Genomic DNA, 56946 nt, shown 5'->3' on the forward strand with positions numbered 1-56946 from the left:
TTTCGACGGCTCAAGATTCGTTACGAACGCTATGCTCATGTTCACGAGGCCTTCATGTCTCTGGCTTGCGCTTTGATTTGCTGGACGCGTCTAAAGTCTCTGTTTAACTAATTTCGCAACAGCTTCTTATACAGGCGAGGTGCATTGGATTTGTGTGCAATTTGCACGATATCAATTGGAGATCGCGACTGAAAAGCGATCGGGGGCTTGAGGGAGTGAGCGCGCGATAGGGCGACGGTTGCCTGAATCGACTGGCGGATGGGCACGCGTGCCCGAGCATCCAAAGTGTGTCGGCACCGATGACGTATCGTCGCTACATGGATAAATGATGCACGACGGCAGTCTTGACGAGCGACGCGTGTGACGAGCCTTGCTACGTTGCTATGTCGCAGCGGTATCGTGAAGCGCATACGCGAATGTGACGCGGCAGGGAAAGCATGCATCGCATGCGCGCGCGGCGGCGATTCGCGGCTGCCGCCGCCTCGCGAAATTACTGATCATCCGGATGAACGTCTGGCGGTCAACGCGTTGTGCGCGCGTGCTCGTCAGCGCGCGGCTGTCGAGCGGAGGCTGCGCATACATTCACCAGTTGCCGTTGCCGTCGAACGTTGGGCAGGCGCTCGGGTCGTCGGGATCGGGAAACATCACTTTTTGTTTGAAGTCGTCGATCAGCCACTGGTTCATGATTTCGTCGAGCGACACCGGTGATGTCGGCGTGTCGCGTTCCGTCGATTCGCGAACGTTTTCAATTGGCGTGTGGGTCGTGGCTTGCAGGGGCATCATTGCATGGTTCCTGTTCGGTTGAAGTGAGGGGGGAAACGGAGGCGTCGTCGATCGCGGCGGCATCGCGCTGCTCGAATCGGCGCAATGCGTCGATCACTGCCCGCTGCGCGAGCGTATCGTCGTCGGTCCGAGCCGCCGCGCGACATGCGGCGAGCGCCGCTTCGCTTAGCTCACGCGCGATATCGCGCGGATCGAATTCGAAAATGTCCTCGTCGGATTCGACAACGAATGAGCGCGTATCGGCAAGGACGATTTGCACCGACGGATACGCGCCGCTTAGCCGCTCGCGTATTGCGGGCGCGATTCGGGCCGCGCGCGCCGGTACCAATACACGCAGCGGACGGTCGACCGCGCACACGCGGCGGCTTTCGAGTGCGTCGACGATGCGCAGCAGTAAATCCGGATCGTCGAGCAGGCCTTCGAGCGAGTGACGGACGTCGTCGGCGCCGCGTTCGAGTAGCGTCGTCCTTTGCACGTTGATCCGCTCGAGGCAATCGACGACTTCCGCGATCGCGCGTGCGAATCCCGCTTCGTAGCCTGCTGTTGCGGCGCGAGTGCGCGATGCCTGCACGTCGCGTTCGGCGTCGCGCACGAGAAGTTGCGTGCGGCGCTTCGCTTCGTCGAGCAATCGTTCGGCGCGCGCTGCTTGCGATAGCGGTGCGCGCTTGAGCAGCACGCCGGCGAGCGGCGCGAGCGTGTCAGGAAACTGGCGCGGGGTCGAGAAGCGCATGGTTCACCGCGAAGGAGAAGAGCGTGGAGGGGCAGACGGTGCAAGTGTTGTCGCGAGCGCCGTCCAGTTCGTTGGCAAGGCGTGCCGCATGCGGGCGCGCAAACAGGAGCGGAAGACGCTGACGCAGTGCGCGCGGCGCGTTGCGTAGCGCGGCCGCGATGCACGCAGCGCCGGCGGCGATGATCGCGTCGTCGTCCGGGAGGCCGGTGCACTCGGCTTTCGGCACGGCCGCGTGCGGCACGCAAAGAAAGCGCTGGCTCGACGGATCGAGGTGCACGTATCGCCCGTGCTCGACGAGCGCCGCGCGCAGCCGCTGCACGCCGATCAGGAACGCGATGCGCGGCAGGCGTACCCAATGATCGATGCAGGTCCGCGCGAGCGGTACGTCGTGCAAATCAAAATCGATCGCCGTGTCAAGGTGATAGCGGTCGATCATCCATTGATTCGCGATGTCGGCTGGCACGCGCGCGAGATCGACGCCGTCGGCCGTTCGATGATCCGGGTGCGCATAGACGAACGGGCCGTATATCACGTGCAGCAACGCATGCGGATTCATCGGCGGCGCTCCTGTGGATCGTCACGATCTGTATAAGTCGCGTCTGGCGAGTCGGCACCGGCGGCTGTCTCGGCAGCGCCGGGTGTATCTGGCACGTCGGGCTCGACCGGTCCGTCGGGTTCGATGCGCGTGGTCGTGCATGCCGACGCGTCGCGCGTGGCGATGCGTCGGCGGCGAAGGTAGACGAGTCCGCACGCGGCCGCCGCCGCGAGCGCGGCTGGAATTGCGGCGAGCCAATAGAGCCAGACAATGCCCTTGTGTGCTGCGGGCTTTGTCGGTGCGCCGCGGAAGAGCGGCGGTGTGCGATATAGGATCACCGAGATGTCGTCGTAGTCGATGTTCGTGAAGCTGTTTTTCACGAATCGCTTTGCTTCGCTGACGAGGATGTCTTCGTTGACGGCGTTGCGATAGGTGAGGAGCGCCGCGACGTGAATCCGGGCGTCGGCTTTGCCGCTATCGGACGGTTTGAGCGGATAGCTGATTTGCACGCGCGCACTGACGACGTTCTGCAGCGCGGCGAGATTCTGTTCGAGGCGCTGCTCGATGGCGGACAGCAGGCGTGCTTGCTCGGCCTGTGGCGATGCGACGAGCGAGTCGGCCGGAAACGCCTGCGCGATCTGCACGCGCGCCTGCGACGGCAGGTTGTATTGCCGCAGCAGATCGACGGCCGTCGGAAAGTCGGCCTGCTCGACGCTGACCGCGTAGCCGGTCTTGCCGAGGTCCTCCTTGCGCACGGCGAGATTGTGCGCCTGGAGCACCGCGACGACGTCGTTCGCCTGCGGCTCGGTCAGGTTCTTCAGCAACTCCTGCTGTTCGCATGCGGCGAGCAGCAGCAGCGCGGGCAGCAGCGAGAAAGAGACGAATCGCTTCATCGCGTCATTGCGCCTTGACGAGCGTCTCCACCGCCGAGACGGCCTTGCGCGCGAGCGTGCTCGCGAGCGAGACGTAGATGTTGTAGTCGGACAGCTCGGTCTGCAGCGCGATCAGTTTCTCCGGATGCGCGAAGTCGACCGGATCGGCGAGCCGCGACTCGATGCTCGCTTTCGCGACGTTCGACTTGTCGTTCGCATCGGCGAGCGTTTGCTTCAGGATCGCGTCGAGCGTCGCCGGTCGGTCGGGCGATTCGATTTCGCTGAGCGACGGCGGCGCGGACACGGCATGCGGGTTCGTGATGTTCATGATCGTTCGGACCGGAGCGGCGCGGCGCGCGCCGCGTCGTCCCGGAGAGGCCTTGAGGGTTAGCGGAAGTTCGAGACGATCGACGAATCGATGTCCTTCATCGATTTGACCGCGCTGCTCTGCGCGTTCCGATACAGGTTGTACTCGGACATGATCATCTGGTAGTTCGCGAGCGCTGTCGGATCGCTCGGGTTTTTCGTTAGCGCCTCCTGAGCGTCCTTCAACTGCTGGTTCAGATCTATCACGCCGGTGTCGAACGCGCGGCCGATGCCGGTCAGGTAGCCTGACCACTCGTAGTCGCCCAGCAATGGGGTCGGGGAATTGCTCATCGGAAATGTGCTCCTTCCAGGGGTTGCGGGAAATACCAGGACGCGTGATCGAGCAGCACGTAGCCGTCGCCGCCTTCCCGATAGGATTTGCCCTTCAGCCAGTCGGTGCGCAGCGCGATCTTGAAGTCGACGCGGCGCGTGCCCCACTTGTGGCCGAACGAGCGCATGAGGTTCTGCAACGCGGCGAGCTCCTCGTCGCCGAACGACGTCGCCACTTCGAACGTCGCGCCGTCGCGCCGCGCGAGCAGCCGGTAGCGCGCGCCCACCTTGTCGAGCGCGTTGCGCGCTTCCTGCTCGATCGCGCCGAGACTCGCGTCGATCACGCGGACCTCCTGCGCGTACGGCGCCGCGCGCCGCAGCTCGCGCACCGCGCGCTCGCGCGCGGCGGCGGGCAGACGGTCGGTGACGATCAGCTCGGGGCGCTCGGGCGCGTCGAGACGCACGGTCACGAAATCGATGCCGGCTTCATCGAGCCGCCCCTCGATCCGTCGCCGCTCCGCGCCGATCGCGGCGACCTCGACCTTGTCCGGCAGCGCCGCCTTCAGCAGCGCCTCGCGATCCCATTCGGCGCCGTCCTGCGACGCGCTCAGCACGTAGATCCGGCCGTCGTCGCCCGGCAGGATCGCGTTGCGCGCGGGCGCGCCCGCCAGCACGCCGTTTACGCTCGCGATCTTCTGCGTGCCGACGTGGCGTTGCACCTGCCAGTACGTGAGCGCCGCGAGGGTGGCTCCCACGACGAGCAAGGCGCCCAGCTTGAGCGCGAAGCGCGACGCGCGGTCGCCGGGCTCGGCTGCGGCGTCAGGCGGCTGCGGGTCGGGCCGCGGCGCATAGTGCGCGACCGCGTCGCTCCAGTCGTCGTCCTCGCGCTTCACCGCGAACGCGACATCGCCGGCGCGGCAGACGGTGTTGAATGCCGCGTATTGCGTGGCGCTACCGTCCACGGATAGAAAATCGACTTCGAAATCGCAGCGTGCGGCGGCATCGGTTTCCGTGATTTGCGTCGCCCGTTCGGATAACGGAGGAAAACGCAAACGAAAATTCGGTGAACCGGATCGATGCGGGATATACAGCGTATCGACCGCGCGCTCCAGATAATGATCGGCCTGATTGTCGGATTTCACGGCCAGACGATCGTCGACCACGTTTTCGCCGACACAGAAAAATATTTCGTTCGACGGAATCGAAATATCCGAGCCGAACAGCGGGCCGAACAGGATTCGGAGCTGCAGGATTTCACGTCCGGAATCTGGTGTATTCATCTCTGCGATTTTTCAGAATGGCCTGGGCGATAAATGGTCCGATTAGGGATGTATCGTTCGATTAATCGATTCCGTTTCCGTCGATATGCAGCTGGATAATCGGATTCGAACGGGGCGGCCGTGCCGATCGGGCGCTTCGCTGGCGGGCCGGAATCCGGATCGATGGATGGAATGTACCGCCGGATGGCCTTCCTCGCCATGAATGACCCTGAATATTCCTGAATGAAAATATGAAAGAAGATTATGGCTGGATGAATTGATATGATTCTCGTGAGATTTTATAAATACCGGATTTTTCGCTTGATCGAAATTTGACGCCTGATTAATATGCATTTCCGGAAGGGCGGCGAAATATCATTCAGGCGGTTCGCGGCCAATATCGAGGAGTGCGCGATGGCCAATCGATTCAATAAATTCGATTGCGTGGTGGTTCCACCCGGAAAATTTAGATCATTTACGGGGCCGGTAATCAGGCTCATCAAGGCGGTGACGGAAATCGCGAAACTGGACGCATCGTTCGGCGCGACGTCTCACGCCGTTTCGATCGATAAAAATCGATCGGCGCTGATTATTGGGGCCGGTCAATTCAGAATCGTGTCGCACGAAGGCGCATGGCGTTTTCATGAAGTGCCGTTATTCGAGGCGGCCAAATTGCTCGCTTTTCTGGAAAGCTGTGCGAAACCGAATGGGGCTGGCCGGGAATATCGCGCGAGCGCTTCGGATGGCGCGGTGATCGACGCGCCCGGCGATCTGAGCATCTGGAAATTCGATCGCTGGCTGATCGCCCGCGTGATGGGCGCGCCGGACGACGCCGATCCGCTGCTCGCGTTCCTGCGCGCGCAGGAGAGCTACGGGCTCGTGCGTTTTCTGCTGCGCGAGCGCGCGAGCCCGCAGCCCGTCGCCACGCTCGCCGCGCGCTATGGCGTGTCGGAGCCGCACTTTCGCCGGCTGTGCCGGCAGGCGCTCGGCCGCGGCCTCAAGCGCGAGCTTCGGCAATGGCGGGCCGCGCAGGCGGTGCTCGAGGTCGTCGAGAGTCGCGACAGCATGACCGAGGTCGCGATGAGCAACGGTTTTGCGTCGTCGTCCCACTTCTCTAGAGAAATCAAGGACTTGTTCGGCATTTCGCCGTGCCAGTTCCGCCGCAGGACATGAGGAACCCGAACCGATGATGAACGCCGACACGGCCAGACGACAGGCAGCCGCGCTCGCCGCATGGCTGCTGATGACGGGCGCGGCGCTCGCCGCGCCGACCGACGAGGCGCCGCCCGCCGACGCAGGCGGGCCGCCCGTGCTGCTCGACGCGGCGGACGGCGGCGCGCGCGCGGCGGCGCAACTGGCGAGCGCGCCGCAAGACGAGCGCCACTTCGTCGCGAACGACGCGAGCATCAGCGTGCTGCTCAACGCGCTGTCGGGCAGGCTGCACAAGCCGATCGTCGCGAGCGAGAAGGTGCGCCGCAAGCACGTGACGGGCGAGTTCGATCTTGCCCGGCCGCGCGCGCTCCTCGCGCAACTGGGCGAATCGATGTCGCTGCTCTGGTACGACGACGGCGCGTCGATTTACATCTACGACAATTCGGAGATCAAGAACGCGGTCGTGTCGATGCGCCATGCGACCGTGCGCAACCTGCGCGACTTCATCCGGCAGACGCGGCTCTACGATCCGCGCTTTCCGGTGCGCGGCGACGATCTGAGCAACACGTTCTACGTGACGGGCGCGCCCGTCTACGTGAATCTCGTCGCCGCCGCCGCACGCTATCTCGACGAAGTGCGCTCGAGCGAGGCGAGTGACAAGGAGGTCGTCCGGGTCGTGCAGCTTCACAACAGTTTCGTCGTCGATCGCCAGTACACGCTGCGCGACAAGCAGGTCGACATTCCGGGCATGGCGACCGTGCTCGGCCGGATCTTCGGCCCGGCGCGGCCGGGCGCGCCGGCGACGCCGCCCGTCGCATCCGTCGATGCGGCGGCGCGCGGCGGCGCGTCGGGCGTATCCGCCAAGACCGCGTTCTCGCTCGCCGACGCGCTGCCCGCGCCGCTCGGTGCGAACGGCGCGAACGCGATGAACGCGACGAACCCGGTGGACGCCGCGGCGGCGAGGGCCGCGGCGGGCGGCTTCGCGTTGCCCGCGTCGGACGGCGTGCGCGCGGTCGCGTATCCGGACACGAACAGCGTGATCCTCGTGGGCCGCCTCGACAAGGTGCAGGACATGGAGGCGCTGATCCGCTCGCTCGACGTCGAGAAGCGGCAGATCGAGCTGTCGCTGTGGATCATCGACATCAGGAAGAGCCGGCTCGACCAACTGGGCATCGACTGGCAGGGCGCGCTCAACGCGCCCGGCATCGGCGTCGGCTTCAACAATCGCGGCGGCAACGTGACGACGCTCGACGGCACGAAGTTCCTCGCGTCGGTCGCGGCGCTCAGCCAGACGGGCGACGCAACGGTGATTTCGCGGCCGATCGTGCTCACGCAGGAGAACGTGCCGGCGACATTCGACAGCAACCAGACGTTCTACGCGAAGCTGATCGGCGAGCGCGCGGTGCAGCTCGAACGCGTGACCTACGGCACGCTCGTCAACGTGCTGCCTCGGCTCACGCGCGACGCGTCGCAGGTCGAGATGATCGTCGACATCGAGGACGGCAACACCGACGGCGCGACGAGCGACGGCCGGATCGTCATCGACAACAACTCGATGCCGCTCGTCAACCGCACGGAGATCAACACGGTCGCGCGCGTGCCGCACGAGCTGAGCCTGCTCATCGGCGGCAACACGCGCGACGACGTGACGCGCCGCACGTTCCGGATTCCCGGGCTCGCGAGCATCCCGCTGATCGGCGGGCTGTTTCGCGGACATTCGGACCGGCACGAGCAGGTCGTGCGCGTGTTCCTGATCCAGCCGAAGCTGCTGCGCGCGGGCGCGGCCTGGCCCGACGGCCAGCCGTGGGAATCCGGCGATCCGTCGGACAACGCGACGCTGCGCGCGACCGTGCAGATGCTCAAACCCTACATGGACGATCAGTCATGAGCTCGATCATCGGCGGCGCACCGGCCGCGCGGCGCGGCTTTTCGGGCGACGGCGCCGGCACGGCGAACCGGCTCGACGCGGAGCCGTCGCTCGACGAGGCGCCGCAGGCGTCGGCCGCGGGCGCGGCCGGTGTGCAGACGCAGCTCGAAGGGGAGGCGGCGAGCGCCGCCGCGCAGTTCGGCCGGTTTCGCGCGTCGGAGCGCAAAGGGCGTCGCAGCGACGATCTCGAACGGATTCTCGACACCGACGCCGACGAGAAGCTCGACGAGCTCGCCGCGCTGCTCGGCCGCCAGACATCGCCCGACGGCCACGCGACGCGCGGCCGCGCGGACCTCGCGGCGCTGCTGCGCGAGGCGCGCGAGCGCTTTCGCGACGAAAGCGATCTGCTGCTCGCGCTGCGCGAGCTGCGCAGGCGGCGCCGGCTCGACGGCGAGGCTGTCGACGTGGTCGAGCGCGCGATCGAGGAACTGCTCGCGGGCGACGGCAACAAGCGAATCAAGGCGGGCATCAACGCGGCGCTGAAGGCGAAGGTGTTCGGTGCGCGGATGCACCTCGATCCGCGCCGGCTGCGCGAGCTGTACCGGCAGTTCCTCGAGTTCGACGGTTCGTATCTCGTCGTCTACGAAGACTGGATCGAGCAGTTCGGCGCGAACCGGCGCAAGCGGATCCTCGATTACGTGAGCGCCGCGCTGTCGTACGACATGCAGTCGCACGACCCGAGCTGCGGTTGCGCGGCCGAGTTCGGGCCGCTCCTCGGCACGCTGAATCACGCGCGGATGCTGGCGTCGGCCGACGAGCTGTTCGTCGGCGGGCTGCTCGACGACGCGCTCGCGCGCGATTGCGGGCTCACCGAGGAGCGTGCGCTCGCGGCGATGCTGGGCGGCCTGCAGCGGCCGTTCTCGGTCGCCGACGTGCTGCTGCGCACGCTCGGCGATCTGCTCGAGCCGCTCGCGGCCGAGCGCCGCTCGCAACTGCTGCAGCTCGCGCTGCGCGCGTTCGCGGGCGTGCCGATCGCGCTCTACGGCGACGCCGACGCGCGCCGCGCGGCGCTCGGCGCGCTCGAGGACCTGATCGGCGCGACGTACGCGCGCGAGCGGCGGCAGGCGCGCCCGCGCGCCGACGCCGGCTGACGCGCGCCACGCAGCGCTCTCCATTCAATCCGCTCGATAGCCATGCTGAAGAATCTCCTGATCAAGGCCCAAGCGCGCCCCGAACTGATCGTCCTGTGCCTGATGGTGCTCGTGATCGCGATGCTGATCGTGCCGCTGCCGCCGTACGTGCTCGATTTCCTGATCGGCTTCAACATCGTGACGGCGCTGCTCGTGTTCATGGGCTCGTTCTACATCGTCAACATTCTCGAATTCTCGACGTTTCCGTCGATCCTGCTGATCACGACGCTGTTCCGGCTCGCGCTGTCGATCAGCACGAGCCGGATGATCCTGCTCACGGCCGAGGGCGGCAAGATCATTACGACGTTCGGGCAGTTCGTGATCGGCGACAACCTCGTCGTGGGCTTCGTCGTGTTCGTGATCGTCACGATCGTGCAGTTCATCGTGATCACGAAGGGCTCGGAGCGCGTCGCCGAGGTGGCGGCCCGCTTTTCGCTCGACGCGATGCCCGGCAAGCAGATGAGCATCGACGCCGACCTGCGCGCCGGCATCATCGACAACGAAGGCGTGAAGGCGCGCCGCTCGGCGCTCGAGCGCGAGAGCCAGCTCTACGGCTCGTTCGACGGCGCGATGAAGTTCATCAAGGGCGATGCGATCGCGAGCATCATCGTCATCTTCGTGAACCTGATCGGCGGCATCTCGGTCGGCGTGATGCAGCACGGCATGTCGGTGTCCGACGCGCTCACGACGTACACGATCCTAACGATCGGCGACGGTCTCGTCGCGCAGATTCCGGCGCTCCTGATCGCGATCGGCGCGGGCTTCGTCGTCACCCGCGTGAGCGGCTCGGGCAACAACCTCGGCGCGAACATCGTCGGCGAGCTGTTCTCGAACCCGTTCGTGCTCATCGTCACGGCCGTGCTCGCGCTCGCCATCGGCCTGTTGCCGGGTTTCCCGCTCGTCGTCTTCCTGATGATCGCGCTCGCGCTCGGCGCGCTGTACGTGCGCCGCGAATGGCGCAAGCCGGGCGAGCCCGCGCGCGAAGGCGGGCTCGTCGGGAAGGTCGCGGGCGCGCTGTCGGGCGGCGGCGCGGCGAAGCCCGCCGACGCCGCCGCGGACGACGTTGACATCGACAAGCTGATTCCGGAGACGGTGCCGCTGATGCTGATGGTGCCCGAAGCGGTAAAGCCGATGTTCGAGCAGGAAGGCGTGATCGGCGCGTTCAGGCGGCGCGCGTTCGTCGACATGGGGCTGCGCCTGCCCGACATCCGCGTCGCGTATTCGCCGCAGATGCACCCGCGCGAGGCGATCGTGCTCATCAACGAGATCCGCGCGGCGACATTCTCGATCTGCTTCGACCGGCACCGCGTGATCGGCTCGACGCTCGCGCTCGAAGGGCTGTCCGTCGACGTCGTGCAACTGCCGGACGGCGCGGGCGGCGATGCGTGGTGGGTGCCGGTGTCGCAGACCGACGCGCTCGCGAAGATGGACGTGCTCACGCGCCCGGCGATCGACGACCTGTACGGGCAGTTTCTCGCGGTGATGCTGAGCAACGTGTCGGAGTTCTTCGGCGTGCAGGAGGCGAAGCGCCTCCTCGACGACATGGACCGCAAGTATCCGGAGCTCATCAAGGAGAGCTACCGGCACATCTCGGTGCAGCGGATCGCCGAGGTGTTCCAGCGCCTGCTCGCCGAGAAGATCTCGATCCGCAACATGAAGCTGATTCTCGAATCGCTCGCGCAATGGGGGCCGAAGGAGAAGGACTCGATCCTGCTCGTCGAGCACGTGCGCGCGGCGCTCGCGCGCTACATCTCGAACCGCTTCGCGGCCGGCGGCAAGCTGCGCGCGCTCGTGCTGTCCGCCGAGTTCGAGGACGCGGTCGGCAAGGGCGTTCGGCAGACCTCGGGCGGCGCGTATCTGAATCTGGAACCCGCGACGAGCGAGCAACTGCTCGATCGGCTCGCGATCGAGCTCGCGCGCGCCGGCTTCTCGCAGCGCGACATGGTGCTGCTCGCGTCGATGGAAATCAGGCGTTTCGTCAAGCGGCTGATCGAGAGCCGCTTTCCGGAGCTGGAGGTGCTGTCGTTCGGCGAGGTCGCCGACAGCGTCGCAATCGATGTGTTGAAGACGATCTAAGGAGAGAAAAGATGAATGTCGATGTCGTCATGCTCGTCAAACAGAGCATGGAGAAGATGGATTGCGGCAACGCGATCGCGGGCGAGCTCGATGCGCACGCGCCGATCTGCATTGCCTTTCATTCGATGCCCGAAATGTTCGTCGAGCGCGACGACGAGCATGTGACGATCTGGAGCCGGCTCGATTATTCGGGCGAGAGCCAGCTCGCGCGCTGCGCGTTCGATCTGCTCGCCTACCAGATGCCGCGCGGCTCGGACGCGTTCGCGTCGCGCCGGCCGCTGCTGTCGATCGTCGACGACGCGCTGATGCTGCACGGCCGCGTCGAGCCGCGCTGCCTCGCCGACGCCGAAGGTTTCACCGAGGCGCTCGAGACGTTCTACGCGGACCTGTGCGCGATCAGCGAGATTCTCGCGCGATGAAGGCCGCCGGCGATCCGCTCCGGCTGCTGAGGCGGCGCGCGCATCCGCGTCGCATCCAGGGGCCGATCATCGAGGCGCCGCTGCCTGACGTCGCGATCGGCGAGCTGTGCACGATCCGCGCGGCGGCGGGCAGCGACGCGGCGATCGGCCGCGCGCAGGTGGTCGGCTTTGCGCGCGACACCGCGATTCTGAGCACGCTCGGCAGCACGGCCGGGCTGTCGCGGCAAGTCGTGCTCGTGCCGACGGGCGAGCGCATGACGATCGACGTGTCGCCGGCGATGCTCGGCGCGGTCGTCGACGCGACGGGCGGCATCGTCGAGACCTTCGGCGCGTCGCAGCCGGCGCGCGACGCGGCGTCGCGCCGCATGGCGATCGACGCCACGCCGCCCGATTACGCGGCGCGGCGCTCGATCGACCGCCGGCTCGCGACGGGCGTGCGCGCGATCGACGGGCTGCTCACGTGCGGCGTCGGCCAGCGCTTCGGCATCTTCGCGGCCGCGGGCTGCGGCAAGACTTCGCTGATGAACATGATGATCGAGCACGCGGCGGCCGATGTGTACGTGGTCGCGCTGATCGGCGAGCGCGGGCGCGAGGTGTCCGAGTTCGTCGAGCGGCTCAGGCGCTCGGGCAGCCGGGACCGGACGATCGTCGTGTACGCGACGTCGGACCGTTCGTCGGTGGACCGCTGCAACGCGGCGCTCGTCGCGACGACGATCGCCGAGTATTTCCGCGATCTCGGCTGCGACGTGATGCTGTTTCTCGACTCGATGACCCGCTACGCGCGCGCGCTGCGCGATCTCGCGCTCGCGACGGGCGAGGCGCCCGCGCGGCGCGGTTATCCGGCATCGGTGTTCGAGCAGTTGCCGCGGCTGCTCGAGCGGCCGGGGCGCACGGGCGCGGGCAGCATCACCGCGTTCTACACGGTGCTGCTCGAAAACGAAGAGGAGCCCGATCCGATCGGCGACGAGATCCGCTCGATCGTCGACGGCCACGTGTACCTGAGCCGGCAGCTCGGCGCGAAGGGGCATTTCCCGGCGATCGACGTGCTGAGGAGCGCGAGCCGTCTGTTCGACGAGATCGCCGGCGCGCCGCATCGCGCGCTTGCCAGGCGGTTCCGGCAACACCTCGCGCGCATCGACGAGATGCAGGTGTTTCTCGATCTCGGCGAATACCGCCGCGGCGAGAACCCGGAGAACGACGATGCGCTCGACAGGCGTTCCGCGCTCGACGCGTTTTTGCAGCAGGAGATCGACGAGGCGTCGGCGTTCGACGACACGCTTGAGCGGATGCGCGAGGTCGCGTCATGAAGCGGCTCGACGGCGCGCGGCGGCTGCTCGCGGTGCTCGACCGGCGCGGCGACGCGCTGCGCCGGCAGGCGGCGCGCGAACGCGACGCGCTCGCCGGCCTCGACGCACGGATCGCCGAGCAGCGCGCCGCGATCGCGCGCCTGCGCGAGCGGCTCGCGGCGAGCGCGCCGCCGAAGCCGTATGCGCGCAGCGAGCTGATGCGCGTGCGGGGCAAGCAGGCGGCGATTCGTTTCGAGATCGCATGCAAGGCGGTCGAAACCGACGATTTGCTCGAGCGCCGGCAGGCGGCCGAGCAGGCGTTGCGCGACAGCCTGGCCGCGGCGCTCGCGCTCGAGCGGCGGCGAAACAAGCATCGCGACTGGCTCGCGCGCCGCAGGATCGAAAACGATCGGCTGCGCGAATCGGCCGCCGATGCGGACATCACGGAAGGAGCAGGTCATGGGTTCAACCATCAGCATTAGCGCGCCGATCGCATCGGCCGTCGAGCCCGCGCCGCGCGCGGAGCCGGCGGGCGTCGAGCGGACGACCGATTTGCAGCGCGCGTATCGCGAGCAATGCCGCAAGGCGCTCGACAAGCGCGACGACGGGGGCGACTGCGATGCCGCCGACACGGGCCGCGCTCACGCGAAGAAAAAGGCGAAGCGCAAAGGTGAGCCGCCGGTAGCGGCGGTTTGGGCGTGCGTGCCGCATCAGGCGCGGGACCGGGCGATCGCGTTGCGGTTCGACGATGCGCGGCGCGGCGCGGGCGCGCGTGACGCCGGCGTCGAGGCGAGCGTCAAGACGGACGGGGGAGCGAGTGCGGCGCGCCGTGCGAAGACGAGCGTCGAGCCGCGCGGCGAGACTGCGATGCGCGACGACTCGACCGCGCCCGACGCGGTTCGCGCGAAGCGCACGCGAACGCCGGGCGCTTCGATCGCCGACGCGCGCGTGTCGCGCGCGGACGTCGAGACCGCAGCACCGCCTGCATCGGCGCACGCCGCCCCGGCTGCGCACGGGCCATCCGACGGCGGCGCGCGCGTCGCGGCGGGTGAGGCCTCGCCGCGCCCCGCGATGCCGGCGGAAAAGCCGGCGGCCATAGTCGCGTCGCAGTCGCCGTCATCATCGCCGGCACTGGAGACCGCGACCACTGCGGCAGCGGCAGCGGCACCGGCGACGGACATCGCACCGGCGACGCGACGCTCGCCGGCCGGCGCGACGCACGAACGCATTGCCGGCGACGATCCCGGCCGCCCGGGCGATGCATCGCTCGCCGGTTTCCACCGGCCCTTGCAGCCGCAGGGGTCGATGCATGCCGCCGAGCCTCCCGCGCGCGCGCACGATCCGTCACGCGCCGCGCGCCAACGCACGCAGGCCGGCGCGGCGCAAGCGGATGCGCGCGACATCCGCGAAACGCAGGGCACGCAGGTGCGCTACAGCTTCAACTCGTGGGACGGGCGGCCCGCCGTCGATTTGCGTTTCGATCCCGGCGGCGCGCCGCGCGTCGTCAACGCGCAGCCGAGCCACGAGCGCGTGCAGCGCGCGATGGAGCACGGCGTCGATCGCTTGACGCCCGGATGGACCGTCGAATTCGACCGCCAGCGCGCGGACGACGACGGCGGCCGTTCGCCGTGGCGTCGCGCGCGGCAGGAACCGGAGGAGGACGAGCGATGAGCGCGCGCTACACGCTGTTGCGGCGCGTCGCGCCCGCCGAGCTTCCGCTGTACCGGAGCGCGCAGACGCTGCGTGCGGCGGGCGAGCACGCCGCGCTGCGCACGATCGCGCCGCCGCCTGGCTATGCGGCGCTGCGCGCGACCTGGCGCAGCGTCGAGCACGAAGGCTGGATCGACGTCGACGATCTGATGCGCCGCCGCTACCCGGCGCTCGGCGCGCTCGCGTGGCGCGCGTTCGACAAGCGGTATGCACTCGATCTGCTGAGCGGGCAGGACGCCGCAGCAGAGCTGCCCGCGCCGCCGGGCGGCTGGGCCCACGTGCGGCTCGTCGATCTCGTCGAGCGCGAGTTGCCCGCCGAGCCGCTGCTGTGCTTCGACGCGCCGGGCCGCGCGCGCGCGCTGTTCCGCGCGTTTCCGGACGAAGCGCCCGCGACGCGCGCCGTCGCGGACGTCGGTGCGGTGCCGCTCGTGATGCGCTTCGCGATCGGCACGGCGCGCCTGCCGCTCGCGCTGCTGCCCGCCGTCGCGCTGGGCGACGTGCTGCTCGTTCGCGCGCCGCGCAACGTGGTCAGGATCGGCGCGCATGCGCTGTGTGAATTTTGCTGGGAAGGAGAGAACATCATGTTGAACGAACCCCTGTCCGAAGACGCCATCGACGATCTGCACGACGAACGAGCGACGGCGGAGGCGCCGCAGGACGCGCCGCCGCGGACTTTCGACATCGATGCGCTGCCCGTCACGCTGGAGTTCGTGCTGCAGGACGAGCGCGTGACGGTCGCGCAACTCGCGAGTTGCCATCCGGGCCTGGTGCTGCCGCTGCGCGGCGCGCCGGGCGAGGTGACGATTCGCGCGAACGGCCGGCCGTTCGGCTGCGGCGAGCTGATCCAGGTCGGCGAGCAGCTCGCGGTCGAGGTGAAGGCGCTCTGGCTCGCGAAGCCGGCGGCATGCGATGGCGAATAACGAAATCGCGCTGATCGTCCTGCTGACGGCGGCGACGCTCGTGCCGTTCGTCGTCGCGGCGGGCTCGTGCTTCATCAAGTTCTCGATCGTGCTCGTGCTCGTGCGCAACGCGCTCGGCATCCAACAGGTGCCATCGAATCTCGCGCTCAACAGCATCGCGCTCATCATGTCGCTGTTCGTGATGATGCCCGTCGCGCAGAGCGCCTACCGATATCTGCAGCACCATCCGCTCGACGTGATGAACGGCGCGTCGGTCAACGATTTCATCGACGGCGGCCTCGGCGATTACAAGCGCTATCTGACGCGCTATTCCGACCCGGAGCTCGTCCGCTTCTTCGAGCGCGCGCAAGCCGCGCGCCTGAAGGGCGACGACGCGGACGCAGCGGATGCGGACGTGGCCGGCGACGAGCCCGACGGTTTCGACAACTCGCTGTTCACACTGCTGCCGGCGTACGCGCTGACCGAGATCAAGAGCGCGTTCAAGATCGGCTTCTATCTGTACCTGCCGTTCCTCGTCGTCGACATGGTGGTGTCGAGCGTGCTGCTCGCGCTCGGGGTGATGATGATGAGCCCGGTGACCATCTCGGTGCCGATCAAGCTGATCCTGTTCGTCGCGATGGACGGCTGGACGCTGATCAGCAAGGGCTTGATCGAGCAGTACCTGAACCTGATGAAGTAGCCGCGCCGCGGCGCGATTTTTAGGAAGACAAACGATGGCTGAACTCACGTACGCGGGCAACAAGGCGATTCTGCTCGTGATCCTGCTGTGCGCGGCGCCCGTCGCGGTCGCGACCGTCGTGGGCCTCGCGATCGGCCTGTTCCAGACGGTCACGCAACTGCAGGAGCAGACGCTGCCGTTCGGCCTGAAGATGCTCGCGGTGTTCGGCTGCCTGATGATGCTGTCCGGCTGGTTCGGCGGCAAGCTGCTCGCGTTCGCGACCGAGATGCTGTCGATCGGCCTTCGCTGAGCCGCGTCACGTCACGTCATGCCGAGCGACATGATGAATGTCTCGATGGATGCGTTCTACCGGCACATCGGCGCGATCGCGATCGCGTATGCGCGGATCGCGCCGGTGTTCTATCTGCTGCCGTTCCTGAACGACCGGACGATCGTCAACGGGGTCGTGAAGAACACGATCGTATTCGCCGTCATCCTTGGGCTGTGGCCGAGCTTCGCGCATCCGCAAGGCGGCGCGCTCTTCGGCGTCGCGCTGACGGAAGCGGCGGCGGGCCTCGTGCTCGGCGTCGCGCTGTCGCTGCCGTTCTGGGTCGCGACTGCGGTCGGCGAGCTGATCGACAACCAGCGCGGCGCAACCATCAGCGATTCGATCGATCCGGCCACGGGCGTCGAGGCGTCGGCGTTCGCGCCGTTCGTGAGCTTGTTCTACGCGGCCGCGTTCCTGCAGCAGGGCGGCATGCTGACGATCGTCGACGCGCTCGAATCGAGCTATGCGACGGTGCCGACGGGCGCGCTGTTCGACGTCGACCTGCTGCGCGTCGGCGCGCTGCTGACCGATCTCGTCGCGCACGGGCTCGCGCTCGCCGCGCCCGTGCTGATCGTGATGTTCCTGACCGACGCGTTGCTCGGGCTCTTCTCGCGCTTCTGTCCGCAGGTCAACGCGTTCTCGCTGTCGCTGACGGTCAAGAGCCTCGTCGCCTTCGCCGTGTTCCATCTGTATTTCGTGTATGCGGCGCCGCACGAGCTGACGGCGCTGCTGCACGCGCATCCTTTCGGCAGCCTGGTGAAGTGAGCGATGGCGGAGAAAACCGAAAAGCCGACCGCGAAAAAGCTGCGCGACGCGGCGAAGAAAGGTCAGACGTTCAAGTCGAGGGACATCGTCGCGCTCGTCGTGATCGCGGCGGGCGCGTTGTCCGCGGCCGCGGTCGTCGATTTGACGCGCGTCGCCGCCGAATTCGTGCGGATCGCGTCGACGGGCGCGCAGCCGAATCCGGGCGCATACGCGTTCGCGTGGGCGAAGCTGTTCCTGCGGATCGCCGCGCCGTTCGTGCTGATCTGCGCGGTCGCGGGCGCGCTGCCGTCGCTCGTGCAAAGCCGCTTCACGCTCGCGGTCGAAGCGATTCGTTTCGATCTCACGGCGCTCGATCCGGTCAAGGGGATGAAGCGGCTCTTCAGCTGGCGCTCGGTGAAGGAGGCGGTGAAGGCGCTCCTGTACGTCGCCGTGCTCGCGATCGCGGTGCGCGTGTTCGCCGATCTCTATCACCACGACGTCTTCGGGCTGTTCCGCGCGCGGCCGGCGCTGCTCGGCCACATGTGGATCGTGCTGACGGTCCGGCTCGTGCTGCTGTTCCTGCTGTGCGCGCTGCCCGTGCTGATCGTCGACGCCGCCGTCGAGTACTTCCTGTACCACCGCCAGCTGAAGATGGACAAGCACGAGGTGAAGCAGGAATACAAGGAGAGCGAGGGCAATCACGAGATCAAGAGCAAGCGGCGCGAGATCCATCATGAGCTGCTGTCGGAGGAGATCAAGGCGAATGTCGAGCAGTCCGATTTCATCGTCGCGAATCCGACCCACATCGCGATCGGCATCTACGTGAATCCGGACATCGTGCCGATTCCGTTCGTCTCGGTGCGCGAGACCAACGCGCGCGCGCTCGCCGTCATTCGGCATGCCGAAGCGTGCGGCGTGCCCGTCGTGCGCAACGTCGCGCTCGCGCGCTCGATCTATCGCAACTCGCCGCGCCGCTACAGCTTCGTGAATCACGACGACATCGACGGCGTGATGCGCGTGCTGATCTGGCTCAAGGAAGTCGAGGCGGCGAATCGCGGCGGGCCGCCGCCCGAAACGCTTCCCGAGACGGCGCTCGCGCCGGATGCGCGCGGCGGCGAGGAGGCGTCCTGGGCGGACACGTCCGCCGCGGCGGACGATCGAAACGCTTGACAACCCCAAAAGACTGCTTTGTGAAATTTTCCTGAGCGAACGGCGCGTAACGTAGTAACCGTCATTCGACGGCACCGCAACGCGCGCCGACATCCATGTGACTGAAACAATCGAACGAGGTGACGGCATGACGCAACGCGACGTGAACATAGACGACATCGAAGCCGACGAGATGGCGGCGGCGCTGCTGGACGCAGTCCAGAACGGCGCGACGCTGAAGGATCTGCATCAGGTCCCGCAGGACCTGATGGACGGCATCTATGCGTTCGCGTACCGCTTTTATCAGCAGGGGCGGCTCGACGACGCGGAGGTGTTCTTCCGCTTTCTGTGCATCTACGACTTCTATCACGCCGAATACGCGATGGGGCTCGCGGCGGTGTGCCAGTTGAAGAAGGAATACGCGCGGGCGATCGATCTGTATGCGCTCGCGTATTCGCTGTCGAAGGACGACTACCGGCCGATGTTCCATACCGGCCAATGCCATCTGCTGATGGGCAAGGCGCCGCTCGCGCGGCGCTGCTTCGGCATCGTCGTCGAGCGCTCGCGCGACGAGCGCCTCGCGCAGAAGGCGCAGTCCTATCTCGACGGGCTCGACGAAGTGGGCGCCGATGCGGCGCCCGCATCCGCCGAGAACGACCACTAGCCAACAGGAGCTGATCGTATGTCATCTGAAGTGCAGGGCGGATCGGCCGCCAACGCGAACGCTTACCAGACCCATCCGCTGCGCGACGCGGCAAGCGCGCTCGGCACGCTGTCGCCGCAGACGTACGTCGACGTGGTGTCGGCCGCGCAGCGCAATTTTCTCGAGCGAATGTCGCAGCTCGCGTCCGGGCAGTGCGACGCGCAGCCGGCGGCGGACGACGCGCGGCTCGACGACAAGCCGGCGTTGAGCGCGCCGCAGCAACGCGATGCGCCGAAATCCGGCGCGGCGAACGCAAAGGCCCAGGACAACGACAGCCGCGCGAACGGCGCGGCGAAACTCACTGAGCTGCTCGGCGTGCTGATGAGCGTCATCAGCGCGAGCAGCCTGGACGAGCTCAAGCGGCGCTCGGACATCTGGAACCAGATGTCGAAGGCTGCGCAGGACAACCTGAACCGGTTGTCCGATGCGTTCCAGCAGGCGACCGACGCCGCGAAGGCGGCGACCGACGCGGCCGAGCAGGCCGCCGCCGCGGCGAAGCAGGCGGGCGCCGACGCGAAGGCCGCGGATGCGGCCGTCAACGCCGCGCAGAAGCAATACGACGACGCGCTCAAGCAGGGCCTGCCCGACGATCAGCTTCAGACGCTGAAGGCGGCGCTCGATCAGGCGAAGCAGCAGGCGAGCGACGCGCACGGCCAAGCGGACGCGTTGCAGGCCGACGCGACGAAGAAGCTCGACGCTGCGACCGCGCTCGCGACGCAGGCGCGCGAATGCGAGCAGCAGGTCGACGATGCGGTGAAGCAGGCCACGCAGCAATACGGCGCGGGCGCGCCGCAGCGCACGGCGGTATCGCCGACGCTGAGCGGTGCGGCCAAGCTGACGGCTGTGCTCGGCAAGCTGCAGGAGCTGATCTCGGCGGGCAACGTGAAGGAGCTCGAGTCGAAGCAAAAACTCTTCACCGAGATGCAGGCCAAGCGCGAAGCCGAGCTGCAGAAGAAATCCGACGAGTATCAGGAGCAGGTGAAGAAGGCCGAGGAGATGCAGAAGACGATGGGCTGCATCGGCAAGATCGTCGGCTGGGTGATCACCGCTGTGAGCTTCGCGGCGGCTGCGTTCACGGGCGGCGCGAGTCTTGCGCTCGCGGCGGTGGGCCTCGCGCTCGCGGTCGGCGACGAGATCGGCCGCGCGGCGACGGGCGTGTCGTTCATGGACAAGCTGATGCAACCCGTGATGGACACGATCCTGAAGCCGTTGATGGATGCGATCTCGTCGTTTATTACGAAGGCGCTCGTCGCGTGCGGCGTCGATCAGCAGAAGGCCGAGCTCGCCGGCGCGATCCTCGGCGCGATCGTGACGGGCGTCGCGCTCGTGGCCGCGGCGTTCATTGGCGCGTCGGCGGTGAAAGCGGTCGCGTCGAAGGTGATCGACGCGGTGGCGGGCCAGTTGACGAAGCTGATGGATTCGGCGATCGGCAAGATGCTCGTGCAACTGACCGAGAAGTTCTCCGAAAAGGCCGGACTCCAGGCGCTCGGTTCGCGCACCGCGAACGCGATGACGCGGATGCGCCGCGCGATCGGCGTCGAGACGAAGGAGAACAGGATGCTGCTTGCGAACCGGTTCGAGAAGGCGGGCACCGTGATGGATGTCGGCAATCAGGTGTCGCAGGCGGCGGGCGGGATTGTAGTCGGCATCGGGCGCGCGAAGGCGATGGGCCTGCTCGCCGACATCAAGGAAGCAATGTACGACATCAAGCTGCTCGGCGATCTGCTGAAGCAGGCGGTCGATTCGTTCGCCGAGCACAACCGCGTGCTCGCGCAACTGATGCAGCAGATGTCGGATGCGGGCGAGATGCAGACGTCGACGGGCAAGCTGATCCTGCGTAACGCCCGCGCAGTGTAATACGGGCGATCACGTTTGTTTTCGAAATCGAAGAGGTGCGTATGTCAATCGGTGTGCAAAGCAGCGGCATCAACATCAGCAACGCGGAGCTGTCCCGGCTCGCCGACGCGGGGCTGCCCGAGCAAGGCGACAAGGCGGTTCGCGACGACGGCCGCGCGCTCGCGCGTGCGGACGCGGCGCTCGCGGCCGTCGTCGGCGAGCGCGTGTCGCCGCGGCGCGACGCGGACTCGGGCGCGCAGCGCGTCGAGCTCGCTCAGCCGAAGCCGGCCGCGCAGACGCGCGCGACGGACCGGCAGACGGTCTCGGGAATGGAGCGCGAGCACATGCGGCTCGCCGCGAGCCAAATGCCGGCCGTGACGGGCATGCACGACACGCTCGTGCAGCGCCACGTGTCGCCAGGCGATGCGAAGACGCGCGGCGACGACGGCGCGCCGCGCACGGCATCGAGCGAGCCGCAGCGTTTCTCGTTCGCCGAGGACAAGGCGTTCGACGCGATGCTCGCGCTCGGCATCGCGATGCAGAAGAACGTGCAATCGGATCTCGTGATGCAGGGCAAGCTCACGATGCTCGCGCACGACGCAATGATGAGCGCGGCCGCGCAGGATCGCAGCATCGGCGCCACGCAGATGACGGCGGCGATCGCGGGCGGCGCGCTGCAGGCGGCGACCTCGCTCGGCGGCGCCGTGCAGCAGATGAAGGGCTTGAACACGAAGTCGATGTCGATCGAAAAGGAGATGAAGCCGCAGGCGGAACTCAAGCAGTTCCATGCCGAGCAGGCGCTCGAACTGCGCGGCGTCAACAAGCCGGTGTTGTCGACCGACGAGGTGTCGCACGTGAAGGTCAAGCGCGACACCGGGGAGGCCGCGCGCCACAAGATCGACCACGGCGGCGAGCGGATGAGCGACGAGCACGCGAGCGTGCTCGCGCAGGAGGGCCCCGCCCGGCAGCACCGGATCGACATGCACGGCATGCGTCACGAGGAGAACCTCGTGAAGGCGGGCCGCCAGCAGATGAAGGGCGATCTGCTCCAGTCGGGCGGCCAGATCGGCAAGAACCAGATCGACGGATCGTCGGCGCAGCAGCAGGGTGCGGATCGCGCCGAGCAGAAAGAGGACGAGAGCGCGCAGCAGACCGCGATGGCGGCGGCGAGCGCGCGCGACGAAGCCGCGCACCGCGGCCGCGAAGCCGCGCAGAGGGCGATCGACGCGGCGAAGAACCAGATCGCGAACGACAACGCGGTCGCCGCGCAGGTGGCCGGCAATCTGCGGACCTGACGGTTCGCGCCGCGGCGGATGCGGCGGGCGTCGCCCGTCGCGCCGCCGCGTTTCGCGGGACGGGCGATGGCGCTTTTGTGAAAGCCTGCGCCGGCGCCTGTCTCTAAGATCGGAATTCCGATGGTTGAACGCATGGCGACATACAAGGAACTGAAGGCCCGGGCCGAGGCGTTGAGCGCGCAGGCCGAAGCGGCGCGGCAGGCCGAATTGCAGGCCGCGATCGATGACGTGCGCGCGAAGGTGAGCGAGTACGGTCTCACGGCATACGAAGTATTCGGATACCGGAAGAAGCCGGGCGAGCGCAAGCGCGGGGCGGTCCGGCCGAAATATCGCGATCCGGCGACGGGCGTGACCTGGACCGGGCGCGGCATCGAGCCGAAGTGGATCCGCGGCCGCAACCGGGACGAACTCCTGATCAAGTGAAGGCGGGCGCCGCGCATCGCGCGCGCCCTCGATGAATCCGATGGCAGGAAGGTGAAACACGATGAATGTCCATGTCGACATAGGGCGCGCGCTGAGCGCGCGCGATTGGCGGGCCGTCGCGGCGCTCGCGGAAACGATGCCGGTCGACGCCGGCGCGCGGGCGATTGCCGACGACGATCTGCGCGCGGCGGGCGTCGATCGTCGCGTGCCGGAGCAAAAGCTCGGCGCGATGATCGACGAATTCGCGTCGGTCCGGCTGCCCGAGCAGATCGACGGCCGTCTCATTGAAGGCCACCGCGCGGATCTCACGGTGTTCGACGATGCGCGCGTCGCGGTGCGCAGCCACGCGCTCGCGCAGCGCAACCTGCTCGAGCGATGGGAAACCGAGTACCTGGGCGGCACGCTCGACGCCGCGGGCAACGACGGCGGCATGCAGCCGGACCCGATCCTTCAGGGGCTCATCGACGTGATCGGTCAGGGCAAGTCAGACGTCGACGCATACGCGACGATCGTCGAAGGGCTGACGAAATACTTCCAGAACGTCGCCGACGTGATGAGCAAGCTGCAGGACTACATCTCGGCGAAAGACGACAAGAACATGAAGATCGATGGCCGTGCGATCCGCCAGTTGCTGCAGGGCGTCATCGATAATCTGCCGACGATGCAACTGCCGAAAGGCGCGGACATCGCCCGCTGGCGCAAGGAGCTTGGCGATGCGGTGACGATCAGCGACTCGGGCGTCGTGACGATCAATCCGGACAAGCTGATCAAGATGCGCGATTCGCTGCCGGACAGCAGCGACGTGACCTGGGACACCGCCCGCTACCAGGCCTGGAACACCGCGTTCTCCGGCCAGAAGGACAACATCCAGAACGACGTCCAGACGCTCGTCGAGAAATACTCGCACCAGAACTCGAGCTTCGACAATCTCGTCAAGGTGCTGAGCGGCTCGATCTCGACGCTGATGGATACCGCGAAAAGCTATCTGCAGATCTGAACGGGGCCGCGCGAGCGTGCCGTCGCGGCTCGCTGCCGCACGCACCGCGACGACGCGCGCTCGCACGGCCCTTGCTCCGCTCCGAAGCAACCGACAAGAGGAAAAACCCGCCATGCCGCCGTCCATTCACCGTTCTTCGTCCATCAACAGCACGCCGCCCGCGGTCGCGAGCGGCGCCCCGCGTTCGTCCGGGCGCGGCGGCGGTCTCTCGGCCAACGTGACGCGCGTGGCGAGCGCGCGCCGGCACACGATGCCGGACATCGGCGTGCGGCGCGGCGTCGACGACGATCACGACGCGTGCGCGCTGCGCGAATCGTTCCGGCAGCGCCTCGACAGCGTGTCGTCGCGCGCGATGCCGCCGCCCGAGGACGGCCCGCGCGCGGCGGACTCGGCGGCCGGCCGGCCGCATGGCGCGACGTCGCTCGAACAGGCGCGCGCCTACCTGAACGAACTCGCCGGCGATCGTCACGGCGCGCTGACGACGCTCGTCGCGCGACTGAACGGCCACGACCGCCGCGCGCTCGACCATCTCGCGCTGACGGTGCACGCGCTGCACCTGACGGTCGACGACGCGAGCCATGCGAAGACGTTCGCCGGGATCGGCGACGCGCTCGCGTCGTTTCTCGCGGCCGCCGCGCGATCGGGCGCGAAGTCCGGCCCGATGTCGCGCGATCTGTGCGTCGAGGGCAACAAGGACTATCGAAAGCTCTGCGAGCGCGTCGGCGGGTTGCTGAGGACCGACGGCATCGCCGACGCGATGTTCGGCCGCGCACGCGAGCGCGGCGATGCGGCGGCGGACGCGCTCGTGTCCGAGCGGCTCGGCGGCCGGATGGACGGGCACGTGCGCGCGAACGGGATGGTGAACCGGCACGGCGGCGACGCGCAGCTCAGGATGGCGGACGCCGCGCAGCGCTTCGCGCTCGGCGCGCGTCACGCGACGAATCTCGTCGACATGGTCGGCACCGCGCTCGAACTGCTCGGGCGCACCGATCAGTTGCTGAACGACGTTTCGCTGAAGCGGCCGCCGGCCGACCCGGGCGGTGCGCGCGCGACGGGCGGCGAGCCGGCGGCGCCCGCCGGGCCTGCGTCGGGCGCGGCGCCGCAACCGGCCGCGCCGGTCGTCGTCAACAACCATAACGAAAACAACGTGAACGTGAATCTCGACGGGCTGGAGAAGCTCGTCGGCGATCTCGGCAAGATGATGGGTGCGCTGCTGACGCGGATGGACGGTTTCGATCCGTCGCGCGCGCAGCGCCCGGCCGACGATGCGAACGCTCCCGTGCGCGAGCGGACGGGCGGGCACTCGACCGTCGTAAAATCGCCGGTGTCGTTCGCGCAGACGTCCAATGTCACGCCGGGTTCGCCGTCGGCTGACGCGCGCGTCGAGCTGGATGGCGATCGGCCAGGCAGTCGGCAGGCCGGATCGCCGACCGGATTGCAAAACGGACTGCTGCAAACCGGATTGCAAACCGGATCGTCGCGTGCGCCGGCCGACGGCCCGCGTCACGATGCGCCGGCATCGGCGGCGAGCGAGCCGTCCGTCGACCGGCGCACGCCGCCGCCGGCGACCGTCGAACGGGGCGTCGGAACCGATGCGCCGCCGACGGGCGCGTGGCGGCGCGGCGACGACGGCAAGTGGCGAATGGACCGGGCCGATCCGATCGTCAGGACCACCGAAGGCGCGACGCGGATCGATCCGTTCAGCCGCGTCGGCGCGCGCGCGACGCCCGGAGCGGGCGTTACCGGCGCGGCGGGCGAAGCCGGACAACGAAGCATCGCGGATGGGGCGAGCGACAGCGCGGGGGGCGAAGCGGCGCGCCGCGGCGATGCCGGTGCGTTGCGTGACGGGGCGACGGGCGCTTCAGCGCTTCACGTGGGTGACGTGCACGCGCAAGACGTGGCGCGCGACGCAGACGGCACGCGAGTCGCCCGGTCGAACGATTCGAATGTGCGTTCGGGCGGGCAGCCCACGGCCGAGCGCGCGCCGGCGCGCGCCGTGGATGCGTCCAGCGCCGGCGGTACAGGCGAGCCTGCGCCGGGCATGCCGCCCGCGACCGGTTCGTGGTCCCGCGATCCGGTGAGCGGCAAATGGGTTCGCGCGGGCGGCGATACGCCGCTCCGGTCGACGGAAGGCTTCGGCCGGATCGACCCGTTTGCCGGTTCCCGGCGCGATGCGTTCGCGCCGGGTGGCGCGTCCGTATCGTCGTCTTCGTCTTCGTCCGCGCCGGCGGCGACGCCGGCCGCTCCGAGCGTCGCGTCGACGCTTGCATCGACCGGCGCATCGAGCGTCGCGCCCGACGGCGGCGCATGGCCGAGTCCTTCCGCACTGGCGACGCGCAACGTCGATCCCCGGCAGATGAATCGTGCGCAACTGGAGCGTGCGGGCCTTTATCCGCTCGTCGACGACGATGCGCTGTCGTCGGCGCAGGCCGCGCCGACCAACGCGGCCGCCCGGCGCGCATCGCGGCCCGACGTCGGCTTGCCGAGGCCGAACGCGGGCGCGCGGGCGGCGAGGGCGTTTCCGACCGTCGAGCCGGCCGACAGAATCGTGACGACCGAGGGCGCGACGCGCGTCGGCTGGGCCGATTCGATCGATAAAGGCGCGAAGCGATGACGGCCGACTCGTGCCCGAACGACGCCGCCGCGCTCGCGGCGGCGAAGACGTTGTTGGCCGGCATGCTGGCCGTGCCGGAAGCGAAAATCGCGCCGGAGCAGCGGCTGCTCGAGGATCTGGCAATGGATTCGCTCGAATTGATCGAGCTCGCGATGGCGCTCGACGAGGGCTGGAACATCCAGCTCGATCGGGCGCGGCTCGCTGACGTCGCGACGGTAGCCGACGTCGCCGCGCTGCTCGGCGCGGCCGCGCATCCGGACGGCGCGGGCGAAGCATGAGCGCGCGCCGTCCGGACGCGACACGCATGCGCACGCGCGTTACGCGCGTGGCCGCGGCGTTCGCGATCGGCGTCGTGTCGGCGGGCGGCGTCGCGCACGCGGACTGCATCGACGACGCCGCGCGGCGCTACGGTGTCAACGCCGATCTGCTGCGTTCGATCGCGTATCACGAGTCGGGGCTGAATCCGCGCGCGCTGCATCGCAACGACGACGGCTCGACCGACATCGGCCTGATGCAGATCAATTCGGTGCATTTGCCGGCGCTGCGCGATCAGGGAATCGACCGTTTCCGCTTGTACGACGCGTCGGTCAACGCGCGCATCGGCGCGGCGCTGCTGCGCCGGCAGATCGATCAGTACGGCGACACGTGGCGCGCGGTCGGCGCGTACCACTCCCGCACGCCGGGCTTGAGCGAGCGCTATGCGCGCGCGGTTCACGACGTCTATGTCGCGCGGCCCTGGGAAAGAAAAGCGGCCGCGCAGCGGGGCGCGGCCGCGCGCGCGATGCCGGCGCGTGAGCGGGGGCTCGTCATCGAGGAAGCGTCGGTTCAGTGAGACGGCGGTGGCGAGCCGGCGAGTGCGTCGACATGGGCGCTCGCGTGGACGCTTCGATGGCGGCCGGCGAGCAGGCAGTCCGACGTGTGCCTCGATGGGGGCCGCTTCGGCGTGCGACGCGTTCCGTTGCGTCGTGCATCGCTCGATGCTCGACGGGTGTTCGACGCATGGGTGGTGATCGAAAGGCGACCGAACCGTGATCGAACGAGGGCCGACATGCGAGGCCGGTCCGGGCAGTGAATCGAGCCGGGATCGACGAATCGATTGAACTTCTTGACGCCGCCGAAGCCATCGAATCCGGCGTCGAAGTCGTCGAAGTCGTCGAAGTCGTCGAAGTCGTCGAAGTCGTCGAACTCCGCGATCCGGATCATCCAGGCGGACCCGCCGGACGATCCGGACCACGCTACTTCATCACGCGGCGCCCGCCGCGTCCGCTGCTCCCTTCACGTCGCGCGATGCCTCCTGCGCCGCGCGGCGGTACGTGGCGTCGAGCGTCTGCACCGTCTGCCGGAAGCGGGCGAGCGTGTCGGAATGCTCAGCCGGCAACGCGTTCGCGACGAGGTCGATCGCCTGCTGCCGCGCATACGACTGAAGCTCGCGATACTCCGGGCGCGCGGCCAGCTCGGCGCCCATCAGCGTATCGGCGCGCAGCCGGATCTCGGTATAGAGCGGATTCGTGCCGGCGCCGCTCGGTGTGAACACGCCTTGCTTGTCGGCGCCGGGCAGCCCGGTTGCGCGCGCCGCGTCGCCGAGCGCCGTGACGAACGCCGGCCGCACGTTGCCCTCGCGCGTGGCGGGATCCATGCAGAACCGGTCCTTCGCTTCGCTGAAGATTGCGCAGAGCGTTGCTTCGTAGACCTGCCGGCCGAATTCCGCATCTTGCCGGATCTCGGGGGTGCGCGTGTCGGCGACCTGCCTGACCGCCTCGTCGACGAAATGCCGGATCGCCTGTTTCGGGTCGCCGGTGGGCCGATAGCTGCCGACGTAGCGAACGTCCTGCAGCTTGACTCGCGCGGGCGCGCTGTCCGGCGTGCCGCGGCGGAACAGCTGCCCGAGCGTCTCGCCGATCTTGCTGAAGATGCGCTTGATCTGCTGTGCGAACGACGTGCGCGGTCGCGCTTCGCAGTGCTTGGCGTGAACGTCGAACGACGCCTTATTGACATGCGTGAATCCGCCGATTCTCGGGTTGTAAGTCATGTTGTGCTCTCGATTGAGTGGAACGGGATCCGGCACACCCGCCTCCGCGCCGCGTTTCGTTCGACGACGGCGCACGCGTAAAGCGGATATCCGGACCGATTCGATTCTAGGGAGCGAGCCGCGTGGTCCGATTCCATAAATTGCTCATGCGCGGCTGCATGGTGTTCGGGCGGTGACGCGCGTCGAGGTGCAGTCGAGGTGCAGCCATGCGCGGCGGTTCTCGGCGCTGGCGTGAACCGCGACGGATCGTCGTGAATCCTCACGCACCTTCGTGAACGGGCGCGGATGGTCGCGGATGGCGGCAACCGCTTTCGTGGCGACGCCCGGAGACGGATCGATGCCGCGTGGCCGCGTGGGGCGCACATGAGGAAATCGCGTGCGGCGCGCATGCGGGCGCTGTACGCGACGCTGCGCCGCTTGCCGGATGTGCCCGCGTGTGCGCGGCGGCCTGAGCGGAATCTGAAAGCGGCGCCGGACGAATGTCTTCAGCATCGGCGTCAATGTCGAGTTGCAGCGAAGCGCGGTCTGTCGGGTGCGCCGGCTTGCCCGGCGAGCGGCGGTCCGCTCGACAGCCATGCGCGGCGGCGAGCGCGGTTGCCGCGCCGTATCGGAATGTCTCGTAGTCGAGGGGAGAAGCTGATGATCAATGTCGATGCATTCGTCGCGTGCGCGCGGCCCGGGGAGCGAGTCGTCGTCGGCGACGGCGCGCGCGGCCCGGCGGCAGCGGTCGCGAGGCTGGGCATGAAGGAGCGGCTGTTCGCGTTTCTCGCGCACGTCCCGCTGCTCAAGCACTGCGATGCGGTGCGGCGCTACGTCGAGCAGGTTCGCACGGAAAACTGTCGCGTGCTCGAGGTGTTCGTACTCGCGCTGTCGAAGCGATATGGCGCGGAAGGCGCCAAGGCAGCGTTCGACTACGGCGCGCGACGCGACGGCGCGCCGCTCGACCGGCGGCTCGTGCGCAACATGGTGTCGATTGCCGAGCACTTTCACGGAACGGGCGATGCGAAACCGCTGGCCCGGCAGATCGTGTTCCGGACGTGGGAATGCAGCGGCGTCAAGCATCCGGGGCACGCGTCGCTGACGATCAAGAATCAGGTGAACGCCGATACCGGCCGGCATGTGTATGAGCATGTCAGCTGGTGGCCGAACCAGCGCTTGAGCGACAAGGGTTTCGATCGTGTTGACCCGAAGACGCTGAGCGGATATCGGATCGACAAGCGCTCGGAGATTTCGAATGCAACGGAGCAGAGGCTTCGCCAAGGCGACGCGGCGAGGAGAAAGATCCTCGTGAACGGCTACGAATACGCGAATCAGGAAGAGCGTCACGACGCGCGTTTTTTCCCGAGAGCCGGCCAGAAACTGGACAAGGAGGCCGAATGGGGGCTGAGCGCGCGCAAGGTGTATTTCCCGGCGATCGGATTCAACTGTGATAAGCGCGACGCAACCGGCCAGGGCGCGTTCGTGCTGTTCGGGCTGAACGAAGCGGCGATGTTGCGTGACGCGCGCAGCGTGAAACAGGCGGCGACGACGGGCGAGCTCAAATACCGCATGATCAGCAAGAAGGAAAACTGCGCGTCGATGGCGCTGCGCGTGCTGCGCTCCGGCGGCGCCGAGCACTTCGTTCCGTTCAAGGCCGCATGGATCGCAGAGGACCCGAATCGCGCACATGCATACGCGCAGGCCGTGCAGGCGAGGATCGACACGTTGAACCGGCAGCGCGCCGATATCGCGCGCTACTGCGATCGGCTGGGCGATAGCGCATCGGTGCAACAGGCGTGGCGCGCGTTTTCGAAGGCCGGCGAGACATCGGCCGGCCAAGCCGCGCGGGACGCGCTCGCGCCCGAAGCCGAGCGCGGCCACGCTGCGCACGCAAACGCGCACGCGCCGCGGCAAGCGCGGCCCGACGATTACGCGCGCGAAGTCGAGCGGATCGGCGCGTATTTCGCCGCGCTGTCCGCCGGGCGATCCGGCAAGCATCGCGATCGTGCGGACGCGGATCTTGCCGATGCGATGAAGCGCTGCGCGCCGTCGCCTCGCGACGACGTCGCGGCGCTGACGCGCAAGGCGCGCGTGTTCGTCGAGACGCTCGGCCGGCATCTTGGCGCGCCGCCGCCGGACGCCCCATCCGCGCTGCGGATGCTGGCCGCGCACGCGATGATCGGCCAGATCGAGGCGTTCATGGCGATCGCAATCGCCGCCTGAAGGTCGCGGTCGCCTGAAGGTCGCATGGACGCCTCGTGACGGGTGCATGAAGGCCGCGTGAAGCGCGCGCCGCCGCCTCTCGGACAGCGGCGCGCATCGATTCGAATCGCATGATTCAGACGGAGAACCTCGAACGATGAATACGCACACCGAATGGTTGAACGCGCTGAGCGAAGCGGCGGGCGTGCCGCTCGACTTCGATGAGCACGGACAGTGTTTCCTGCTGCTCGACACGCAACTGATGATCTCGATTCGCGACCGGCCCGATGCGCTCGTGCTGTACGGAATGCTCGGCGAATTCCCGGCGCATGCGCCGGCGCAACGCTGGAGACGGATGCTCGCCGTCAATCTCGACCTGTCTGAAACGGGCGGCGGTGGTCTCGGCCTCGACGAGGACACGGCAGCCGTGATGCTGATCGAGCGCATCGCGACGGCGAATCTCGGCGTACGCGAATTCGTCGACGCGTTCGAGGCGTTCGCGTCGCGCCTCGAAAGCCTGATCGACACGTTCGAGCGGATGGACGCCTGCGACGCCGACGCGCGGGACCGTCCGGCGGACTCGCGCGCGGCCCGCGCGTTGCGCGGATGAATCGATGCGAGGGGACGGCGCGCGGCCCGTTCGCTCGCCGCCGCGATCGCCGGACGGCGAGCGAATGAAACGAACGCAACGGACCTGAAATTTTCCGGTGATGTGCGCACGCTACCGTGACGGGCATGCGTGGGCATGGCGGACGGCACATGCGCCGCTCGGGCGTGCGGGACAGGATGCATCGGAGCAACAAAGGGTCGATTATGGTCGTAGAGAGAAAGTGTGAAAGAGTGCTTGTCGTCGACAGGCATCCGATCGTGCGCGACGGCATCGAGGTCGTGCTCGGCAAGGCGTATGCGGGAATCGACGTGCGCGGCGCGATCGACATGGCCGAGGCGAGCGATCTGTGCGGTCGCGCCCGCCCGGATCTCGTGCTGATGGACGTGATGCTGCCGGGCGACGATCCGCTGCCGGCGATGGGCGAGATCCTGCGCACGTATCCGGACATGCGGTTCGTCGTCTTCACCGCGCTCGGCTCGGAGGCGCGCGCGGCGGATGCGATGCGCTTCGGCGCGTCCGGCTATCTGCTGAAGTGGTGCAGCGCGGACGGCATCGTACAGGCGGTCCGGCGCGTGATGGCGGGGCGCGTTCACATCGATCCGTCGCTCGACGAGGCGCAGGTCGCGTCGGCGGTCGGCGGCCGCATGCTTGCGTCGCCCGTCGACAAGCTGACGCGGCGCGAGAAGCAGGTGCTGAAGCTGATCGCCGACGGGATGCGCAATCGCGAGATCGCGTCGCTGCTCAACATCAGCCCGAAGACGGTCGATTGCCATCGGCAGCGGCTGATGCAGAAGCTCGGCGCGCGCAACGTCGCGAACGTGATCCATTGGGCGTATCGATACGGATATGCGAATGCGTGCGCACCGCTGATGTAGCGCGTGGCCGGCGCGAGTTCGCGTTCTATCGCGCGTACGTAGGACATCCTGGCGGGTTCGCGCGCGGCCCGCGCGCTGCGCGGTTGAATCCGCGCGTCGCGACCGCCGGCGTCGTTCGCGCTTGCGCCTCGCGACTCGCGCTGTTCGCGCAGCTTGCGCGATTCGTGCGGCTCGAGCTGCTCGTGCGACGAAGCAGGCGACGCCCGCCTCGCAGCCAGCCGACCGATTTGTGAAAGTGCAGGGCCGATCCGCGGCGGAGAATGAACGTTCGTTAATGTTCAGGACAAGGAAACAGATCATGAAGCCAATCACGAAGCAGTATGAGGCACTCCCGCGGTCGCTGGAGCACCGCCCCGCGCCTTTGAACGATCGAGGCGTCTCGGTCAAAGGACATGCGAAACGGAACGGCGACGAGCGGCATTTGACGATGAGGAGCGAGATCAAGGCCATCAGAATGGATGTGCTCAAGGAGATCCGCTTTAACAGCGCCGTCAGCACCCCAGTGTTGCTTGCGAAACGAAACCGAATTGCCGCGAACGTTCGCGAGGTCGGCGAGAAGCTCGACAGGAAAGGGCTGTTCGGCAAGATGCGCGAAGCGGTCAAATGCGTCGTGCATCGCGGCCTGTATTTCGAACGGCGCGAGCTGAGAAAACTCGATGCGTTCGTCGTTCGGCACATCGGCGACCGGCCCGAGGATCGAAAGTACAAGGTCTTGCCCCAGCGCACGCAGCATCTGACGCCCTGAACGCGCGCCGCGCCCCGCGCGCCCCGGGCAGACGGCTCGCGTCGGGGCGGATGCGCACGCGGGCCGGCGGCGCGGGCGGCGGATGCCGCGCAAGCCCGCCACCCCGTGCGCGGTGCGGCGGAAACGCGGGCGGGCCCGTCGGGCATCTCGATGCACCGCATGCCGCTCGCGCAGCACAGCGCACGACGCATATCGCGCGATGCACGCAGCGGGTTCCGTTTGCGTTGCATGACACGCGCCCCGCGCCGCGCAACTCATGCGACGCGACACACGCAACGCGACACGCACGGCGCCTCTTATTTCACCGGCCTTCACCATGGCGAAGATGCACGCGCTCGGCGGCAGCACGCTGCTGCAGTTCTTTTCCACCGACGACATGCCGCTCGCGCGCGGAACGGCTTTCTGGGGCGCACACGTGTTCCACTGCGAGGAAGTGCGCGCGAAACAGCCGCGGGCGTTTCATGGGCACGGCTTTCTGTGCCGAGGCGAGCGCGGCCGGTTCGTCCGTTTTCGCGGCGCGTCGCTCGACGCGCGGATCACGCAAGCGTGGCTGAGCGCCGCAACGACCGATGCGTATATGACGATCTGCGCGCTGCACGCGGGCGAATGCGTGGTCGAGGCGCCAGGCTCGCCGGACGTGCGCTTTCGCGCGAACGAGCTGTTCGTGCTCGACGGCGGCCGTCCGATGCGCGTGCGCTGGGACGAGCCGTGTTTCAGCGCGCTGAGTTTGCCGCGTTCTTCGTTGGGGCAGACGCTCGGCCAGACGGCGATGGATGCGTCGCCCCCCGCGGTTTCGCTGCAAAGGGGCAGGCTCGCGCCGTTTCTCGCGGCCGATCTGGCGCTCATCGGTGGCCACGCCCCGGCGCTGTCGTCCGACGAGCTCGATTACGTGCTCGCGCGCGCGGCCGACCTCGGCCGCACGCTGCTGCAGGCGGCGCTGTCGGCGCGGACACCGCTCGCCGCGCCCGCGCGCGGTGACCGTCTGCAGGCCGCGTACCGCTACATCGGCCAGCATCTCCATTTGCAGACCCTGACGCCCGACCGGATCGCCGACGCGATCCATTGCTCGCGCACACAGCTTTATCGATTGTTCCGCCACGAATCGCAGACGGTGAAGGCGGCGATTCGCGACGCAAGGTTGAACCGCAGCGTCGGCTACCTCGAGCAACCGGGGCTTGCGCTCAGCATCGGCGAGATCGCGCACGCGTGTGGTTTCCCGGATCAGTCGACGTTCGGCAAGCTGTTTCGCCAGCGCTTCGGCAAGACGCCCGGCGAAGTGCGGCGCGCGGCGCGGGGACGCCGCAGCGAAACCGCGTCGCTCGACGCCGCGAACGGCGTCGACGCGGTGCGCGTGCTGGCCGATCAGCGATAGATCGCGAACTCGATCGCCAAGCCGCCCTGGGGGTTATAAGCCGGCAGGGCGGACAACTGCTGCTCCGTGACTTCGGTCACACGGTCGTCGTCGACGCGGTACCAGATCGAATCCCGCTTCACATAGGCGATGTAATGGCCGCCCGTGTTGAAGTCGAATGCGACGAGGCGGTCAGGGTTCGGCAGATCCGCGTAGCTGAGCGGCATGCCGGTCGTCAGATGGAACGCCTTTGCTTGCGGCGGCGCGTAGCGTATTGCGTCCGCGTTATCCGCCCGATGCAGCGGCATCTGCAGCGCCGCCAATACCTCTGATGTGTATCCCGGACCGTTGCCGGTAAACTGCGGCAGCGCGCGCAGCGCGGCGACGGCTGCGCGCCACCGTCCGTCGAGTTCGCTGGCTGTCGCGGCGTCATAACGGTCGAGCAGCGCGCGAACGGCGGAATCGACAGCGGCGTTCGACAGGATGTCGTCGAGCGCTGTCGAATGGACGGCCAGCTGCAGCGCCGCATGGATGAAGCATGTGTTGCCGAGGTTCGACAAACCGCGCGGCGGTGTGGTCTGCGCAGTGTCGAAGCTGGCCGTCATGCGGTGCGCCGACCGTTCTCCCGTCACGCTCTCGATCCCGGTCGGCAGTACGATTTCGTACCGGCTGTTCGAGTTGAGCGGCACAAGCGGCGTGAAAGAAAGTTGGCGATCGCTCAGCCACGACAACGGGCCGATGGCAACGCTCGCGCGATTGCCGTCGTGTAGCGCGATGTTGCTGACCGAGCGCGGCTCGATCGCACGATCGAATTCGAGCACGATCGTTGGACGGCGCAATGCCGCGTGCGTCGGCGCGACGCCGGCGGATACGACCGCGGGCGGATTCGGCTGCGGCGCCGCTGGTTGTACCGGATTCAAGAGTTGCACGGCCGGCGGCGCGAGCGCGCTCGTGGCGGGCTGGTTCGAATCGTCGCCTCCGCCGCATCCGGCGAACGACGCGACGGCTAGCGCGAGCGCCGAGCTGACGCCGTACGGGCGACGGCGCGTCGTGGCCGAGCCGGTACGGGACGGGCGGACGAGACGATGCGCCGAACGCGGCGCGTTGGGATGGTCAGGGTGTGTCGAAGTGCGTTTCATCATGGCAAGATCGAAGAGGGACATGAACGGGTTCGATGAATAGGCGGCGCTGCGCGCGCCGCCGGTTTGCAAGGGACGGCGGATCACGCGCCTTGTCCGGCGTTTCGCCCGTCGCGCGCCGGGTCACCCCAGCACGCTCCGATGCGGGGAGGCAGTGCGACACCCGCCGCGGATGCCGCAGCGCTCGCGGCCGTTTCGTCGTTCTGCCGAGTCGTGTTGCGCCGCTGGCGCGCGATGTTGTCGCGGCGCGTCCGTTCGAGCGTGTCGATCCGGCCGACTTGCGCGAGCAGCGCGTCCTGCCCCGAGAAGTCGTATCGCACATCGATGTAGCGCACGCCGAGGCGATCGAGCTGGGCTTTCGCGTCGGGGAAATCACCGGGCGTGAAACGGCGCACGCCGTAGCGGAAATCCTGGACGAAGCGCGCGACGCCGAGCGGCCCTGTATAGCGACGCACGAGCGTGACGCCACCGAGCGCGATGCGTAGCGTCGCGTCGCCGCATTGATCGGGCCGCCAATCGATTTGCTCGGATACGCGGAAGTTGTAGTTCGTCAGCGTGCGCGCTTGCGGTGCGCATTGCAGTGTCAGCGTCGTCTCGAACGGCTTCGCCTGCGCATCCGGATTTACGTCGGTTGGCTGCGCGACGATCCCGATGTGCATCGTCTGCGCATGGAGCGCGTCGATCTGTCGGCCGAGCGATGCGATTTGCTCATCGAGTTCCGCCGCTGCCTGCTGTTGCGCGCGCCGCTCGGCGTCGCGCCGCGTTTGCGCGACGCGACGGGCGGCCGCGTCGTCGAGGAGCGGCAGGAACGTGTCGGTGAACGGCAGTCGGTAGCCGAGCGTGTCGACCACCGACGCACGCGCCGCGCCGACGCGCACGAACGGCTTCGCGGGACCGTCGATGAACGCCCAGATCGCTCCTTGCGGGCCGTACAGCCGGTCGTCCGCGTCGTCTTGCGTCGCCGCGCGCTTGAGCGGCCACAGCACGTCGCGCTCCCAGTCGCTTTGCAGTGCGCAAGACGCCTGCCGCTCGACATACCCGAACACCGAATGCAGTGGGCCGCCGATGAGGCTCCAGACAACGTCGCCGCCGACATCGCGATCGCCTGCGAGCTGCTTGACGCCGCGTAGCGCGTCGTCGGCTGCCCGCATCGCGGACGCTTCGACGGACGCATCGGCGCCGAACCCGTGGAAGTCGGCTGCGAGTCGGTAGGCGGCGCCCGTGCCCGCGAGCGCGTCGACGGCGAGTGCGGCGACGCGCCGATCGTAGTCGACGAGCGCGTCGCGCAGCGCGGCGTCGCGCTCGAGCGTCAACCGGCCTTGCGCGGGCGCGCCGCCGAGCGTTTCGCGCAACGCCCGGCCGCCGCTGCGCGAAATCGAGCCGAGCAGCGCGCCGAGGCCGCTGTCTGGCTTGGGCGCCCAGACGGGCGCGAGCATGCGTGAAGCCATCCGGACGAACCGCAGCCACGGCGGCAGCGCATCGTCGCGCGCGGATTCGAATTCACGCGTGACGCGCGCCAGCAGCGCCGCGAACGGATCGCGGCGGTCGGGAATTCGGTCGATCACCACGCGCCATTGCGCTTGCGTCGTCAACAATTGCTCGCCCTGCGGGAAGCGAGCGGCGAAATCGCGCCATGCGTCGATTCGCTGCGCGCGATACCACGCGTCGAACGCGTTGCGATGGAACGCGAACCTGGGCTGGTTCGCGACGGCCTGCGCCATCTCGTCGAGGAACGCGTCGATCGCCGGACGATGCGCAGCCGTCAGCGCGGCCGACACCCGCACGTCGCGCAGCGCGGGGGGCAGCGCGCGCGCCGCGGCGGCCGGCCAGAAGTCGGCGAGCGTCACGTCGTGCGGCGTCGACGCGTCGGGCACGTCGAGCAGCCATGCGCCGTTGGGATCGCGGTACGCGAGCCGTTCGAGCTGCGCCTGCGCGGCCGCGATGCGAGCTGCGAGCGCGCCGTCGTCCGGTGCGCTCCAGGCAATGTGGTCGACAGCGAGTGCGTCGATGCGCGGCGATGGTCCGTCGTTACGATCGCGCGTGCCGTCTGCACCGTCTTCGTTCGGCGCACGGGCGATTGCCAGCGCGGGCATTCGCACGAGCGTCTCGCGGTCCGCGCCGCGCTGGCGCGCCTGCATCAGGTTCACGTAGCGGACCAGATTGCGGACGCGCGCGGCGACATCGCCACCGCTGTCCGCGCGCGCGTCGCCTGCATCGTCCGGCTCACCGAAGAACAGCCGGTCGGCGGAAGGCTCGATCGACCGTCGATAATGCGCGACGTAGCGGCGCTTGAGTTCCGCTTCGAGCCTGCCGACGGGCGTGGCGCCGGCGATCGTGCGCACGAACGGCCGATCGTCGCGCTGCTCGACGTCGCCGATCACGCGGCGGATCCGCTCGAGCGTTGCCGCATCGCGCCGGAGCTCGCCTGCGAAGCGCGTATGCGCGGGATAGTCGCGGCGGACCCGCTCGACGGTCCGCACGTCGCCGACGAACGACGCGGTCATCAGCAGCCCGACCGCGACACACGCGAGCAGCCACGCGCCCAGGGCGAGACGGCGCAGCGTCAGCCGCGAGCGGCTCGGCCGCTCGACGGGGCGCGACGCGTCACGCTCGCTCGGCAGCACGCGTGCGAACACGTCGTGCAGGAACAGGCCGGCGTCGTCGGGCCTGCGCGCGGGCGCAGCGTCGAGCCAGTCGGGCAGCGTCAGCGAATGCGCGCCGCCTGTCTGTCGGCCGCTCGCGAACAGCAGACCGCGCAGATGCGGCGTCTCCTGATAGACGTTCGGGCCGAACGCCGCGCGCGTGAACGCGTCGAGCGCGGGCCGCAGTCGTGCCAGTTCGTGCTGCAGCATGAGCGTGCGTGGCGACGGCGGCTCGCCGCGCGCCGTTAGCGCCGTCCGCAGCACGCTCAGACGCGCGTCGAGGCTGTCGAATGCGTGCGAGACGAACGCGTTCGCGTCGTGATCGCCGAGATAGCCGAACGCGCGCTCACGGTCTTGCGCCGCGAGTTGCGCGCTCCATTCCTCGAAGCCGTAGAGCCGGTCGCACTGCGTGACGAGCACGTAGACCGGGAAGCGCCGGTCGAACAACCGGATCAGGTGCTCGAGTCGTTCGCGGATGGCGCAGCCGTCGATCGTCAGCGCGTCGCGATCGGCTTCGACAAGGCGCGGCGCATCGATCGCGACGACGACGCCATTGATGCCTTTGCGCGCGCGCGTGCGGCCGAGCCGATCGAGGATCGCGCTCCATTCGTGCCGGTCGGCGTCCGTCGCGTCGGGCTCGGTGAAGCGGCCCGCGAAATCCAGTACGACCGCGTCGTCGAAACACCACCAATCGCAATCCTCGGTCGGTTCGATGAGTGCATCGCGGCGCGCGCGCCGCAGTGGCGATGCGACACGCGCGCGGGTCAGCGCGGTCGTCTTGCCTGAGCCGGAGCGGCCGATCACGAGATACCATGGCAGGGCGTCCCGCGGGCGACCCAGCAGGCCAGGGGCGGGCACGGCGCGCTCGAGCGCGGCGAGCGAGGCCTGCCAACGCGCGGCGACGCGCTTTTCGGGCGTCTCGAGATCGGCAGGCAGGCGCTCGGACGCGTCGAGTCGCGCCAATTGCCCGCGTGCGCGCACGGCGCGCCATGCGCGGCGCGCGACCCGGACCAGGAGCCATCCGGCGAGCGCCGCGCAGAACGTGGCGGGCGCGCACCACAGCGGCCAGTCGAAATAGAGCGCGGTTGCCCAACTGAACGCGGCGAGTGCGACCAACGCGGCGATGCGCGCGATTACCATGCCGATGATCTTCATTGCAATCCGGGGAGGTCCGAGTCGACCATTCGCGCGATGATGGGAAGCACCGAGTCGACCATCCGCGCGATGACGATGTGATAGATCAAATAAAGCGACAAGAGGATCGCGAGCGGCAATCCGAAGTTCAGGCCCGCGAACCCGATGCGGCGGTGTGCGCGCGCTTTTGCCACCGTGGCGTGCGACTCGATGCCCGCATAGGCGGCTGGAAACGGCGGCTCGCCTGCGGCGCGCGAGGCCGCTTGCGCCGACAGTGCTTCGATCGCGCGGCGCTGGATCGCTTCGAGCGGCCTGCTGTCGCCGTCGTAGCCGTATCGGCCGCGAAAGCCGAGCCGCAGGCAAAGGAGAAAGACCTCCAGCACGTCCGCGCGCTCGCCGTCGAGCGTTTCGAGGCGCTCAAAGAATTCGACGCCTGCGTGCGACGTGTCAAAGTAGCGTTTCTGCAGAAGCCGCAACGTCCACCGATCGGCGTCGTCCCAGCCGCTGTTCAGTATTGCTTCGTCGATCCATGCGCAAACGGCGAACAGCGCATCGTCGACGTCGGCTTCGGATGCGCCGCCGCACGCCGCGTGATCGCGCGCGCTTTCGATCAGAATTTCAAACCGCAGCGCAACTTCAGCGGCGTCGCCGCGCGGGTGTTGCGTGAACTGCCGCGCGTATGCGACGAGCGGCATCATCGAATCGGACAGTTTCATGACACGTGCCTCACTGCGGCGAGTTCCGCTTGCAGGTCGTCCGGCGCGTCGTGCCAGCGCAACGACACGCGCCCATCGCGCCTGATTGCGTCCCACTGGCGGCCGGTCTGCTCGATCCGAAAGTACTGCGTGCCGCTGCGGCGCGGCAGCCGCTGCGGTGCGCACGGCAGGCGGGTCAGCTCGACACCCGGCAGCGCGAGTGCGGTGAGCTGGGGCATCTCGTCGGTCGCGGCAATACGGCCGCCGTGCAGAAAGCGCTGCGCGATCGTGTCCGCATCATGCTCGCTGCGGATCGCCAGATAGAACAGATGGCGGTCGCCAAAGAGGTCGGGCGGCAGTTGCGTGGACCACTGCGCGGGCTGGTGCGCTCCGTCGGGTTCGAACGTCGCGACGCAGTCGGGGCCGACCGCGATCTCGTCGAGCAGATGGACGATCAGCGCGTGCGCGCGCGAGAAGCAGGTGCCCAGATCGCGATGGTCGTACGGCGGCAAGCCGCCGCTCGCGTCGAGCGTTTCGCCGAGCATGTCGAAGCGCTCGGAGAAGGCGCTCAGTTCGCCGATGAGTTGCCGCAGCGCGCCGTAGATCGTCCACGGATGCAACTGATCGCATTCGGCGAGATGGAACAGCAGCGGGCCGAAGCGGTTCAGCGAGCGCAGCGCGAGCAGGAGCGTCATGTAGCTCGCGTCGAATTCGGCATGCTGCATTTCGCGCGGACTTTTGTACTGCTGCAGCCTGCGCGCGCGGCCCGCGAGCTCGTCGCGAATGCAGCGGATTCGGTCGAGCAGTCCGCGCGAGCCGGACAGCGCGTAGCAAGGCGGCACGAATTCGTCGTCGAGCCGCAGACGCTCACCGTCGCGCACGATGCGCGCGAACGGGATCGTCTCGTGCCCGCAGAGCGCGTCGAGTTCGTGCTCGAAGACGATCTTCAGCACGTGCTTGAGCGTGCGCACCGGCGCGGGCGGGTGGTCCGAGTAGAGATCGCCGACGTCGTCGGCGGACGGCAGCGTTGCATAGCGCGTCGCCGCGCTCGGCAGCGCGTCGGCGGCGGCTGCGACCGTCACGTTGTTCGCGCCCCGCGCGAGCCGCTTTAGCGCGACATGAGCGACGAGCGCCCGGCCGTCGTCGAGCCACGCGGGATCGAACGCACGCGCGGCGATGACCGCGTTGCCCGGATACTCGACATAACTGCGGTCGGAAAACAGCAGGTGCGCGGAGCGGATCTCGACCACGCGATTGTCGATCGCGGCTTGCGCGAGCGAAAGCGCGCCGATGCCCCAGAAGTGCGGGGGGCCGGACGCGAGCCACGGCTCGGCGCGGAACTGCTGCTGCAGTTCGGCCAGCTGAAAGTGTTGCGGCTGCAGGAGCATGCCCTGATGCCAATAGACGTTTTCCATGTCGTACGTTTCGGGTTCGTGAGTCATGGCTTGCGCCGCGCGCCGGTCGCGTCGCGGCCGTGCTGGTCTTCGCCTGCATCGTCGGGCGGCAGCGTTAGCGACTTCGCGCCGCAGTCGAGCAGCGTCCATGCGCGCGCGCCGGGTGGCGGCAGCCTCAGGCGTGTTTCGCGCGCGTCGGTGATGCTCTGCGCGCCGAGCCGCAGCTTCAGTTCGAGCGTCCGCGGCGCGGCGCGATAGGTGGACGAGAACCAGCCGCGCTTGTCGATTTGCAACGGGACGTCATAGAGCCGCATGGAGCGAGGGCCGTCGGTGTCGTAGTAGCCGGCGACGATGCCGATGTAGCGGGCCTGCTGCGCACGATCGATCGATAGCGCGACGCGCGCGCCCGGCGAGACGACGTAGCGTGTGGTCTGAATGAAGCCTGTCGCCGTCCCGCCCGCCGCGAGGGTCGCGCGCAGCCGGTCCGGATCGTCGGCGAGGTTGCGGAACGCCTGCGCGTCCGCGGTCTGGAAAATCGTGAGCAGCAGCGTGTGCGGCGCGTTCAGGTATTCGTTCAGCCGTGGCGACGCATCGATATCGATGCGCAGCGCGTCGGGCACGTAGTCCCATCGCACGTCGGCGCGCGCCTGCTCTTCGGTAACGCCCGCCGCACAGCCCGCCAACGCGGCGAGTGCGGCGAGTGCGGCGAGTGCGGCGAGTGCGGCGAGTGCGGCGAGTGCGGCGACGGCGCACGCGCGCGCCGCGAGGCGGCGCGCCGTCGTCCGTGCGGAAATCCGTTGATCGTTCATGTCGAATCCTCAGCTCATCGCCATCACTTTTTGCTGGCTCGGTTGCAGCACGGCGCCGGTCGCATTGCCGTCGTTGTGCTTCGTCGGCGTCGAGAGCCGCACGACGGGGCTGCCTTCGAACTTGACCTTCGTGCTGCCCGCCGCGAATTCGACTTTGCCCATGATCTTTCCGGACATCACGCCGCCGACGGTGCCGGGCTGATCGCCGTTCGTCATCGGAATCGTCGATTTCTTGGTGAGCGCGGGCATGCCGCAGACGAGTACTTTCGTCGTGATCGAAGAGGCCATCATCGGCGCGCCGGTGTTCGGATACGGGATGGGAACCGGGCCGGTCGGCGTCGGCGTTTTGCAGACGTCGGCGGGGCTCATGCACAGGCCGGACGCGGTAGTGACGACAAACATGTTTGAACTCCGAATCAGGAAGAGAAAATCAGCCGAGGTCGATGCGTTCGCCGTCGATGCCGACGTGACGGTCGGCGAGCAGCGTGACATCTCGCGCGTGCAGATGCGCGCGCTCGTCGATCTGCCAGCGCGCTCGGCTCGCGCGCGTGTCGTCGACGCCCCGCACGCGGCGAAAGCAATCGCCAAGCGTGTGCAGTGCGCGGCCGATCGTCGACGTGAAGCGGCGCGCAACGAGCCGCACGTCGTGCGCGCGGCCGTCTATCGACTGCGCGCACGCGTCGAGATGCGCGGCGCGCACGCATGCGCGATGCGCGCTCAGGTCGACACGCGCCGCACGGGCGTCGATCCGGTCGCGCGCCGCGAGCGCGATGCGCGGCGCGTCGATGCGCAGCCCGTCGATGCCGGTTTCGAACACGACGCCGCCCGGCAGCGCGAGCGCGGCCTGGGGCGCGCCGGCGCGTGCAAGCACCGTGAGTACGTAAGCGGACGGCGCGCCGGATGCGTCGTCGGCCACGCCCGCGCGTGCGTTCGCGCACGCCCAGATCAGCACGCTGTCGCCGATGTCGGGTGCGAGCACGCAGCCGTCGGCGCGTCGCGCGCGGCCGACCGGGTCGTCGAGCAGCAGCCAGTCGCCGATGCGGCCAGTGACGTGCGACGCGCGCAACGTCGCGCCGGCGTCGAGTGTGCGCGGGGCGTCGACGGGCGGAAGTGGCGAAGCCGACGGCGCGGCAGAGGAAGGAACGTTCATCATCGATGCGTAAGCGCTAGGCGTTATCGTTCGGGCGCGGTCCATCGTTCGGCCTGCGCGAGTGCGGGATCGGTCGGGCGCGCGCCGGTCTTGCGTGCGCCGTCCCAGCGGGCGGCGCGATCGTCGACGGCGTGCAGGTTCGCATGCGAGAAATCGGCGTCGGTGCAATCGGCGCGCGACAGCTTCGCGTGCGAGAAATCGCAGTAAACGAAGCTGCCGCCCGCGAGCGTCGCATCGGCGCAATCGGCATGCGCGAAGAGCGACATCCGCGCGCGCAGCCCCCGCGCGTTCGCCGACGACAGGCGGGCGCGCGCGAAATCTGTCTCGTCGAACGCCGCTCCGCAGAGATCGGCGCCGACGAGTGTCGCGTCCGCGAAACGCACATGGCGGCCGCGCGCGCCTGCAAGCGTTGCGCGCTCGAGGTCGGCATTGAAGAACATCGTCTGCACGAGCGATGCGCCGCGGAAATCGCCGCCGGACAGCTTCGCGCCGTTGAAATGCGTCATTGTCAGATCGCAGTGGTCGAAGCGTTGCCCGCGCAGATCCGCATTCGTGAGGAGCGCGTTCGTCAGACGCGTGGCGTCGAAGCGCGCGCTCGACAGGTCGGCGTGCATCGCCGCGAAGCGCTCGAGTTCAGCGTTCGCGAAGTCGGTGTGCTCGAAGCGGCAATCGACGGTTTCGCAACGCAGCAGCTTTGCCCCGGTGCACTGCGCGGCGGCGAGGTCGCAGCGCTCGAACGTCGAGCGCGCCCAAAGCGCGTCGGCTAGCGTCGCTTCGGCGAGATCGGCGTCTGTCATCGCGAACGCGTCGCCCGTCGTCGCGCGCAGGCTCGCGGCGTGCAGTGCGACCTCGCGCCAGTTCGAGCCGCCGAGTGTCGCGCCGTCAACGCGTGCGCCGGTCAGGTCGCAATGCAGCCAGCAAGTCGCGTCGAGCTGTGAGGCCGATAGGTTCGCGCCGCGCAAGATCACGCGGTCGAACGTGCAGCCGGACAGGTCGCGCCGCGAAAGATCGGCATACGAAAGATCGACGCCGGATAGCGTGCGGGTGTCGGCGAGGGCGGCAAGCGCGGCCTGAAGGATGTCGGACATCGGTGTCGTCAAATGGATCGGCCGTCGGTGTCTGGGCAGAGGCGGCCCGGCACGTCAAGCAGCGTTCGTTCGACGTTCGCGCCGTCGAACTGGGATCGGCCGAGCGCCGTGCCGTAGCAATCGGCGCCGTACAGGTTGCTCGATTGCAGTTGCGCGCCGTCGAGCCGCGTGCGGCGTAGCGATGCGCCGAACAGGTTCGAGAAGCGCATGTCCGCGTGTGATAGATCGGCCTTCGCCAGATCGGCGCGCCGCGCGCTCGTCAAGGTCAGTTGCGCGCCGCTCGCGATCGCACGAACGAGGCTCGCGCGATCGAGCGTCGCCTTGTGCAGATTCGCGTAACTCAGGTCCGCGCCGTCCCAGTTCGCATCGTCGAGCGCCGCGCTGCTCAGGTCGGCCTGCCGGAACGACGTCGACGCGTCCGCGCGCGAGCCGCGCAGCGATGCCGAGTTGAACCGGGCGTGCGGCGCCTGCGCGGCGTGCCATTCGACGCCGTCGCATTGCGCCGACGCGAACGTTGCGTCCGTAAGCGTCGCGCGCTGGAAGTTCGCGCGCGGCAGGCGCGCGGACGTGAAATCAGCGGCGTCAAGTGCGCACCCGGCAAAGCTCGAGTGCGCGCCGTCGAGTCGCGCGGCCGCAAGCCCGGGCATCGCGCTTTCATCGAATTGCGCTCCCGCGCAGCGGCTTTCGACGAGCGACGCGCGCGTGAAGTCGCAGTGAGTGAAGTCGGCGTGGTCGAGGCGCGCGCGGTCGAGCGTGGCGCCCCGGAAAGATGCACCGGGCGCGGACGCGTGTGCGAGCGTCGCCTCGCAAAGGTCTGCGTTCGAGAAGTCCGCATGCGGCAGCAGCGCGCGTTCGAACGACGCGCCAGCCAGCCTGCAGCCGGCGAAGCAGGTTCGCTCGAGGTGCGAATCGCGGAAATCCGCGTGTTCGAGCGCCGCCGACGAGAGATCCAGGTCGCTCAGATCGAGGCCGGCGAAGCCGAGCCCGCGGGCGTGGCGTTCGATGACCCGCTCGCGCGTGAGCGGGCTCGCGGGGAACGCTAGTGCGACATTGGCGAGCGGATTGGCGAACTGATTGGCGAACTGATTGGCGAACTGATTGGCGAACTGATTGGCGGGCGGCTGTTCGGGGACGGCCGGCGCATCCGGTGCGATCGCCTCATGGTCACTGGGGGCCGCGAGGCCAGCGGTCAGCGCGTCGAAGTCAAGCGGCGCATCGGGCGTGTCGAGTGCATCGAGCGCGTCCGCGAGCGCGGCGAGCTGGGGTTGGCCGTGCGCGGCCGCCTGCACCTGCGCGCGCGATAAGCCGTGATGCTCGACGAGTGCGCGGGCTTGCGCGTCGGCTTGCCGGAATAGCTCGACGAGCGATGCATCGTCCGATTCCGGCGACCCGGGAGACGATGACGACGGCGGCGTGGCGCTTTGCTCGCCGGCCGCCGCTGATGCGCCACACTGGGCTTGCCATTGCTCGGTCTGCGCGTCGAGTTCCGCCGCTAGCGCGGCCAGTTCGTCCAGGTTCAGGTCGGTGGGCGCGACGCGCGCGGGCAGCAGCCGCGCGATATCGGCTTCCGTCAGGCCGTGCTCGGCGAGCAGCGCGTCGGTTTGCGCGGCGAGTGCCGCCGCATCCCGTTCGAGTCCGGACAGTTCCGGTGCCGGCGGTTGCGCGAACGAGGCCGACGCGGCCGGCGCAGGGTCCATGTCGCGGCCGGGATCGGCGCGCGCTTCGTCGTCGACGCTTGCCGCCGGCGCGGCGGCGCTCGCGAGCGGAGGCCGGTCTTCGGTCACTGGCCGGCCGATGTAAGCATCGTCGGCCAGCGGCGGAGCATCGGCGCTTTCCCAGCCGGCGATCACGCGCACGACATCATCGCCGTCTTCGTCGTCGATCGCAGCGAGCGCGCGATACAGGACGATTCCGCAGGCCGCGCCGGGGAACAGCCAGACGGTTTCGGCGCGCATCGGACACGTGTCGACGCGCGCGACGCCGCCGACCGAGCGCTCGACGAAGCAGCGCGCCCGCACGCGCGGCAGCGCGCCCGCGACGATCGGCCGGTCCGCATGCATGTTGACGAGCTCGATGGGCTCGCCGCCGCGCCAGAATCCGGCGATCCGTTGGTCGCGCGGCGCTGTGTGGAAGTACTCGGCGCGTGTGCCGGCGGGGAGATGAGGCCAGTGATGCGCCTGCCAGCGCGCGTCCAATGGCCCGAGATGGCGCGCGCGCTCGCGATCCGACGCCGGCAACGCGCGGAAATCGGCAAGCGGCGCGGACGCTCGCACATCGACGAGCCGTTCCTTGCACGTCGCACCGATGCGCGCGCGTACCGCGATCGACGCGCGCGCGCCGCGTTCGCACGCAGGCGCATGCACGTCGCCGTAGACGAGGAATTCACTCGCCGGCTTCGGAAAGCCTTCGTCAAGCGGCGCATCTGCGTCGAGCATCTGTTGTGCGACTTGCCAGAGCGCCGTCTCGGTCGCGAGGTCATCGGGGCCGACGGGCGCGTCAGTGCGCAGCGGAAAGAGCGCGAGCGCGCCGATCGACAGCCGGTCGACGCCTTCGGAGCGCAGTGTCCGGTAGAGCAGTGCGAGCGTATCGGGTTTGACGATTTTCATGAAGGAATGCGTACGAGTGAGCAGGTCAGCCGAGCTGGATCAGTTGGCCATCGATCTTCACCGACGCGCTGCCGCTCAGCTTGAGGTTCGTCGCCCGCACGTCGATCGCGCCGTCGCTGCCGAGCTTGAGCGCCGCCGAGCCGCAGTCGGCCGCAATCTTTCCTTCGTCGACCTCGACGCTCGATTTACCCGCTTCGACGCCTATCTTCGTTTCATGGACGTCGAGCTTCGCCTTGCCCTGCGCGTGCGCGAGCGTGACGCCGTCGGCCGTCGCGACGAGCCGGTTGCCCTTGAAGCCGAGCTCCGCGTCGGATGCGCTCATCCGCACGGCGCTCAGGTTCTTGACGTGCTTCACGAACTTTTGCTGGAGGTTGTCGATCTTCAGCGCGACCAGCTTCTGCTTTGCGTTCAGCTCGACGAGCTTCGCCTCCTTGGCCTTGATCGCGACCGCCGCGACTGCGTCGGCCGGCGACGGTGGCGTCGGCATGAGTGCGCTCACGCCGAACGCGTTCTGATCGGTCGACAGTACTTGGTTCTCCGAGATGTCGGCTTCGAGATCGGCGATGTCCTTCAGACACGCGTCGAGATCCTGACGCAGCCCGATCAGCTCCTTGAGGTCGAGCTTGGACACCGGATCGGCCGGTACCGCGAACAGCAGCGTGTCGTTCGCGTGGACGTGCGCATGTTTCGCCGATTCGACGCCCCAACGGCCTTTGCCGACGCTCATCGCGACGTCGGCCGCGCCCGGCCCCTTGCCGTGCGTCGACCACGTGACGCCGTCGACGGTCAGCGACATCCGGGTCGCGTGCGTCAGGTTCTTCGCGGCGAGGGCGATGCCGTGCTTGCCGAGCGACAGGTCGGCGACGAGCGGCAGCGCCGCCTGCAGCTTGGCGATGTTCGCGAGCAACGTACGCGACGTCGCCATCAACCCGGTGCTGACGGCGCTCACGCCGGCGAACTGAGCGGCGGCCACGCCGAAGCCCGCCCATGGCAGATCGGCGATTGCGCCGCTGCCCTTGATGAGACCCGCGGCAGCGGCCGCGGACCCGGCGTTCGCGAGGCCCGATACGATCATGAACTTGCGCACCTTGCCTTTGAGCTTGTCGAGCTGCTTTTGCAGCACGGCAGACGCATCCTGCCCCGCGGACAGCCGGATCGCGCGCGTTGCGGACTGCTTGTGGAGCGTTTGCAGCAGCGTCGACGCGCTATCGTTGATCTCGTAGGTCCGGCTGCCGGGCAACATCCAGCGCAGGTTGCCTTGCAGCGTCGTCAGGAAATTCGCGCTGACGTCGAGGCTGTTGCGCACGCCGACGTAGATGTCGGTGTTGCCGCCCATCGACACCGTGCATTTGAGCCCGCCCGAGAAGCGGTACGCGTTGCCGAGCGAGAAATCGAACTTGTTGCCGGACGTGAGAAGCGCGAGCCCGTCACCCGGCCCGAGCGCGCCGATGCCGATATGGTTGTTCGGCGCGTGCAGCCACGTCGCCGCGTCGCGGCCGTCCTTCATGTAGAGCTGGTTGTGTTCGGTCACGATCCGGTGCGCGGCCGGATTTTTGCGCGTCACGACGCTGCCGTGCGACGAATTGGGCACCGCGCCGACGATGACGGGGCGGTCGGGATCGCCGCCGTCGAATGCGATCTTCACCTCGGTTTGCTTCAGAAGCGGCAAATGCATGCCGCGGTCGCGGCCCGAATACGGCGTCGCCATCCGGATCCGCGCGGAGCCCTTGTTAGCCGGATGGGTGCTATGTGCGAACGGAAAGCGCACTTTGTACTGCCCGTATTCGTCGAGCTCGGCGAGCTTGCCGCCGCCCTCGCCATCGACGATCGCGCTGACGACGCCCGCCGCTCGCGGCTTCGGCGTCGTGCGCGGTGGCCGGTACTGGACGTGCGTGGGAATGGCGTCGAATTCGCTGCGGTAGACGACGTCGTCCGACGTCACGCCGAAGGGCGCGTCGAGATCAGGAAACAACAGGCGCGCCTGCGAGCCGCGATGCGTGACCGCCGTCACCAGATATCGGCCGTCGAAATCCGTGCGATAGTGGCCCGAGAGCGCGATGAATCGGCCGGCGCGCAGACCGGTCGCGGTCGCTTCGCCGACGAACCGGCGGCCTTCGCATGTCAGTGCCTCGGCGCGCAGCTTCGCATAGCGCCGGCCCTCATCCTTCGTATGGAAATGCTCGTCGCTCGACACTATTTCACCGACGCCGTCGCGCGACACGCTCTCGCGGACTTCGAGCGGCAGTTCCGCTTTTCGGTGATTGAAATCGCGCAGCACGACTTCGCGCGGCAGCGGCTTCGCGCGGCACGCGAACGCCTGCACGCGGTCCGCGTCGATGCCCGTGTCGAAATCCGTCGGGGGCAGGTAGCGGAGCGCGAGATCGTCGGCCGGGCCCGGCTGATGGCGGCGCTCGTCGACGATCACGAGCGTATCGCGCGCGCCGTCCTGCTCGAAGTAGTAATAGATGCCTTCCTTTTCCATCCAGCGCGACACGAAATCGAGATGGCTTTCGTCGTACTGGCAGACGAAGCTGCGCTTGCGATAGCCGCCGCCGTGCCGGAACCGGTAGTCGCGGCTGCCGAACGACGCGGCGCGCAGCACCTTTTTCACGATGTCGGGAATCGTCTGCTCGTTCAGGTAGACGTCGGACACCCTGTACTGCGACAGCCGCCACAGGCGCGGCACGAGCACCGCGCGATAGACGGTACGGTCGCGAAAGCCGTTCAACTGCTCGAATTCGGCGAGCACGCCGGAATAATGCGTCGTGTTGGCGTTGCCATACGCCGGACGGATCGTCAGCGTCGCTGCGCGGCTCAGCATCCTTGCGAAGTCGATTTGCGGCTCCGCGCTGATGAGCGTCAGCTCGAATCGGTACAGTTGCGAGATCGCCTCGCGTCCGGTCATGTCGACGACGTCAAACGCCGTTTCGCCGTACGCGTCGCTGACGAATGCGAAGCGCCGCGCGTTCGCGCACGCCGCGTCAGCAATCGGTTGGTGGGACGAAGACATCGGGAACTCCTGGGCGGCGGGGGGCGTCAGCGCGCGTTGGTCGCGTTGGTCGCGTTGGTCGCGTTGGTCGCGTTGGTCGCGTTGGTCGCGTTGGTCGCGTCGGACTCGGCCGGCTCGTCGGTCGAGACGACGAAGCGGCCGTCGGCGTCGACCGCGACGCGGATCGCGGACGCAGGCGTCGCATCGCACGCGTGCACGAGAATGTGCTGCGCGAGCGCAGGCAGCACGTGACGTTGCAGGACGAAGTCGACGTTGCGCGCGCCCGATTCGACTTCGGTACAGCGCGCAGCGACGTGCGCGACGACGGCGGCGGCGTAGACGACGCGCGTTCCATGCTGCGCGGCGACGCGCGCCGTCATGCGTTCGAGCTTCAGCCGCGCGATGTCCACGAGCGTGTCGGGCGCGAGCGTCGCATACGGAATCGCGGTCATCCGCGCGAGCAGCGCGGGCTTGAAATGGCGCGACAGAGTCGGCCGGATCGCCGCGCGCATCGCGTCCGCGTCCGGCCGGCAGCCGGACGCGGCCAGATCGGCGATCGCATCCGTGCCGAGATTCGACGTGAGGAAGATCACCGTATTCGCGAAGTCGACTTCCTTGCCTTCGCCGTCGGACAGCGAGCCCTTGTCGAAGACCTGGTAGAACAAGTTCAATACATCCGGGTGGGCTTTCTCGACTTCGTCGAGCAGCACGACCGAATAGGGCCGCTGGCGCACCGCCTCGGTCAGCATGCCGCCTTCGCCGTAGCCGACGTAGCCGGGCGGCGAGCCGATCAGCCGGCTGACGTCATGCCGCTCCGGGTATTCGCTCATGTTGACGACGACGATCGAGCGCTCGTCGCCGAACAGCGCGTCGGCGACGGCGACCGCGGTTTCCGTCTTGCCGACGCCGGACGGCCCGGCGAGCAGGAACACGCCGAGCGGCCGACGCGGATCGTGCACGCCGGCCGCGCCTGTCTTGACGGCTTCCGCGATCTGCTCGATCGCGTGATCCTGGCCGCGGATGCGGCGCTTGAGCGTGTCGGCGAGCCGCAGCATCACGTTCGCACGGTCGCGGCGCAGCTTGCCGGCCGCGATGCCGGTCCAGTCGGCCACGACGTCGGCGATCGCGTCCGGATCGACGTCGATCTGCACGAGCCGGGCGTCGCGCTGCGCGTGCTCGAAGCGGCGGGTCGCATCGGCGAGCGCGCGCGCCGCGTGGTCGTGATCGTGGGCGTGCGCATTCGAATCGGCCTGGGCGTTCGAAGCGGCGCGCGCATGCGCTGCGGCATCCTCGACCGCACGGCACGCGCGGCGCGCCTCGACCAGCGCTTGCGCCGCGTCGCGCTGCGCCGCCCATGCGTCGCGCAACGCGTCGGCGCGCGCGGACAGCGCGGTAAGCTCGTCCGCGATGTGGGCGACACGCGGCGTGTCCGGCGCGCAGCGATCCGCGAGGTCCTGCCGCAGCGCGCGCCGCTCGCGCTCGAGCGCCTGGATCGCGCGCTCCGCGTCCTCGAGCGTGGCGGGCTTCGTCTGCTGGCGCACCTTTATGCGCGCGCAGGCCGTGTCGAGCAGGTCGATCGCCTTGTCCGGCAACTGCCGGCCCGTGATGTAGCGGTCCGACAGCTCGGCCGCCGCGACGAGCGCATCGTCGCGGATCGTCACACCGTGCGCGTCCTGATAGCGGTCCTTCAGGCCGCGCAGAATCATCACCGACGTCGCGACATCGGGGCTGTCGAGCTTCACAGGCTGAAAGCGTCGGGCGAGCGCCGCGTCCTTCTCGAAGTACTTCTTGTACTCGCTCCACGTGGTGGCCGCAATCGTGCGCAGCTCGCCGCGCGCGAGCACGGGCTTCAGCAGGTTCGCCGCATCGGACGCGCCCGCCGGGCCGCCCGCGCCGACCAGCGTGTGCGCCTCGTCGACGAATAGCACAATGGGCGTTTGCGACGCGCGGATTTCGGCGATCACGCGCTTGAGCCGCTGCTCGAATTCGCCCTTGACGCTCGCACCTGCCTGAAGCAGTCCGAGATCGAGACCGAGCAGCGTCGCGTGCCGCAGCGTTGCCGGCACGTCGCCTTCGGCGATCCGCAGCGCGAGCCCCTCGACGACGGCCGTCTTGCCGACGCCCGGCTCGCCGACGCACACGGGATTGTTCTTGCGCCGCCGCGCGAGGATATCGACGATCTGACGGATTTCGGCGTCGCGGCCGAACACCGGATCGATCCCGCCGGCGCGGGCCTTTGCGGTGAAGTCCTCGCAATAGCGGGCGATCGCGCTCGATCCATCATCGTGCGCGCCGCCCGGCGCGGCGCCGCGCGCGCCCGTTTGCGTCGATTCGACCGATTGCGCGCAGGCATCGGTGAAGCGCGCGAGAAGCGCGTCCTTGCGCAACGACTGCAGCACGTCGTCGCGGCCGGGCGATGGCTGCCGCGCGGCGCGCGCGACAGCGGCGGCAAGCACCGCCGCCGAGCGGATTCGCGTCTCGCCTAGCTCCAGCGACGCGATCAGCCACGCGTCCTGCAGCAGTGCGAGCAGCGACGGCGCGAACGCGGGGCGGCCGCTGTCGCCCGCCGGCCGCGCGTCGAGCGCCGCGTCGGCTTGCCGGCGCAGGCGCGCCGCGTCGACGCCGCTCGCGCGCAGCAGCAGCGCGACGTCAGCCGACGGCTCGTCGCACAGCCGCGCGAGCAGGTGCTCGACGGTGACGTCGTCGTGCCGGCGCGCGACGCATGCGCCGACCGCGTTTTCGAGCGACGTCCGGCAATAGGGGTTGAGCTGTTCGATCAACGGCTTCAGGTCAACCAGCATGATGGGGTCTCGCTTGATCAAAGAGGGAAGTCGGAAGACGGAATTCAGGCGACGTCGCGCGTTCGGCAGACGGGCCGCCGAGCCACGCGTCGAGCCCGACGCGCGACCATGCGTCGCCGCCGCAGCGCGCGGGGCCGGCGTCGCGCGCGCGCACGCGTACCGTGACATCGACGACGAATGGTTGCGTCAGATAGAGGCGCGCGAGGAACCGGAGCCGGCGAAACGCGTCGCCGCCAGGCATTAGCTCGCGAAACAGCGGGCCAGGCACGTCGCCGAGCACGATGCGCAGCCGCCCGCCGTCGTCGCGCATCCGCTCGCCGACGCGCGCGTCGACGCCGAGCCGATGCGCACGCGCGCCGACGCGAGTGCGCTGATCGTCGGGAATCGGCAGCCATTGCGGCACACACTGCTCGATGTCGACCGTCGAGGGCGCGAGCGTGTCGGCGAGCAGCGCGCGTAATCCGGACGCCGAGCGCGGCCGCTGGCTCAGCAGTCCGACGTGTCGCAGCAGCGCGTGCTCGTGCAGGCCCGCGTCGCGCGCGGTGCGCACGTCGACGCCCGCGAGCGCATAGAGCGGGCGTAGCGCGGCCGCGTCGCGCTCCTCGACGATCCGCAGCGACAGCCGATACTTGAGCCATGCGTCGAACAGGAGCGGATAGAGCACGCGATGCAGCACGTCGAGGAAGCCTCGCGCCGCGTGGCGGCCCTTGGACGTTTCATCGATCAGGTCTTCGGTATAGAACGTCGGCAGCGGCGACGACACGCCGTACAGCCCGAAGAAGTTCGCGATGACCCGGTAGCCGCCGTCTTCCGCCTTGTCGATGCGCTCGACGTCGGTGTCCGGAAACGACAGCGCGAGATTCGGCCGCGTATGGATCGGCATCGGCGCGGCGGGCCTGCCAGCGGCGTCGCCGCGCCGTTCGCGAACAATGCGACGCAGCAGCCGGATCGCCTGAAAATACGCGAAGTGCTTCGCCTCACCGAGCAGGACAGGCTCTAGAGCAGGCATTGCGCCCCCATCCTCGGCGGCCACGCGAAACGCTCGCCGTCGGGCAACACGTCGATCTCGACGCGCATGTATGTGTTGATCGCCGCGTAATCGGACAGAAAGCGCTCGAGCACGCAGCCGAACAGATACAGCTCTCCGGTGCCGCCGAACGCGTCCGAGCGGCAGCGCAGCACGACGCGCTGGCCGTTCAGTATCCGCTCGCCGACAATCCGCGTCTCAGGCTGTACGTCGACTGACTCGATCCCGTCGATGCGGCGGCGGTCGCCTTGCGCGCGCGCGTCATCGCGGTACTCGGCGAACGCGTGGAGCGCGAGCATCTGCTTCAGGCTGTCGGCGCTGCCGAGCGACAGGAAATTCAGCGCGAGAAGACCGATCGTCCGCCACAGCAGAGGCTCGCCGAGCGGCGGATCGATCGACGGGCTCACGGGCGTGATGTTGGCGAACGCGAAACACTCGGGCGAGCTGTCAGTCGGGCGGCACACGTCGCCAATCTTCAGATTCGCGGGCAGCGCGCCGTTCGTGCACGACAGGTCGATCGACAGTGTCTCGGTCGCGAGTGCCTCGCCGGGTGGATAGGCGAGCGCAAGATGGACGTTGTGTCTGCGTCCGTCGAGCGCCGTGCGGCGAATGAGCCGATAGCTCGCGGCGTCGCCCGCGACGCCGAACGGTACGTAATGCCGATCGCCCGGATGGCCGGGACGATAGCCCACCACGCGATCGACGGAAAAGATCCGGCAGTCGCCGCGCGCGTCGCCTTCGGGCTGCAGCCGGTAGTCGGTCGCACGATGCTCGTGCTGGATCGGTACCGCCTCGTGCGGAAACAGGTTCAGCGCGGCGGCGACGTTCAGCCGGAAGCTGTCGCGATCGACGCCCGACAACCAGCCGGGCGCGCAGTCGAGCGCGAGCCACACGCTGAACTGCGTGCCTGAGCGGGCGGCGCGCCATCGCTCGAGGCCGGTCAGTTCGACGAACAGGAATTTCTCGGCGAACGCGAAGTATTCGTGCAGCAGCCGGAAGCCCGGAAACGCGCGGTCGGGGCAGGGCAGCAGCACGTCGTCGAAGCCCGCCGGCCGCAACGCGCCGCCGCCAAGCGCGATGCGCGGGCCGGGCCGATCCGGGGGGCCGCACGTGATGTCGACCGATACGACGTGCCGCATCAGCAGCGTGAACAGCCGGCTCGCGTGCAGCCGCTCGCCGCCGACGAACAGGCGGATGCGCGTCGCGTCCCATTCGCTTGCGTCGATGCCGAGCATCTCGAAGTCGAGGCGCAGAGCGGGCAGGTCGCTCGCGGACGGCACGAACCGGCAGTCGGCGAGTGCGATCGGCTCGACGTCGAGGTCGACGCACGTGCGGAACCGGCAGGCCGTGCCGTCGACAGGCGTCGATTCGATCTCGGTGCCGGCACCGACGACCGCGCGCTCGCGCAGCGCGCCGCGCGGCTCGAATGCGATCAGTGTCGCCGCCGGAACCGGGCGCAGCGAGTGCGGAAACAGCAGGTTCGCGAGTCCCTGCACGAGCTCCGGAAGGCCGTCGTCGAGCTTTTGCCGGGCGAGCCCCGTCAGGAACGCGACGCCTTCGAGCAGTCGCTCGACGTCCGGGTCGCCCGACGGCGCGCCGAGCATCGGCGCGAGCAGCGGGTGCGCGCGGCCGAACTCGGCGGCGAGCTCGCGCAGACGGAACAGCTCGTCCTCGTAATAGCGATTCAGCGTGGTGGTGGTCATGATGGACTCGCGGCGAAATCGCGCGCGCTCAGGAAATCGTTCGGATATCGATCTTTCCGTTGCCGCTGACGGTTGTCAGAAAGCGCGCCGACACTTCGCGCGCGTCGAGCACGAGCAGCGCGTCGAGACTGAAGTGCAGCGTCGCCGCATCGAGCGGGCGCTCGGCGAGCACGACGCGCGGCGATTTCAGCCGAGGTTCGTAGCACTTGATCACGCGTTCGATCTGCGCTTCGATCTCGCGGGCGGACCCTTGCGCAAAACCGCCCGCGAGATTCGTGAAATCCGGCACGCCGAAGACCGGGTCGATCGGCACGTGGCCCTGCCGCGTGTTCAAGATGCGGCGCAGATGATCGATGACCGAGCGCGCGAGCACGTCCGCGCGCGGGATGCCGCCGTGCTCGCCACCCGCCTCCCAGTCCGCGATCCGCTCGAGCAGGCGGCGCTCGCCCGCCGGAGGGCGGGCAGGCAGGCGAGCGGTCATACCTTCGGCGCGCGCCACGAGTCCTCGGCCTCGATACCGTCCGGCACGTAGGTCCACGTGATCTTCTCGTAGGTAAACGACACGTCTTCCATGTGGCCGAGCTGCTTGTTGTCGAGCACGAGGCAGTTCGGCGTCCACGAGCGGATGCTCGTCAGGATCGCGTTCTCGAGCTTGACCGTGTAGTAATGCTCCTCCTTGCCCTCTTTCAGAATCCGGTAGAACTCGAGCACGACCGATTTCATCTGCTCACCGGACGCGAGCGCCTGCGATAGTTTCGGCGACGACTTGTCGATTTCCTTCGTCAGCGTCATCGGTCCGTGGATGCGCTTGCCCGTCGGCAGACCCGTTTGCGGGCTCTTCGGGATCTCGATCGTGTGTTCGACGGCCTGGACGAGAATCTTGCCCTCGTGACCCTGGATGTCGACGGAACCCTCGATGTTGCCCTGGGTTTGCCCTTCGAGCGTGAGAAAGCACGGCATCGGCATGGCGAATTTCTCCTGGTGTGACGGCGCGCCGCAGGGCGCGCCGGATTGACGAACGTCGTGACCCGATGCGGGGCCGCAGACGTGAAACGATTATCGGCGGCGCGAATTGGATTTCCGTTTCGATGCAGCGCCCGAATATCACGGATGAAACACTGGGTGCGGTGCGCTGACGGCCGCGCGCCGTCAGCGCTTTTCGAGTTTGCCGACGAGCGACAGCGTGAACGACGCGCCCATGTACTTGAAATGCGGCCGCACCTTCATATCGACGCGGTACCAGCCCGGCTCGCCTTCGACGTCCGACACGAAGATCTCCGCTTGACGCAGCGGCCGGCGGCCCCGGACGCCCTCGGTCGGGTTGTCCATGTCCGCGACGTACTGGCGTATCCACTGGTTGAGTTCCTGCTCGAGATCGCCGCGCTCCTTCCACGTGCCGATGTTCTCGCGCTGGATGACCTTGATGTAATGGGCGAGCCGGTTGACGACGAAGATGTACGGAAGCTGCGTGCCGAGCCGGTAATTCAGTTCGGCATCCTTGCCTTCCTTGCTGATGCCGAAGAACTTCGGCTTTTGCGTCGAATTGGCGGAGAAGAACGCGGCGTTGTCGCTGTGCTTGCGCATCGTGAGCGCGATGAATCCCTGCTCGGCGAGCTCGAACTCGCGGCGCTCGGAAATCAGCACGTCGGTCGGGATCTTGTTCTGGATCTCGCCCATTGCCTCGTATGCATAGAGCGGCAGATCGGCGACCGTGCCGCCGCCTTTCGGGCCGATCACGTTCGCGCACCAGCGATAGTCGGCGAAGCTCGCGGTGAGCCGCGTCGCGAACGCGAACG

Annotated in this window: 52 protein-coding genes and 1 pseudogene (1 of these 53 only partly in view); 27 read left to right on the plus strand and 26 right to left on the minus strand. The window is 68.2% G+C overall.

The window, feature by feature from the left end; genetic code table 11:
• Window positions 1-111, plus strand: a pseudogene (locus WS62_RS36950) (IS5/IS1182 family transposase); the annotation flags it as partial.
• Between the two features lie 471 nt (window positions 112-582).
• Here the strand turns inward: WS62_RS36950 and WS62_RS37640 are convergent.
• Genes WS62_RS37640 through WS62_RS25670 form a run of 7 tightly spaced genes read right to left on the minus strand, consistent with a single transcriptional unit; the run spans window position 583 to window position 4836 of the window.
• The gene (locus tag WS62_RS37640; protein WP_066576887.1) at window positions 583-783 is read right to left on the minus strand and encodes a hypothetical protein; all 201 of its coding nucleotides are present in this window, start codon (window positions 781-783) and stop codon (window positions 583-585) included.
• Window positions 746-1513: a type III secretion system protein gene (locus tag WS62_RS25645; RefSeq protein WP_066576889.1), complete on the minus strand. Its 768-nt coding sequence runs from the start codon at window positions 1511-1513 to the stop codon at window positions 746-748. Before WS62_RS25645 ends, WS62_RS37640 begins: the two co-directional genes overlap by 38 nt.
• Window positions 1482-2069, minus strand: a complete 588-nt coding sequence (locus tag WS62_RS25650) for a type III secretion apparatus protein OrgA/MxiK (RefSeq protein ID WP_066576891.1) — start codon at window positions 2067-2069, stop codon at window positions 1482-1484. Before WS62_RS25650 ends, WS62_RS25645 begins: the two co-directional genes overlap by 32 nt.
• Window positions 2066-2941, minus strand: coding sequence for a type III secretion system inner membrane ring lipoprotein SctJ (gene sctJ / locus WS62_RS25655; protein WP_066576894.1), 876 nt, complete (start codon window positions 2939-2941; stop codon window positions 2066-2068). The genes WS62_RS25650 and sctJ overlap by 4 nt, the downstream gene beginning before the upstream one ends.
• Window positions 2942-2945: 4 nt before the next feature.
• The gene (sctI, locus tag WS62_RS25660) at window positions 2946-3248 is read right to left on the minus strand and encodes a type III secretion system inner rod subunit SctI (protein WP_066490223.1); all 303 of its coding nucleotides are present in this window, start codon (window positions 3246-3248) and stop codon (window positions 2946-2948) included.
• Between the two features lie 59 nt (window positions 3249-3307).
• Entirely contained in the window at window positions 3308-3577 is a 270-nt protein-coding gene (locus WS62_RS25665) for a type III secretion system needle complex protein (protein WP_066576897.1), read from the minus strand.
• Window positions 3574-4836 carry a PrgH/EprH family type III secretion apparatus protein gene (locus WS62_RS25670; protein ID WP_066576902.1) on the minus strand — a complete coding sequence of 421 codons (1263 nt, stop codon included), beginning with the start codon at window positions 4834-4836 and terminating at the stop codon, window positions 3574-3576. The genes WS62_RS25665 and WS62_RS25670 overlap by 4 nt, the downstream gene beginning before the upstream one ends.
• 486 nt (window positions 4837-5322) lie before the next feature.
• Here WS62_RS25670 and WS62_RS25675 point away from each other — a divergent pair, with 486 nt between their 5' ends.
• The 21 genes from WS62_RS25675 (at window position 5323) to WS62_RS25775 (ending at window position 27014) form a co-directional block, all read left to right on the plus strand.
• Window positions 5323-5988 carry a helix-turn-helix domain-containing protein gene (locus WS62_RS25675; protein WP_066576903.1) on the plus strand — a complete coding sequence of 222 codons (666 nt, stop codon included), beginning with the start codon at window positions 5323-5325 and terminating at the stop codon, window positions 5986-5988.
• Window positions 5989-6001: 13 nt separating this feature from the next.
• A complete protein-coding gene (gene sctC / locus WS62_RS25680; RefSeq protein WP_066576905.1) occupies window positions 6002-7855 on the plus strand; it encodes a type III secretion system outer membrane ring subunit SctC in 1854 nt (617 codons plus the stop codon).
• Window positions 7852-8985 (plus strand): type III secretion system gatekeeper subunit SctW, encoded by a 1134-nt coding sequence (sctW, locus tag WS62_RS25685; protein ID WP_066576907.1) that lies wholly within the window; start codon window positions 7852-7854, stop codon window positions 8983-8985. Before sctC ends, sctW begins: the two co-directional genes overlap by 4 nt.
• A 42-nt stretch (window positions 8986-9027) precedes the next feature.
• Entirely contained in the window at window positions 9028-11100 is a 2073-nt protein-coding gene (gene bsaQ / locus WS62_RS25690; protein WP_066576913.1) for a SctV family type III secretion system export apparatus subunit BsaQ, read from the plus strand.
• 11 nt (window positions 11101-11111) lie between these two features.
• Window positions 11112-11519 carry a hypothetical protein gene (locus WS62_RS25695; RefSeq protein ID WP_066576917.1) on the plus strand — a complete coding sequence of 136 codons (408 nt, stop codon included), beginning with the start codon at window positions 11112-11114 and terminating at the stop codon, window positions 11517-11519.
• Window positions 11516-12826: a SctN family type III secretion system ATPase BsaS gene (gene bsaS / locus WS62_RS25700; protein ID WP_066576920.1), complete on the plus strand. Its 1311-nt coding sequence runs from the start codon at window positions 11516-11518 to the stop codon at window positions 12824-12826. The genes WS62_RS25695 and bsaS overlap by 4 nt, the downstream gene beginning before the upstream one ends.
• Window positions 12823-13287: a BsaT protein gene (locus WS62_RS25705; protein ID WP_066576921.1), complete on the plus strand. Its 465-nt coding sequence runs from the start codon at window positions 12823-12825 to the stop codon at window positions 13285-13287. Before bsaS ends, WS62_RS25705 begins: the two co-directional genes overlap by 4 nt.
• A complete protein-coding gene (locus tag WS62_RS25710; RefSeq protein ID WP_066576924.1) occupies window positions 13265-14476 on the plus strand; it encodes a SpaN/EivJ family type III secretion system needle length determinant in 1212 nt (403 codons plus the stop codon). The genes WS62_RS25705 and WS62_RS25710 overlap by 23 nt, the downstream gene beginning before the upstream one ends.
• Complete coding sequence (gene sctQ, locus WS62_RS25715; protein ID WP_066576930.1) at window positions 14473-15435, plus strand: type III secretion system cytoplasmic ring protein SctQ; 963 nt, start codon at window positions 14473-14475, stop codon at window positions 15433-15435. Before WS62_RS25710 ends, sctQ begins: the two co-directional genes overlap by 4 nt.
• Window positions 15425-16114 (plus strand): SctR family type III secretion system export apparatus subunit SpaP, encoded by a 690-nt coding sequence (gene spaP, locus WS62_RS25720; protein WP_066576933.1) that lies wholly within the window; start codon window positions 15425-15427, stop codon window positions 16112-16114. The genes sctQ and spaP overlap by 11 nt, the downstream gene beginning before the upstream one ends.
• A gap of 34 nt (window positions 16115-16148) precedes the next feature.
• Window positions 16149-16403 carry a SctS family type III secretion system export apparatus subunit BsaX gene (gene bsaX / locus WS62_RS25725; RefSeq protein ID WP_010109500.1) on the plus strand — a complete coding sequence of 85 codons (255 nt, stop codon included), beginning with the start codon at window positions 16149-16151 and terminating at the stop codon, window positions 16401-16403.
• Window positions 16404-16436: 33 nt separating this feature from the next.
• On the plus strand, window positions 16437-17186 hold the full coding sequence (sctT, locus tag WS62_RS25730) for a type III secretion system export apparatus subunit SctT (RefSeq protein WP_197422923.1): 750 nt from the start codon (window positions 16437-16439) through the stop codon (window positions 17184-17186).
• A 3-nt stretch (window positions 17187-17189) separates the two neighbouring features.
• Complete coding sequence (locus WS62_RS25735; RefSeq protein ID WP_066576939.1) at window positions 17190-18335, plus strand: EscU/YscU/HrcU family type III secretion system export apparatus switch protein; 1146 nt, start codon at window positions 17190-17192, stop codon at window positions 18333-18335.
• Between the two features lie 127 nt (window positions 18336-18462).
• On the plus strand, window positions 18463-18978 hold the full coding sequence (gene bicA, locus WS62_RS25740) for a SycD/LcrH family type III secretion system chaperone BicA (RefSeq protein WP_066488330.1): 516 nt from the start codon (window positions 18463-18465) through the stop codon (window positions 18976-18978).
• An 18-nt stretch (window positions 18979-18996) separates the two neighbouring features.
• The gene (gene bipB, locus WS62_RS25745; protein ID WP_066576946.1) at window positions 18997-20874 is read left to right on the plus strand and encodes a type III secretion system translocon subunit BipB; all 1878 of its coding nucleotides are present in this window, start codon (window positions 18997-18999) and stop codon (window positions 20872-20874) included.
• Window positions 20875-20915: 41 nt separating this feature from the next.
• The gene (locus tag WS62_RS25750) at window positions 20916-22148 is read left to right on the plus strand and encodes an IpaC/SipC family type III secretion system effector (RefSeq protein ID WP_066576951.1); all 1233 of its coding nucleotides are present in this window, start codon (window positions 20916-20918) and stop codon (window positions 22146-22148) included.
• A gap of 132 nt (window positions 22149-22280) precedes the next feature.
• Window positions 22281-22571, plus strand: a complete 291-nt coding sequence (locus WS62_RS25755) for an H-NS histone family protein (RefSeq protein WP_066576953.1) — start codon at window positions 22281-22283, stop codon at window positions 22569-22571.
• A gap of 61 nt (window positions 22572-22632) precedes the next feature.
• On the plus strand, window positions 22633-23568 hold the full coding sequence (gene sctA / locus WS62_RS25760) for a type III secretion system needle tip protein SctA (protein WP_066576957.1): 936 nt from the start codon (window positions 22633-22635) through the stop codon (window positions 23566-23568).
• Between the two features lie 112 nt (window positions 23569-23680).
• Window positions 23681-26182: a hypothetical protein gene (locus tag WS62_RS25765; protein ID WP_066576959.1), complete on the plus strand. Its 2502-nt coding sequence runs from the start codon at window positions 23681-23683 to the stop codon at window positions 26180-26182.
• Window positions 26179-26460 carry a T3SS-associated acyl carrier protein BapB gene (gene bapB, locus WS62_RS25770; protein WP_066576961.1) on the plus strand — a complete coding sequence of 94 codons (282 nt, stop codon included), beginning with the start codon at window positions 26179-26181 and terminating at the stop codon, window positions 26458-26460. The genes WS62_RS25765 and bapB overlap by 4 nt, the downstream gene beginning before the upstream one ends.
• Entirely contained in the window at window positions 26457-27014 is a 558-nt protein-coding gene (locus tag WS62_RS25775; protein ID WP_066576964.1) for a lytic transglycosylase domain-containing protein, read from the plus strand. The genes bapB and WS62_RS25775 overlap by 4 nt, the downstream gene beginning before the upstream one ends.
• Here the strand turns inward: WS62_RS25775 and WS62_RS25780 are convergent.
• From WS62_RS25780 to WS62_RS36960, 3 genes are all read right to left on the minus strand, one after another.
• Window positions 27008-27385 carry a hypothetical protein gene (locus tag WS62_RS25780; RefSeq protein WP_066576966.1) on the minus strand — a complete coding sequence of 126 codons (378 nt, stop codon included), beginning with the start codon at window positions 27383-27385 and terminating at the stop codon, window positions 27008-27010. The two genes, WS62_RS25775 and WS62_RS25780, sit on opposite strands and share 7 nt — an antisense overlap.
• A gap of 40 nt (window positions 27386-27425) precedes the next feature.
• Window positions 27426-28211 carry a type III secretion protein BopE gene (locus tag WS62_RS25785; RefSeq protein WP_066576968.1) on the minus strand — a complete coding sequence of 262 codons (786 nt, stop codon included), beginning with the start codon at window positions 28209-28211 and terminating at the stop codon, window positions 27426-27428.
• Between the two features lie 144 nt (window positions 28212-28355).
• Window positions 28356-28703 carry a hypothetical protein gene (locus WS62_RS36960; protein ID WP_231748418.1) on the minus strand — a complete coding sequence of 116 codons (348 nt, stop codon included), beginning with the start codon at window positions 28701-28703 and terminating at the stop codon, window positions 28356-28358.
• Between the two features lie 147 nt (window positions 28704-28850).
• Between WS62_RS36960 and bopA the strand changes: the two genes are divergently transcribed.
• From bopA to WS62_RS25815, 5 genes are all read left to right on the plus strand, one after another.
• On the plus strand, window positions 28851-30413 hold the full coding sequence (bopA, locus tag WS62_RS25790; RefSeq protein WP_066576970.1) for an autophagy evasion T3SS effector BopA: 1563 nt from the start codon (window positions 28851-28853) through the stop codon (window positions 30411-30413).
• 136 nt (window positions 30414-30549) lie between these two features.
• Window positions 30550-31002 carry a chaperone SicP gene (gene sicP, locus WS62_RS25795; RefSeq protein ID WP_066576975.1) on the plus strand — a complete coding sequence of 151 codons (453 nt, stop codon included), beginning with the start codon at window positions 30550-30552 and terminating at the stop codon, window positions 31000-31002.
• 203 nt (window positions 31003-31205) lie between these two features.
• Complete coding sequence (locus WS62_RS25800) at window positions 31206-31877, plus strand: LuxR C-terminal-related transcriptional regulator (RefSeq protein WP_082721286.1); 672 nt, start codon at window positions 31206-31208, stop codon at window positions 31875-31877.
• Window positions 31878-32175: 298 nt separating this feature from the next.
• On the plus strand, window positions 32176-32622 hold the full coding sequence (locus WS62_RS25810) for a hypothetical protein (protein WP_231748419.1): 447 nt from the start codon (window positions 32176-32178) through the stop codon (window positions 32620-32622).
• A 316-nt stretch (window positions 32623-32938) separates the two neighbouring features.
• On the plus strand, window positions 32939-33994 hold the full coding sequence (locus tag WS62_RS25815; RefSeq protein WP_066576979.1) for an AraC family transcriptional regulator: 1056 nt from the start codon (window positions 32939-32941) through the stop codon (window positions 33992-33994).
• Here WS62_RS25815 and WS62_RS25820 read toward each other — a convergent pair.
• The 16 genes from WS62_RS25820 to tssC form a co-directional block, all read right to left on the minus strand.
• Window positions 33985-35115 carry an Ig-like domain-containing protein gene (locus WS62_RS25820; RefSeq protein ID WP_442855103.1) on the minus strand — a complete coding sequence of 377 codons (1131 nt, stop codon included), beginning with the start codon at window positions 35113-35115 and terminating at the stop codon, window positions 33985-33987. The two genes, WS62_RS25815 and WS62_RS25820, sit on opposite strands and share 10 nt — an antisense overlap.
• Window positions 35116-35195: 80 nt before the next feature.
• The gene (locus WS62_RS25825) at window positions 35196-38894 is read right to left on the minus strand and encodes a type VI secretion protein IcmF/TssM N-terminal domain-containing protein (RefSeq protein ID WP_066577022.1); all 3699 of its coding nucleotides are present in this window, start codon (window positions 38892-38894) and stop codon (window positions 35196-35198) included.
• 11 nt (window positions 38895-38905) lie between these two features.
• Window positions 38906-39604 (minus strand): DotU family type IV/VI secretion system protein, encoded by a 699-nt coding sequence (locus tag WS62_RS25830; protein ID WP_066576983.1) that lies wholly within the window; start codon window positions 39602-39604, stop codon window positions 38906-38908.
• Window positions 39601-40998, minus strand: coding sequence for a type VI secretion system baseplate subunit TssK (tssK, locus tag WS62_RS25835; protein WP_066576985.1), 1398 nt, complete (start codon window positions 40996-40998; stop codon window positions 39601-39603). The genes WS62_RS25830 and tssK overlap by 4 nt, the downstream gene beginning before the upstream one ends.
• 23 nt (window positions 40999-41021) lie before the next feature.
• Window positions 41022-41786: a type VI secretion system lipoprotein TssJ gene (gene tssJ, locus WS62_RS25840; protein ID WP_082721288.1), complete on the minus strand. Its 765-nt coding sequence runs from the start codon at window positions 41784-41786 to the stop codon at window positions 41022-41024.
• Window positions 41787-41795: 9 nt separating this feature from the next.
• Window positions 41796-42188 (minus strand): DUF4150 domain-containing protein, encoded by a 393-nt coding sequence (locus WS62_RS25845; RefSeq protein WP_066576987.1) that lies wholly within the window; start codon window positions 42186-42188, stop codon window positions 41796-41798.
• Between the two features lie 28 nt (window positions 42189-42216).
• Window positions 42217-42981, minus strand: a complete 765-nt coding sequence (locus tag WS62_RS25850; RefSeq protein WP_082721289.1) for a DUF3540 domain-containing protein — start codon at window positions 42979-42981, stop codon at window positions 42217-42219.
• On the minus strand, window positions 42960-44024 hold the full coding sequence (gene tagB-5 / locus WS62_RS25855) for a type VI secretion system accessory protein TagB-5 (protein WP_066576992.1): 1065 nt from the start codon (window positions 44022-44024) through the stop codon (window positions 42960-42962). The genes WS62_RS25850 and tagB-5 overlap by 22 nt, the downstream gene beginning before the upstream one ends.
• Window positions 44025-44032: 8 nt before the next feature.
• Window positions 44033-46630 carry a type VI secretion system accessory protein TagAB-5 gene (locus tag WS62_RS25860; protein WP_066576994.1) on the minus strand — a complete coding sequence of 866 codons (2598 nt, stop codon included), beginning with the start codon at window positions 46628-46630 and terminating at the stop codon, window positions 44033-44035.
• A gap of 25 nt (window positions 46631-46655) precedes the next feature.
• Complete coding sequence (locus WS62_RS25865; protein WP_066576996.1) at window positions 46656-49640, minus strand: type VI secretion system Vgr family protein; 2985 nt, start codon at window positions 49638-49640, stop codon at window positions 46656-46658.
• A gap of 26 nt (window positions 49641-49666) precedes the next feature.
• A complete protein-coding gene (gene tssH / locus WS62_RS25870; RefSeq protein ID WP_066577027.1) occupies window positions 49667-52423 on the minus strand; it encodes a type VI secretion system ATPase TssH in 2757 nt (918 codons plus the stop codon).
• Window positions 52410-53429, minus strand: coding sequence for a type VI secretion system baseplate subunit TssG (gene tssG / locus WS62_RS25875; protein WP_066576998.1), 1020 nt, complete (start codon window positions 53427-53429; stop codon window positions 52410-52412). The genes tssH and tssG overlap by 14 nt, the downstream gene beginning before the upstream one ends.
• Window positions 53417-55150, minus strand: coding sequence for a type VI secretion system baseplate subunit TssF (gene tssF, locus WS62_RS25880; protein WP_066577000.1), 1734 nt, complete (start codon window positions 55148-55150; stop codon window positions 53417-53419). The genes tssG and tssF overlap by 13 nt, the downstream gene beginning before the upstream one ends.
• 28 nt (window positions 55151-55178) lie before the next feature.
• Window positions 55179-55631, minus strand: coding sequence for a type VI secretion system baseplate subunit TssE (tssE, locus tag WS62_RS25885; protein WP_066484325.1), 453 nt, complete (start codon window positions 55629-55631; stop codon window positions 55179-55181).
• Entirely contained in the window at window positions 55628-56116 is a 489-nt protein-coding gene (locus WS62_RS25890) for an Hcp family type VI secretion system effector (RefSeq protein WP_066484327.1), read from the minus strand. Before WS62_RS25890 ends, tssE begins: the two co-directional genes overlap by 4 nt.
• A 183-nt stretch (window positions 56117-56299) precedes the next feature.
• On the minus strand, window positions 56300-56946 hold the final stretch of the coding sequence (gene tssC, locus WS62_RS25895; protein WP_066577002.1) for a type VI secretion system contractile sheath large subunit. The gene runs 859 nt beyond the window's last position; 647 of the gene's 1506 nt are visible here — the last part of the coding sequence; the start codon falls outside the window, past its right edge — the gene reads right to left on this strand; the stop codon is at window positions 56300-56302.

The sequence above is a fragment of the Burkholderia sp. ABCPW 14 genome, assembly GCF_001523835.1.
Lineage (GTDB): Bacteria > Pseudomonadota > Gammaproteobacteria > Burkholderiales > Burkholderiaceae > Burkholderia > Burkholderia mayonis.

Coding starts and splice junctions, on each gene's coding strand:
- bsaS (WP_066576920.1), top strand. CDS start 11,516: ATGAAGGCCGCCGGCGATCCGCTCCGGCTGCTGAGGCGGCGCGCGCAT.
- WS62_RS25735 (WP_066576939.1), top strand. CDS start 17,190: ATGGCGGAGAAAACCGAAAAGCCGACCGCGAAAAAGCTGCGCGACGCG.
- WS62_RS25810 (WP_231748419.1), top strand. CDS start 32,176: ATGAAGCCAATCACGAAGCAGTATGAGGCACTCCCGCGGTCGCTGGAG.
- WS62_RS25705 (WP_066576921.1), top strand. CDS start 12,823: ATGAAGCGGCTCGACGGCGCGCGGCGGCTGCTCGCGGTGCTCGACCGG.
- sctT (WP_197422923.1), top strand. CDS start 16,437: ATGAATGTCTCGATGGATGCGTTCTACCGGCACATCGGCGCGATCGCG.
- WS62_RS25785 (WP_066576968.1), bottom strand. CDS start 28,211: ATGACTTACAACCCGAGAATCGGCGGATTCACGCATGTCAATAAGGCG.
- sctJ (WP_066576894.1), bottom strand. CDS start 2,941: ATGAAGCGATTCGTCTCTTTCTCGCTGCTGCCCGCGCTGCTGCTGCTC.
- sctA (WP_066576957.1), top strand. CDS start 22,633: ATGAATGTCCATGTCGACATAGGGCGCGCGCTGAGCGCGCGCGATTGG.
- sctW (WP_066576907.1), top strand. CDS start 7,852: ATGAGCTCGATCATCGGCGGCGCACCGGCCGCGCGGCGCGGCTTTTCG.
- WS62_RS25780 (WP_066576966.1), bottom strand. CDS start 27,385: ATGATCCGGATCGCGGAGTTCGACGACTTCGACGACTTCGACGACTTC.
- WS62_RS25645 (WP_066576889.1), bottom strand. CDS start 1,513: ATGCGCTTCTCGACCCCGCGCCAGTTTCCTGACACGCTCGCGCCGCTC.
- tssE (WP_066484325.1), bottom strand. CDS start 55,631: ATGACCGCTCGCCTGCCTGCCCGCCCTCCGGCGGGCGAGCGCCGCCTG.
- WS62_RS25670 (WP_066576902.1), bottom strand. CDS start 4,836: ATGAATACACCAGATTCCGGACGTGAAATCCTGCAGCTCCGAATCCTG.
- tagB-5 (WP_066576992.1), bottom strand. CDS start 44,024: ATGTCCGACATCCTTCAGGCCGCGCTTGCCGCCCTCGCCGACACCCGC.
- WS62_RS25695 (WP_066576917.1), top strand. CDS start 11,112: ATGAATGTCGATGTCGTCATGCTCGTCAAACAGAGCATGGAGAAGATG.
- WS62_RS25815 (WP_066576979.1), top strand. CDS start 32,939: ATGGCGAAGATGCACGCGCTCGGCGGCAGCACGCTGCTGCAGTTCTTT.
- WS62_RS25850 (WP_082721289.1), bottom strand. CDS start 42,981: ATGGACCGCGCCCGAACGATAACGCCTAGCGCTTACGCATCGATGATG.
- tssG (WP_066576998.1), bottom strand. CDS start 53,429: ATGCCTGCTCTAGAGCCTGTCCTGCTCGGTGAGGCGAAGCACTTCGCG.
- WS62_RS25775 (WP_066576964.1), top strand. CDS start 26,457: ATGAGCGCGCGCCGTCCGGACGCGACACGCATGCGCACGCGCGTTACG.
- tssF (WP_066577000.1), bottom strand. CDS start 55,150: ATGACCACCACCACGCTGAATCGCTATTACGAGGACGAGCTGTTCCGT.
- WS62_RS25650 (WP_066576891.1), bottom strand. CDS start 2,069: ATGAATCCGCATGCGTTGCTGCACGTGATATACGGCCCGTTCGTCTAT.
- sctI (WP_066490223.1), bottom strand. CDS start 3,248: ATGAACATCACGAACCCGCATGCCGTGTCCGCGCCGCCGTCGCTCAGC.
- WS62_RS25750 (WP_066576951.1), top strand. CDS start 20,916: ATGTCAATCGGTGTGCAAAGCAGCGGCATCAACATCAGCAACGCGGAG.
- bsaX (WP_010109500.1), top strand. CDS start 16,149: ATGGCTGAACTCACGTACGCGGGCAACAAGGCGATTCTGCTCGTGATC.
- bapB (WP_066576961.1), top strand. CDS start 26,179: ATGACGGCCGACTCGTGCCCGAACGACGCCGCCGCGCTCGCGGCGGCG.
- WS62_RS37640 (WP_066576887.1), bottom strand. CDS start 783: ATGATGCCCCTGCAAGCCACGACCCACACGCCAATTGAAAACGTTCGC.
- WS62_RS25860 (WP_066576994.1), bottom strand. CDS start 46,630: ATGAAAATCGTCAAACCCGATACGCTCGCACTGCTCTACCGGACACTG.
- spaP (WP_066576933.1), top strand. CDS start 15,425: ATGGCGAATAACGAAATCGCGCTGATCGTCCTGCTGACGGCGGCGACG.
- tssJ (WP_082721288.1), bottom strand. CDS start 41,786: ATGAACGATCAACGGATTTCCGCACGGACGACGGCGCGCCGCCTCGCG.
- WS62_RS25665 (WP_066576897.1), bottom strand. CDS start 3,577: ATGAGCAATTCCCCGACCCCATTGCTGGGCGACTACGAGTGGTCAGGC.
- sctC (WP_066576905.1), top strand. CDS start 6,002: ATGATGAACGCCGACACGGCCAGACGACAGGCAGCCGCGCTCGCCGCA.
- bicA (WP_066488330.1), top strand. CDS start 18,463: ATGACGCAACGCGACGTGAACATAGACGACATCGAAGCCGACGAGATG.
- WS62_RS25825 (WP_066577022.1), bottom strand. CDS start 38,894: ATGGTAATCGCGCGCATCGCCGCGTTGGTCGCACTCGCCGCGTTCAGT.
- WS62_RS25890 (WP_066484327.1), bottom strand. CDS start 56,116: ATGCCGATGCCGTGCTTTCTCACGCTCGAAGGGCAAACCCAGGGCAAC.
- sicP (WP_066576975.1), top strand. CDS start 30,550: ATGAATACGCACACCGAATGGTTGAACGCGCTGAGCGAAGCGGCGGGC.
- WS62_RS25865 (WP_066576996.1), bottom strand. CDS start 49,640: ATGTCTTCGTCCCACCAACCGATTGCTGACGCGGCGTGCGCGAACGCG.
- WS62_RS25710 (WP_066576924.1), top strand. CDS start 13,265: ATGGGTTCAACCATCAGCATTAGCGCGCCGATCGCATCGGCCGTCGAG.
- WS62_RS25830 (WP_066576983.1), bottom strand. CDS start 39,604: ATGAAACTGTCCGATTCGATGATGCCGCTCGTCGCATACGCGCGGCAG.
- WS62_RS25755 (WP_066576953.1), top strand. CDS start 22,281: ATGGCGACATACAAGGAACTGAAGGCCCGGGCCGAGGCGTTGAGCGCG.
- WS62_RS25765 (WP_066576959.1), top strand. CDS start 23,681: ATGCCGCCGTCCATTCACCGTTCTTCGTCCATCAACAGCACGCCGCCC.
- WS62_RS25845 (WP_066576987.1), bottom strand. CDS start 42,188: ATGTTTGTCGTCACTACCGCGTCCGGCCTGTGCATGAGCCCCGCCGAC.
- bopA (WP_066576970.1), top strand. CDS start 28,851: ATGATCAATGTCGATGCATTCGTCGCGTGCGCGCGGCCCGGGGAGCGA.
- WS62_RS25820 (WP_442855103.1), bottom strand. CDS start 35,115: ATGATGAAACGCACTTCGACACACCCTGACCATCCCAACGCGCCGCGT.
- sctQ (WP_066576930.1), top strand. CDS start 14,473: ATGAGCGCGCGCTACACGCTGTTGCGGCGCGTCGCGCCCGCCGAGCTT.
- bsaQ (WP_066576913.1), top strand. CDS start 9,028: ATGCTGAAGAATCTCCTGATCAAGGCCCAAGCGCGCCCCGAACTGATC.
- bipB (WP_066576946.1), top strand. CDS start 18,997: ATGTCATCTGAAGTGCAGGGCGGATCGGCCGCCAACGCGAACGCTTAC.
- WS62_RS36960 (WP_231748418.1), bottom strand. CDS start 28,703: ATGCTGAAGACATTCGTCCGGCGCCGCTTTCAGATTCCGCTCAGGCCG.
- tssK (WP_066576985.1), bottom strand. CDS start 40,998: ATGGAAAACGTCTATTGGCATCAGGGCATGCTCCTGCAGCCGCAACAC.
- WS62_RS25800 (WP_082721286.1), top strand. CDS start 31,206: ATGGTCGTAGAGAGAAAGTGTGAAAGAGTGCTTGTCGTCGACAGGCAT.